Raw genomic sequence first — 55,954 nt, forward strand, 5'->3', positions numbered from 1 at the left:
GGCGCGCATGACACGCTCACAACATGTGCCGGCGCCCCCTGGATTGTTCAGATCGCGCGCAGGCGCGACAGGTCCGGCCGTTCGATGAAGGCCGCGAGCTCATCCCGCAGGCACTGCGCTTCGCGCATGGCCTGCAACCAAGCGCGCACGCGGGCGTCGTGGTCGAGTCCGTAGAACTTGAAGTCGGCGCGGTCGGGCAGCTTGGCGCGCGGGAGGGTCTTCAGGAAGTCCGGCGACGGCGAGACGATCAGCACGTTGTCGAGCCAGCCGCGGTTCGGGCCGCGTGCGCAGCGGCGCCAGGGCATGGCCTTGTCCAGCCAGCCCGGCACGATGTGCTCGTTGAAGTGCGGATAGAACACGATCGCGTCGGGCTCCTGGGCTTCCAGGCAGGCATAGGGCAGCGACAGGTGGTAGTCGATGATGCCGCCATCCCAGTAATGCCCGCTGGGGGCGCCCGGGATGTTCGTCACCGGCTGCATGATCAGCGGCAGCGTGCCCGAGGCCAGCAGGCTGGCGGCGAGGTTCTCGCGCGTGAGCGTGGCGAAGTGGGTGGTGAAGCTGTCGAACTGCTTGCGCAGCCAGGGGGCGCCGTCGCGGGCGTCGCCGATCACGACGCGCTCGAGCATGCTCGCAAGCCGTGCGCGCGAGGCAAAGTTGGTCAGCGCCGCGGCGGCGAAGCCACGCATCTCGGCGCGCCGGTGCGCGGGCGCGGTAAGAAGCCCCTTGCCGCGTACCGCCAGCAGGTGCAGGCGATGGTGAGGGTGGCTGAGGATGTCCTGCTCGTGGCCGCTGACGAATTCGCGCAGCAATTCCTGCACCACCGCGTTGATCTGCTGGGGACTCGGCTTGGTGCTGGTGTAGCGCTGGCCGGCGTACAGCGCACCCAGGCGCTCGAAGGCGCGCACCGGGTCGCGCTGGCAGGCGGCGGCCATGCGCCAGGCGCCGATCGAGGAGCCGATCAGGGTGCGCTCGCGCGGGCTGGCGGGCAGCCACTGGCCGAATACGTACTGGTCGAGGGACTGGAAAATCAGGCCTTTGGGGCCGCCGGCGGCGGCGGGAACGACGGCGATATCGGCGGCGCGCAGACCTTGCGCGCGGATGCGGGCCAGCGCGCGCGGGCCGGCATGAAAGGAAAGTGCACTCATGCGTTGCATTATCGCAGGACGGCGCGCTGTCTGTCGGCGGCCTTTCGGCGCAGTTTTCTGCCCAGGCATGATCTACAGGAAAACATTGCGCGGAGCACTTTAATGCAGAGCAGAATGCGAGCTGGGCGATATCAAGGTCCGGCCCTGTTCCGCTTGTCTTACGGCTCGTCCGTTCATAAGCTCGACTTCATCATCCGGTTTCGCGGCACACCATCGACGCGGTGCGTGGGTCGGCCACCGGCTTCCATTCCAACAGGAGGATCGTCATGAAATCGCGCATTGCGCTGCTGTGTTGCTGGCTGCTCGTGACCGTTTTCGGACCGGCATGGGCAGGTTCCCATCCGCCGATCGGCGGCGGGGGCCCTTACCAGACCCAGCCGGGCACGCGTGAACTGCCGCCGCGCTACGCGCCGCCTGCCGGTCCCGCCGCGCGTGCGCGCCTGGCTTACTGGAACGAGGTGGCGCTGCGCGCCATCGCCGTCGACCATACCCCGGCAGTCGTCGGCGACGTGGTGCAGGAGGCCGAGCAGCTCGGACCGACGCGCACCAGCCGGGTGATGGCGATCGTCCAGATCGCCGTCTACGACGCGCTCAACGCCATCGCCAAACGCTATCCCGGCTATTCCGGGACGATCGAGGCGCTGCCCGACAGCTCCCAGGATGCCGCCATCGCCCAGGCCACGCACGATACGCTGGTGGCGCTGTATCCGCGCCAGGCGGCGCGCTTCGATGCCTGGCTGCGCGAGGACCTCGCGCGCCTGCCCGAAGGGCGCGCCAAGCGCAACGGTGTCGACGTCGGCCGCCGCGCGGCGGCGGCCATCCTGGCATTGCGCGCGAGCGACGGCAATTACGATAGCGAGCCGGTCGTGGGCGAGGATTACCAGGTCAGCAATGCACCCGGACAATGGCGGCCGGATCCCGTCAGCCGCAGCCCGATTGCGCTCGGCGCCTATTGGCGGAATGTGCGGCCGTTCGTGCTGCGCGCGGCCGACCAGTTCCAGCCTCCGCCGCCGCCCGCGCTGGAGAGCGAGGCCTATGCGCGCGCATTCAAAGAGGTGAAGGAGCTCGGCGGCGACGGCATCCGCACACCAACCCGGCGCACGCGCGACCAGACCGTGGCCGGCATTTATTGGGCCTACGACAGCACGGCCTGGATCGGCACGCCGGCGCGGCTGTTCAACCAGATCACCATGCAACTGGCGCTCAGGCGCAGCAAGGACGCACTCGAACTGGCGCGCACGATGGCGCTGGTGAACGTGGCCATCGCCGACGCGACGATGGCCGTCTGGCAGGCGAAATACGACGACGATTTCTGGCGCCCGGTTACGGCGATCCGCGAAGCCAGCCCCGGCACCGGTCCCACCGGCCTGGGCGACGGCAATCCACGGACTGCGGCCGATCCGCACTGGACGCCGCTGGGCGCGCCGGCCAGCAACCTGGTCGGCCCGAACTTCACGCCGCCATTTCCATCGTATGTGTCGGGTCACGCCGGCTTTTGCGGCGCCACCTTCCACATGCTGCGCCGCCTGTACGGCGACAGGATCGCGTTCAGCTTCGTGTCCGACGAATTCAACGGGATCACGCGCGATAACAAGGGCCGGGTGCGGCCGCGCCTGCCGCGCAGCTATGCCACGCTGGCGCAGGCGGAAGAGGAAGCCGGGCAGAGCCGGATCTACCTCGGCGTGCACTGGCAGTTCGACAAGACCGCGGGACGGGAGTTGAGCCACCAGGTGGCCGATTATGTGTTCGCACGCGGACTGCTGCGTCCGGACGCTTCTGCACCTGCGCCGTGAGCCGACCCGCGGCGCAGGCGCACTGTGGGCGGCCTGTCTTCAGGCGGTATGCAACTGCATCGTCGCCGCGTCGAGCTTGCCCTCGACGGCCAGCGGGATGATGCGCAAGGCCTTGTCGATCGATTCCTCGATCGGGCCCTGCTCTTCGCGGCGCGGGCGGTGCAGCACGAAGTCGGCCACGCCCTGCTGCAAATTCAGACTGCGCGGGTGGCCGATACCGATGCGCAGGCGCCAGTAATCCTGGGTGCCGAGCGCCGCGGTGATGTCTTTCAGGCCGTTGTGGCCGCCCGAGGAGCCGCCCTTCTTGAGCTTGGCCACGCCAGGCATCAGGTCGAGCTCGTCGTGCACGACGAGGACTTCGTCCGGGTTGATTTTATAGAAGCGCGCCAGCGCGCCGACCGACTGCCCGGAGCGGTTCATGAAGGTCAGCGGTTCGAGCAGCCAGACTTCCTTGCCCGAGATCGAGGTCTTCGCCATCAGCGCATTGAAACGGCTCTCGCGCTGCAGGCGGCAGCCCGGCAGGCTGTTGGCGAGGTTGTCGACCAGCCAGAAGCCGGCGTTGTGGCGGGTTTGTTCGTATTCTGGGCCAGGATTGCCGAGGCCGACGATGAGGCGGATGGACATAGCGGTCGCGTCAGGAAAAAGGCGATTATCGCCGAAAACGGGAAAGGATCAGCAATCGGGACAAAGCAATAAAAAACCCGCCGGGCAAGCCGCGGCGGGTTTCCGTATTCCCAGCCGCCCGTTGGGGCGGCGGAAAAATTACTTCTCTTCGCCTTCGGCAGCAGCGGCAGCGCCACGCGGCACGGTCGAGGTGGCGATGGTCAGGTTCTGGCCGTGGGTCAGCGCGGTGACGCCTTCCGGCAGCTTCAGGTCGTTTACGTGGATCGACTGGCCGGCTTCCAGGTTGCCCAGGTCGACTTCGATGAACTCAGGCAGCTTGCCCGGCAGGCAGGCGACTTCCAGTTCGTTCAGCACGTGCGAAATGACAGCGCTGCTCAGCTTGACGGCCGGCGAGGTCTCGGCGTTGACGAAGTGCAGGGTGACCTTGGTGTGGATCGGCTGCGATGCGTCGACGCGCTGGAAGTCAGCGTGCAGGACCAGTTGCTTGTATGCGTGCATCTGGAAGTCGCGCAGCAGGACTTGCTGGGTCTTGCCGTCGATTTCCATGTCCAGCACGGAACCGTGGAAAGCTTCTTTCTTGAGCGCGTGGAACAACGCGTTGCCGTCCAGGGCGATCAGCTGCGGGGCTTCGGCGCCACCGTAGATGATGCCAGGGGTCTGGCCAGCGTTGCGCAGGCGGCGGCTCGCTCCGGTGCCCTGCAGGGTGCGGTTGAATGCGACTACTTTCATGTGAAACTCCAGTAATAAAGTGTGGGCCCGAATGCCGGGAATGACTCCCGGCCCGCGCCCGGTAAATGCCTGCCCCCGCGACCAGGGACAAGCGGCGATTGAGCGCTGACTGCGCACTCAAGAATTCCGATACTTCTACGACACAACGGCGCGCCGGCTTTTCAGCCTGGCGCGCCGTGGTTTGATGCGTGTATTGCTTAGTCGACGAACAGCGACATGACCGAGTCGCCCTTGACGATGCGCTTGAAGGTCTCGGCCAGCAGCGGAGCACAGGTCAGCTGGCGGATCTTCGGGCAGGCGGCGCCGGCGGCCGACAGCGGGATGGTGTCGGTGACCACCAGCTCGTCCAGCGGCGAGTTCGAGATGCGGTCGATCGCAGGACCCGACAGGACCGGGTGGGTGCAATAGGCCACGACTTTCTTCGCGCCGCGCTCCTTGAGCACTTCGGCAGCCTTGGTCAGGGTACCCGCGGTGTCGACCATGTCGTCCATGATCACGCAGTTACGGCCTTCGACTTCGCCGATGATGTTCATGACTTCCGACACGTTCGCCTTTGGACGGCGCTTGTCGATGATCGCCAGGTCGCAGCCAAGGCGCTTGGCCAGCGCACGGGCACGCACCACGCCGCCGACGTCGGGCGAGACGACCAGCAGGTCGTCGTACTTCTGCTTCTGCAGGTCGCCCAGCAGGATCGGGGAAGCGTAGATGTTGTCGACCGGGATGTCGAAGAAGCCCTGGATCTGGTCGGCGTGCAGGTCCATGATCAGGACGCGCTCGACGCCGGCTTCTTCCAGCATGTTGGCGACGACTTTTGCCGAGATCGCGACACGCGCCGAACGCGGGCGGCGGTCTTGACGGGCATAGCCGAAGTAAGGAATGGCGGCAGTGATGCGGCCAGCCGATGCGCGCTTGAGAGCGTCGACCATCAGCATGATTTCCATGAGGTTATCGTTGGTGGGAGCGCAGGTCGATTGCAGAACGAAGACGTCCTTGCCACGAACGTTCTCGTTGATTTCGACCATTACTTCGCCATCGGAGAACTTCGAGACCACGGCCTTACCGAGAGGAATGCCGAGGTTTTTTGCGACCCCTTCTGCTAGCGCCGGATTGGCATTGCCGGTAAAAACCATCAGGTTTTCGTAAGCCATGGGAGTCCCAGAAAGGTGAGCTTGAACTTGAAAAACAATCAGCCGGCTATACCGGCTGATTATGCGTTAAGGAGAGCGACGTTGTCGCGCTTTCCTGATTCATCCGCTGGACACATACGCATCGACAGGCCGGACAAATTGAATGGCAGGGGAACAAGGATTCGAACCTTGGAATGCCGGAATCAAAATCCGGTGCCTTAACCAACTTGGCGATTCCCCTACGCAACCTACAGCTTACCGCAGTGCTTAACTATTGTAACGTCAATCGCTGCGACAGGCAAAATTTTATTCTACAACATACTGTTTTGCAAGAGCTTTTTCATCGGGTGTCGCACCAGCGATTTTGCTTTCCACGATTTCCAGTTGCCGGGCACTTGCGCCAACACCTGATCCGCTTCTGCTTCGCCGGGCAGCGCGCAAAACACACACGCCCCTGAGCCAGTCATCCTGGCAGCGCCGTAACGTCCCAACCAACTGATTGCCTCCCCTACTTCAGGAAACAAGCGGACCGCTACTGCTTGCAAATCATTTTTCCCGTATGCACTTAACTTATGTGCCTCAGGAAAGTCCGCTATTCTGACGGGTTTCGTATCCCTTGTCAAATCCGGCGCGGTAAAAATTGCAGGGGTCGGCACGGACACGCCCGGCTCGATCACCACATACCAGCAATCCGGACCGTCCACGGGTTGCATCGCCTCCCCGATTCCCTCGACAAACGCGGTCTGGCCGTAGAGAAAAAAAGGGATGTCGGCGCCCAGCGGCAGGCCGATCGCCATCAGTTCGTCGTCCGTGAAACCGCCCTGCCACAGGTGGTTCGCCGCCATCAGGGCGGTGGCGGCGTCGGACGAGCCGCCGCCCAGCCCGCCGCCCATGGGCAGGATCTTGTCGAGCCGTACGTCGATACCGGGCACGGCGCGCCCGTGGCGCCTTGCATGAGCTTCGGCCAGGCGGCGCAGCGCGCGCACCACCAGGTCCTGCTCTTCGGGCACGCCGGGCACATCGTTGGTGCGGACAATGCGGCCGTCTTCGCGCAGGTCGAAATGCAGGGCGTCGCCGTGGTCGATCAGTTGAAAGACACTTTGCAGCAGGTGGTAGCCGTCGGCGCGGCGGCCCACGACGTGCAGGAACAGGTTCAGCTTGGCCGGAGCCGGGCAATGGTGCAGCGACTTCATCAGGCGGCCGGGTTGATGATGATGCGGATCTGCAGCTCGCCACTGGTGGCGGTGGCGCTGCGCTCGGCGTCGATGCGCTGGGGCACTGGCCGTGCGGCCTTTTCGTCCTGCCAGGACACGAAGCGCAAGCGCCAGCCATCCTTCGTGTAGACGCTGTTATTCGCCGGCGACGCCACGAAACGCTTGCCGTCGGCTGCCGTGGCATAGCCCTGCATCCAGTCGCGCAGGCCGGCCACCGGCAGCGACCAGCCCAGCGCCCGGGAAGTCAGGGTGTCGATGTCCTGGGCGCTCATCGGCTCGCGGCCCGCCTGGGTCAGCGTGGCCCCTTGCGACGTGACGCTGATCTCGGCCAGGGTCTGGCCCAGCGGCGAAGCCAGGCTGATGTCGATGCGGCCCGGCTGTTGCGACCACTCGAAATTGCCCGTGACCGAACCCGGCTGGCCGTCCTTTTCATAGTTCACCGACAGGCGGCCGCTCAGCTCGATCGTTTCGCGGTAGTCGGCAACGGTAGATTGGGAAAGCGGTGCGCTGGCGCAGCCGGCAAGCGCGGCGGCGAAGGCAAACAGGGTCAGGCGGCGGGTGATCGGCATCGTTCAGTAGTTTGCAAAAGGAGCGGCGGGCATGCGCCCGCCGCGGGATTCGAAATGAAAAGATTATTTCACAGGGACAGGCGCAAGCGCGCCAGCGTACTGCGCAGCGTGTCGTTCTGCGGGTCCTTGGCGCGCGCTTCGAGCCAGAGCTTCTCGGCGTCGGCGCGCTTGCCGCGCTGCCACAGCACTTCGCCCAGGTGCACGGCGATCTCCGGGTCGCGGCGCAGGCTGTAGGCGCGGCGCAGGTGGGTTTCGGCCGCTTCCAGGTTGCCCATGCGGTATTCGACCCAGCCCATGCTGTCCATGATGAAGGGGTCTTCCGGCGCCATCGCCAGCGCCTTCTCGATCAGCGCCCGCGCCTCGTCCAGGCGGACGTTGCGCTCGGCCAGGGAATAGCCGAGGGCGTTGTAGGCATGGTGGTTGTCCGGCGCCAGGCGCATCACTTCGCGCAGCGCCCGCTCCATCTCCTCGACCTGGCCGGTCTTCTCGGCCAGCAGGGCGTAGTCGTAGAGCAGGTCGGGATTCGTCGGGAAGCGCTTGGTCGCGGCCTGCATGAGTTGATAGGCCTGGCCGGCCTGGCCGGCGTCGCGCAAGATCTGGGCTTCGGCCGCGAGGACCTGGGCCTGGGCCGCCGGCTCGGAGGGCTTGAGCGAGGCGAGCAGGCGGCGCGCGGCCGGCACGTCGCCGCCCTTGCCGAGCAACTGGGCGCGGCGCAGCTGGGCGCTGAACACGGTCTTCTCGTCGCCCTCGGGCAGCTTGTCGAGCCAGCCGGCGGCGGCCTTCAGGTCGCCCCGCTCCTCGGCCAGCTGCGACAGGATCAGCAGCGCCTTCGAGGGGTCGCGCTCGTCGTCGGGATTGCGGCCCAGCACGTCGACGAAACGGGTGAAATAGCGCTCGGCCCCGGCCGGGTCGTTCAGCTGGGTCGACAGCACGCCCAGCGCGTAGAGCGTGGTGACGTTGTCCGGCTGCTGCTGGTCGAGCAGCATGAACTGGCGACGCGCCGCTTCGTACTGCTTGGCGTTGACGAGGATGCGCGCATGGGCGGCGCGCACTTCGCGTGCATTCGGATTGGTGACCAGGAATTTTTCCAGCAGCGCGTTGGCCTCTTCTTCGCTGTCGCTGGCCTGGGCCAGGGTCAGCATCGCGATCTGGGAAGACGACTGCAGCGCCAGCGCGGCGCGCGCCTGCCGGGCGCCCTCTTCCCTGGCGCCGCGCGACAGGGCCGCCTGGGCCAGCACGACGCGGCCCTCGACCGTATCGCTGTAGGGCGCCACCAGGCGCTCGAGCATGGCGCTGGCCGCTTCCTTGTCCTTGGCGCGCGAGAGCAGTTGCTGCACCTGGTACAGCACCACGCCGCGCGCTTCCAGCGGCGCGCCTTCGAGGCGCTTGCGGAAGATTTCTTCGGCGTCGGCGATATTGTCGGAGAGGATGACCATCCCCAGATAGTATTGCGTCGCTTCGTCGGACGTTGGGTCAAGCTTGCGCCATTCGCGCACCGCGGCCAGGGTGTCGTCGGGCTGGCGCGCGGCCAGCGCCATCTCGGCGGCGCGGCGCGCCAAGCGCGGGTCGCGTGTCTGCTGGGCCAGCGCCAGCATGGTCAGGTAGGGCCCCTGCCAGTCGCCCTTGCGGAACGCGAACTCGGCGCGCAGGAGCTGGTTCAGCAGGGTCGGCGTCAGCTCGACCTTGGGCAGGCGCGCCATTTGCGCTTCCTTCTCGGCATCCGTCGCGGCCTGTTGTTCGGCTTCGGCTTCGGCTTCGGCTTTCGCTGCCTGCGCCTCAGGGTCGCGCTGCGGATCGGCGGCCTGGGCGCCGGCTGCCGTTTGCGCAACAGGCTGCTGTTGCGGCGCCACAGCGCATGCCGCCAGCACACCAGAGAGAGTTACAATGACGAAAGCGTTTTTCAAAGCTAGTCCATATCGGGAAGGATGTCCCGATTCTACGCCCAAGCCCTGCTGCGCGTGCGCCCCCGCAACACGAATTTACAAGAATTTGTCGGATTTTCATGCCTGAACTCCCGGAAGTAGAAGTCACCCGGCGCGGCGTCGCGCCGCACCTGGAAGGCCGCGTGGTCGAGCAGGTCGTGTTCCGCCGCGAGGGCCTGCGCTGGCCCTTCCCCGCCCACCTGGCCGAGACCCTGGTCGGCCAGCGCATCGAGCACGTCAAGCGGCGCGGCAAGTACCTGCTGCTCGGCTTCGCGACGGGCACCCTGATCGTCCACCTCGGCATGTCGGGCCACCTGCGCGTGCTGCCTCCCGGTATCGAGCTGAAAAAGCATGACCACTTCGACCTGGTCGTCAGCCTGGACGGCGTGCGCCAGGTGCTGCGCCTGCACGATCCGCGCCGTTTCGGCGCCGTGCTCTGGCATGGCATCGACGACGGCGAGCTGGAAGGGCACATCCTGCTGCGCGGCCTGGGCGTCGAGCCGCTCGAAGACAAATTCTCGGCCGAGCTGCTGTACCGCGCGACGCGCAAGCGCAGCGCGCCGATCAAGCAGGTGCTGCTGGCCGGCGACATCGTGGTCGGGGTGGGCAACATCTACGCCTGCGAAAGCCTGTTCCGCGCCGGGATCAACCCGAAGACGCCGGCCTCGCGCATCAGCCGCGCGCGCTACGAAAAACTGGCGGCCGCGATCCGCGAGGTGCTGGCCGCCGCCATCGTGCAGGGCGGCAGCACATTGCGTGACTTTATTGCCGTAAACGGACAGTCCGGATATTTCCAGCAGACATATTTCGTCTATGATCGTGCTGGAGTGCCGTGCCGCAACTGTGGTTCCCCGGTACGCCAGATCAAGCAGGGCCAGCGGTCCACCTTCTACTGCGCGACCTGCCAGCGGTAAGCAAACTTTCGAGCGGGCCGAACATGCAACAGATTCAAGAATACGGCGCCTGGCGCGCCGCCATTGCCGATGCGCTGGACACCTGGCGCACCGCGTTGCAGGCGGCCGAGCTGGCCGATGCCGCCACCCTGGGCCGCATGCAGCAGGCCCGGGCGCGCTTGCGCGACGACCGGCTGTCGGTGGCCTTCGTGGCCGAATTCTCGCGCGGCAAATCCGAGCTGATCAACGCGATCTTCTTCGCCGACTACGGCCAGCGCATCCTGCCCTCGGCCGCCGGCCGCACCACCATGTGCCCGACCGAGCTGCTGTACGACGCCGGCTTCGCACCCTGCATCCGCCTGCTGCCGATCGAAACGCGCGCCAGCCGCCTGTCGACCGGCGACTACCGCGACGATCCCGCCGCCTGGACCGTGCTGCCGCTCGACCTCGACAGCCCCGAGCGCATGCGCGAGGCCTTCCGCCAGGTCAGCCTGACGCGCCGCGTGGACGCCGCGCAAGCGCAGCGCTACGGGCTGGTCGATCCGCAGGACCCGGAGCATGCCGATGCGTTGGGCCCGGACGGAACGGTCGAGATCCCGCAGTGGCGCCACGCCATCATCAACCTGCCCCACCCGCTGCTCAAGCAGGGCCTGGTGATCCTCGATACGCCGGGCCTGAACGCGATCGGCACCGAGCCGGAACTGACGCTGAACCTGATCCCGAACGCGCACGCGGTGCTGTTCGTGCTGGCCGCCGAGACCGGCGTGACGCGCAGCGACATCGAGGTCTGGCGCACCCACATCGGCGCCGGGCCGGGCCGTATCGTCGTGCTGAACAAGATCGACGCCATGTGGGATCCATTGAAGAACGACGCCGACAACGAGGCCGAGGTCGCGCGCCAGCAGCACAGCGTGGCCGGGCAGCTCGGGCTCGAGGCCAAGCAGGTGTATCCGGTGTCGGCCCAGCAGGCACTGGTCGGGCGTATCCAGGGCGACATGGCCCTGGTCGAGCGCAGCCGCATCGGCGCGCTGGAAACGGCCCTGCTGCACGGACTGGTGCCGCAGAAAAAGGCGATCCTGACGCGCCAGTTGCGCGAGGACCTCGCCGCGCTGGAGAGCGCGCTGGCCGGCGCACTGGCGGCGCGCACGCGCGACCTGGTCGAGCAGCTGCAGGAACTGAAAAGCCTGCGCGGCAAGAACCAGGCCGTGCTGGCGCTGATGATGCGCCGCATCGAGGCCGAGCGGAAGGACTTCGACGCCGGCCTGCTGCGCCTGCAGGAGGCGCGCACGCGCTTCGCCGCGCTGTCGACCCAGCTCTATTCCCTCCTCGGCACGGACGCCGTGCAGCGCCAGGCCGAGAGCGTGCGCCTGGCGCTGCAGGCCGCGCGTTTTGCGACCGGCATGCGCGCCCCGGTGCGCGTGTTCTTCGACGAGGCGCGCGCCGCACTCGACGCCGCCGAGGCGAAGGTCGGCGAGATCGGCGCCACGACCGAGGCCATGGCACGCGGCTTCGCAGCCGAACACGGCCTCACCCTGTCGGCGCCGCCCGCGTTGAGCCTGGCGCGCTACCGCGCCGAGATCGACGCCATCGAGGCGCTCTACGCGAAGCAGTTCGGCACCGCCACCCTGCTCATGACCAGCCGCGCGACCTTGATGGAACGCTTCTTCGATTCGATCGCCTCGCGCGTGCGGCGCGCGTTTCGCGCCGCGAATGCGGATGTGGAGGCCTGGCTGAAGGTGATCATGGCGCCGCTCGAGACCCAGATCCGCCAGCACAAGGAACAGTTGCGCCACCGCCTGGCCGCGATCCAGCGCATCCACGATGCGACCGACAGCCTGGAGCAGAAGATCGCCGCCTTCGAGGCGCGCCAGGCCGAACTGGAACGCCAGCGCCGCGCCGTGCTGGACCTGGGCGCGGCGGTCCACGCTGCGCTCGACGAACCCGCGCTATTGGAAGCCGCATAGAAACTGCATGAAAGTTGCATGAAACGCTTGACCGAATTCGACGACCTGATCGACCCGACCTTTTCCGATGCCGTGATCGCGTGGCAGCGCGCGCACGGCCGCCACACGCTGCCCTGGCAGAACACACGCGACGCCTACCGCGTCTGGCTGTCCGAGATCATGCTGCAGCAGACGCAAGTGGCGGCGGTGCTGGGCTATTACGCGCGCTTCCTGGAGCGCTTCCCGACCGTGCAGGCCCTGGCCGAAGCGCCGATCGAGGACGTGATGGCGCACTGGAGCGGCCTGGGCTACTACACCCGCGCCCGCAACCTGCACGCCTGCGCCCGGCGCGTGGTGACCGAATACGGCGGCGTGTTCCCGAGCGACCCGGCCCTGCTCGCCGACCTGCCCGGCATCGGCCGCTCCACGGCCGCGGCGATCACCGCGTTCTCGGACGGCACCCGCGCCGCCATCCTCGACGGCAACGTGAAACGCGTGTTCGCGCGCGTGTTCGGCGTTGACCAGTATCCGGGCGAAAAGCGGGTCGAGGAGGCGCTCTGGCGCCGCGCCGACGCCCTGCTCCCGGTCGAAGGCATCGAGGCCTACACGCAGGGATTGATGGACCTGGGCGCGACCCTGTGCACGCGCTCGAAGCCCGACTGCGGCCGCTGCCCGCTGCAGGCGCGCTGCGTCGCGTTCGCCACAAGCCGCACGGCCGAACTGCCGGTACGCAAACCGAAGAAGGCCACGCCGGAGAAGCGCGCCGACCTGCTGGTTGTGGTGTACGGGGATGAGGTGCTGCTCGAGCAAAGGCCGGGCAGCGGGATCTGGGGCGGCCTGCTGTCGCTGCCGGAAGTCGAGGGGCATGTGGCACTGGGCGATACGTCGCCTGCCCTTGCTGCGCCCGCCGGCCTGGCCCAGGCTTCCAAGCGCTTCGGCGAGATCGAGGAAGTGCAGGCGCTGCTGCCGCTGGTGCATGTGTTCACGCACTACAAATTGCACATCTTCCCGCACAAGCTGACGCTGGCCGCGCGTCCGGCGACGCCGGCGGGGTTTGTCTGGTGGAAGCTGGCGGCGATCGACGAGGCGGCCTTGCCGGCGCCGGTCAAGAAGCTGCTGGGCGAGCTGGCCAGGCCCAGCCTGTTTTAAGTAGGGTGGACACCTGTGTCCACGCGGTATGGTGCGTATCCCCGCCACGGACGTCGCCGGTGACGCCGGCGATATTCAAGCGTTGAGACAGCGTGGACACAGGTGTCCACCCTACGAACGAAGGATACGGACCATACCGGTGGGTTCGAGAACCCACCCTACGAGAATCGTTGTGCCACCGCCGCGTACCCCGCGTGGAGACAAAGCCGTCACCCTACAGATGATCGAGCGAGAAAATCCGCCGATGCTCGCGGATCGCATACCGGTCCGTCATCCCCGCAATGTAGTCCGCAATCTTGCGCGCCTGCTTCAGGGTATCGCCATCGGCCGCCTGGTAGTCCGGCGGCAGCAGCACCGGATCCGTCATGAAGGCATCGAACAGATCGCGCACGATGCGGCTGGCCTTTACGCGCATGCGGTTGACCTGGAAGTGGCGGTACAGGTTCGCGTACAGGAAGCGTTTTAAAGCCGTGGTTTCAAGACGCATCTTGTCCGAGAAGCGGATCAGCGGGGGCCCCTGGCGCACGTCGTCGATGCTCTGCGGCGCCGCCTCGCGCAAACGTTCGGCCGAAGTCTCGACCAGGTCCGCCGTCATCGCGGTGATCATCAGGCGGATCGTCTCGTACAGCGCGCGCCGTCCCGGCAGGCCCGGATACTGGGCCTCGACCTGGTGGCGCAGGCGCGCGAACAGTTCCACTTCTTCCATCTGCTTCATCGTCAGCAGGCCGGAACGCAGGCCGTCGTCGATGTCGTGGTTGTTGTACGCGATCTCGTCGGCCAGGTTGGTCAATTGCGCTTCCAGGCTCGGCTGGGTCTTGTCGATGAAGCGCTGGCCGAGTTCGCCCAGCTGGCGCGCATTGTTCAGCGAGCAGTGCTTGAGGATGCCTTCGCGCGTTTCGAACGTGAGGTTCAGGCCGTCGAAGGCGCCGTAGTGTTCCTCGAGCTGGTCGACCACGCGCAGGCTTTGCAGGTTGTGCTCGAAGCCGCCGTAGTCCTTCATGCATTCGTTGAGCACGTCCTGGCCGACGTGGCCGAAAGGCGTGTGGCCGAGGTCGTGCGCCAGGGCCGTGGCTTCGACCAGGTCCTCGTTCAGGCGCAGGCTGCGCGCCAGGGTGCGCCCGATCTGCGCCACCTCGATCGAGTGCGTCAGGCGGGTGCGGAACAGGTCGCCCTCGTGGTTCAGGAAGACCTGGGTTTTGTATTCCAGCCGGCGGAAGGCCGTGGAGTGGATGATGCGGTCGCGGTCGCGCTGGAATTCGCTGCGCGAACCCGGCGCCGGTTCCGGAAAACGACGCCCGCGCGATTTCGAGGAATGCGCCGCATAAGGTGCGAGGTGGGCGTCGAAGTCCATCAGGTCCCTCCGCTCACGCAGGCAGTCAGCGTGGCGCGCAACACCTCCTGCGGCACGCTGGCGATGCTCGGGCTGCCCAGGGGTTTCAGGAGGATGAACTTGATCGCCCCGCCCTCGTTCTTCTTGTCGACTTCCATCAGTTCGATCCAGCGCTCGATGCCGAGGTCCGGCGCCACCGTCGGCAGGCCGGCAGCCTGCACCAGCGCGCGCAGGCGCTCCACGCTGGCCGCGTCGATCAGGCCCAGGCGGTGCGACAGGTCGGCCGCCATCACCATGCCGCAGCCGACCGCTTCGCCGTGCAGCCATTCGCCATAGCCCAGGCCGGCCTCGATCGCGTGGCCGAAGGTGTGGCCGAAGTTCAGCACCGCGCGCAGGCCGCCTTCGCGCTCGTCCTTGCGCACGACGTCGGCCTTGATCTCACAGGAGCGGGCGATCGCGTGCGCCAGCGCCTGCGGCTCGCGCGCCACCAGCGCCTTGATGTTGGCTTCGATCCAGTCGAAGAAGGCGGCGTCGAGGATGGCGCCATGCTTGATCACTTCGGCCAGGCCGGCCGACAGCTCGCGGTCCGGCAGCGTCGACAGGGTCGAGGTATCGGCCAGCACGGCGCGCGGCTGGTAGAAGGCGCCGATCATGTTCTTGCCGAGCGGGTGATTGATGCCGGTCTTGCCGCCGACCGAGGAATCGACCTGGGCCAGCAGGGTCGTCGGAATCTGCACGAAAGGCACGCCGCGCATGTAGCTGGCGGCCGCAAAGCCGGTCAGGTCGCCGATCACGCCGCCGCCCAGGGCCACCAGCGTGGTCTTGCGGTCGCACTTGTTGGCCAGCAGGGCGTCGAACACCTGCATGAGCGAACCCCAGTGCTTGTGCTCCTCGCCGTCCGGGAGCACGATCTCGACCACCTCGCGCCCGGCGGCGCGCAGCGGCGCGGCCACTTGTTCGAGGTAGAGCGGGGCCACCGTGGTGTTGGTGACGATGGCCACCTTGTTGCCGCCGACATGGCGGTCCAACGCCGCCGGGTCGGACAGCAGGCCGGGTCCGATCGCGATCGGATAGCTGCGTTCGCCCAGTTCGACGTTGAGAGTAAGTTGTGCTGCCTGGTTCATCGGTGTCTTTGCACGCCGGGCGCGCCCGGCTGCGAGCGCGTCCAGCTGTTCTAGGATAGTCTGGACCATCGATTGTACGTTAGGTCGGCCGGTATCGATGACGAGGTCCGCAATCTCGCGGTACAGCGGCTCGCGCTGGGCCAGCAGTTGCTCGAGCTTGCGGCGTGGATCGGCCGTCTGCAACAGCGGACGGTTCTTGTCGTGGGCAGTGCGCTGCAGGATGGCGCCGATGCCGGCGCGCAGGTAGATCACGGTGCCGCGCTCGGCCAGCAGGGCGCGGCTGGCGGGGTCGAGGACGGCGCCGCCGCCGGTGGCCAGGATGATGTCCTCCTGAGCCGTCAGCTCGCGGATCATCTCGGCCTCGCGGCGGCGAAAACTCGCCTCGCCTTCGATCTCGAAGATCCAGGGAATCGAGGCGCCGGTACGCGCCTCGATGGCGTGGTCGGAGTCGACGAAGCGCTTGCCCAGCCGGCGCGCGAGGAGCCGGCCGATGGTGGTCTTGCCGGACCCCATCAGCCCGATCAGGAAGATATTGTTACTGTTTGCAGCGGGCACGATAGTTTGCTCGTCTAAAAAGACAAACGGCCAGGATAAGCTGGCCGTCTGTTGTTACGGTCACCTGTTTTATGGGCAGCTGAACGACAGTTTAAACGGAATCGTGGTTACTACCTCGCCTGGCGAGGTCACGGTAACGTTGAAAGTCGCCGTTACCGGGGCCGTGCAGTCCTTGCCGGCCGGGTTCGAGATCGAGAACGTGTGGCGCGAACCCTGCGGACCGGAGACGTCGTTGCCGGTGATGTCATCGCGGCCGACCGTGTGCGGATAGATGTTCGGCACGGTTGCCGGCACCACCGCCGCTGCGCTCGCGTTTACCAGGTTGGTGACCTCGACCCGGGTTCCGAAGGGCATCGGATTCAGGTTCTCGTCGTTCAGCTGCAGCACGAAGACCTTCGGATCGATGGCCTTCACCGTACCGAGGTCGGTGACGCCGGCGCCCAGCGGCGCCGTGGCGTCATCGAGGAACACCTTGGCGGCGCTGCTGCCGCCGAAGAACAGGCCGATCCTGCTGAAGATGGTGTTGGTGCCGTCGGTGCTGCTGGCGCAGATCGTCGCCAGGCCTTTGCGCTCGCTGTCGTCGCTCACGCCGGCGCCGCTGCCGGTGTTGCAAGGCGTGGCCGGCTGGTTCTTCACCGGCGAGCGCGGTTCCTGCGTGCGGAAGTCGACCGAGCAGCCACCGTTGACGGTGTTGCAGCCGCCTTTGTCGGCCGAGCCGATCGACCCCATGTTGGTCTGGAACACCACCGGGGTGCCGTCCGGAACCGGGTTGCCGAAGCTGTCGGCGATCATCACCTGCACCCGCGTGGCAGGCTGGGTCGGCGTGCTGTCGCGGGTCCAGCCCTCGAGGTTGTATCTCTCCGCGCTGAGCGAGAACGCACGCTGCACCGGCAGGCCGGTGGTGACGACGATCGAGTCCGAGGTGGTGGAAATATCGGGCTGGGTCGCGGTGGCCGTGTTCGGCAGGGTCGCGAACACGCGGAACGAGGTCGCCACCGTGCCGGAGTTGACCGTCGTGATGACTTCGCCGTTCTCGTCGGTGCTGTCCGAGACTTTGTTCAGGTGCACCAGGGTCGGCGCCGAGACCGTGAACTTGACGGCACGGCGCGGCAGCGGATTGCCGAAGGTGTCGAAGACGCGGAACTTCAGGGTTGCCGTCTCGGTGCGGTTGATGCCGCCCTGGCCCTGGATCACGATCGACTTGTCGACCGGTTCGGCGGAGACGAACTGCACCGAGGCGGCGTTTGGCGGCGCGATCTTGAGGGACGCCGTGGCCGGGACCGACACGCCGTCCGAGGTCACTGTGATGATGTCGTCGTTGGCGCAGCCCTGGTCGCGGTAGACGGTCTTGGCGACGCCGTTGTTGGTCGAGACGGTGGCGGCCAGCGTGGCCTTGCCGGCCGTGGCGCAGGCCGAGCTGAAGTTGACCTTGACCGGCTGGCCTTCATAACGCACGCCACCTGCGAGCAGGTCGACCGACAGTTCAGTCGAATCGTAGGCCTGGATCTGGGCCGGGGTGGCGCTGAGCGTGCCGAAGGCGAGCATGGTGGCGCCGACCTGATAGTTGGCCTCGCTCGTCACCGTGGTACCGGCCACGCTGGTGGTCACGGTGATGCGGGCCGCGCCGCCGGCGGCCAGGCTGGCCGCGCGCATGGTGACGCTGGCCACGCCGTTGGCGTCGCTCAGGGCGGTGCCGGCCGAGGGCGAGAAGGTTGCCAGGGTGGCGTCGGTCGCGAAGGTCACGAGCGCGTCCTTTACCGGCTTGCCGGCTGCATCCTTGACGGTCGCCTGCACGGTCAGCGGGGTGGCGCCGCTGAGCGAATTGCTGGCCTGCCCGCCTGCGCTGAGCAGGGCCAGGCTGACCGTCGGCGCGGCCGGGACGCTCGGCGTGGTGCCGGTGCCGGTGCCGCCGCCGTTGCCGCTACTGCCGCCCGGCGCGCCGACCGCGCCGGGATTGCCGCCACCGCCGCCGCAGGCGGCCAGGGCCGCCGCGGCGATCAGGGTCAGGGCCGCCAGGCGCAGTTGCGCGGCGGGCTTGGAGGATTTCGGGGAGTGCTGCATCGTCGTTCCAGTGTTTGTTGATTGTTGGTAGTTGGTCACTCATGCAGCCGGCATACGGCCCGGCCATCAAAAAACGAACGCCACAGCGGCCCGCTTGCGGCGCTGTGGCGAGATACTCGGCCGGCGTATCCGGTGCCGGCCTTCAGTTGTCGAAGCTGCCGCTTAGCGGGCCGCCGCCATGCGATCGGCCACGATCTTCGGCGTGATGAAGACCAGCAGTTCGGTCTTCGCGCTCTCGCGGCCCTGGGTCTTGAACAGGTAGCCCAGCACCGGGATATCGCCCAGCAGCGGCACCTTGCTCTCGTTGCTGCGTTCGGTCTGCTGGTAGATCCCGCCCAGCACCACGGTGCCGCCGTTCTCGACCATGACCTTGGTCTTCACGTGCTGGGTGTTGATGGCAAAGCCGGCGCGCGTCTCGTCGCCCTTCGAATCCTTGCTCACGTCCACTTCCAGCACCACGTTGCCGTCCGGGGTGATCTGCGGGATCACTTCCAGGCGCAGGTTGGCTTTCTTGAACTCGATCGAGGTGGCGCCGCTCGACGAGGCGACCTGGTACGGCAGCTCGATGCCCTGCTCGATCACGGCCACCATCTTGTCCTCGGTGACCACGCGCGGGCTGGAGATGATCTTGCCCTTGCCGTCCGCTTCCAGCGCCGACAGCTCCAGGTTCAGGAAGCGGTTGTCGGCCGAGGAGAACAGGCTGAAGGCCAGGCTCGGCGCGGTCAGGCCGCCGATCTGGGCCGCCGGCAGGTTCACCAGGGTCGAGTTGTCGAAGGTGCTGCCGCTGGCCTGGCCGGTCACCGCGGCGGCGCCGGCGAGGTTGCCGCTGACGGCCAGGCGGTTGTTGCCGCCCACGCCGTAGCCGGCATCACCGCCGGCCGCGCGGCGCGCATCGTTGAAGCCGATCTTGGCGCCCAGGTTGCGCGAGAAGCCGTCGTTCGCTTCCACCAGGCGCGCCTCGATCAGGACCTGCTTCGAAGCCACGTCGGTCTTCTGGATCAGCATCCGGATGTCCTCGATCTTCGAGGCGATGTCGGTCACGAACAGCTGGTTCGTGCGCGGATCGATGATGGCGCTGCCGCGCTTGGACAGCACGCGGTTGCGGCTGTCGCCGCCCGGCGCGCCGCTGGCGTCCAGGCCGAACACGGTGCGGAAGGACTCGGCCTTCTGGTAGTTCAGCTGGAAGATCTCCGAGCGCAGCGGCTCCAGGTCCGAGATCTGGGCGCGCTGCTCGAGCTCGAGCTTTTCCTTGGTCAGCAGTTCTTCCTTCGGCGCGATCCACATCACGCTGCCGTTCTTGCGCATGTCCAGGCCCTTCGACTGCAGGATCACGTCGAGCGCCTGGTCCCAGGGCACGTCCCTCAGGCGCAGGGTCAGGCTGCCGCTGACGGAATCGCTGGCGATGATGTTCAGGCCCGAGATGTCGGCCACCGCCTGCAGCGCGGCGCGCACTTCGATGTTCTGGAAGTCGAAGCTGATCTTCTCGCCGTTGAAGCCCTGCGGGCCGCCCAGCTTGTTCGGGTCTTCCTTGACCGGACGCACGTCGACCACGAGCTGGGTGTCGCTCTGGTAGACCGACTGTTCCCACTGGCCTTGCGCCTCGATGGTCATGCGCACGTTGCTGCCTTGCGCGGCAGTGGTGACGCGCGTCACCGGGGTGCCGAAGTCGGTCACGTCGAGGCGGCGGCGCAGCGATTCGGGCAGGCCGGTGTTCAGGAAGTCGACCTGGACGCGGTTGCCGAGCTGGCGCACGTCGACGGCCACCTGGTTGTTCGGCAGGTCGACCACGACGCGGCCTTCGCCGTTGCTGCCGCGGCGGAAGTCGAGGTTGCGCAGTGATTGACGAACCGCCGGCGCCGCCGCGGAGGTGGCCGCCGCACCGGTCTGTGCAGCCGCGCCCTGGGCGCCGGCGCCGTCGATGGTCACGACAATCGACTTGCCGTCGATTGCGGTGCTGTAGTTCACGGAGCGTTTCAGGTTCAACACCAGGCGCGTGCGTTCGGCCGCCTGCACCACGTTCACGCCGCGTACGTCGCCCAGGTTGATCTCGTGGGTGCTCTTGCCGGTGCCGTTGCTGGTGGCGCCGAAGTCGAGCGCGATACGGGCCGGATTGGTGATCGCGAAGCCGATCGGCGGTTTGGCCGGGGCGTTCTTCATCGCGATATTCAGCACCACGTTGGCGCCCTGCTGGTTGGCCGTGATCGACTCGATGGCGTTCTCTGGCACCTGCGCGGGCGCCTGCGCCTGCGCGGCCTGCACGCCCAGCGCCAGCAGCAGCGCCGCGCCCAGGCGCAGCAGCCAGCCCGGCAGCATGCGCGCCGCGCCGCTGTTCATTGCAAATTGGGTCATTTCCCGGTCTCCTTACTTTCCTGCAGCTCCAGCTTCGATATTCGCTCGACCCAATCGCCGCCGGCGTCCTGTACCATTTCCCTGATCTCCACCGCCGCCGGCGTCACGCGCGTGACCTGGCCGTAGTTCTGGCCGAGGCGCTGGCCGACCCGCACGCGGTAGATGACGTTCTCGATGCGCAGCAGCGCAAAGCTGGCCCCGCCCTTCTGCATGGTGCCGACCATCGTCATGGTGTCGAGCGGGTAGGCCTCGAGGGCTTCGCGCGGCCGTTCCAGGTCCGGCTGCAGCGTGCTGCGCGCCTGCGCCAGCAGTCCGGCATCGGCCAGCTTGGCCGGGCTGAACGGATCCACCGTGTCCTGCTGGTTGTAGGCGTAAGGGATGAATTCCTTCGACGCCGGCAGCGGTTTCACCTTCGGCTTTGTTTCGCGCTTGACCTGGTCCATCCAGCTGCGCACCTCGCGCACGTCGCTGTCGCCGCAGCCGGCCAGCAGCACGGCCGTCAAGAGGGCCGTCAGCAAGGGCGCGCCATGGGTCTTCTTCATTTCTTGGCCTCTTTACCCTTCTTGCCCTTGCCAGCCTTGGCCTTGGCTTTCTGGCGCGCGGCCTTCTGCGCGGCCAGTTCCTCGGCGTCGAGGTAGCGGAAGGTCTTGGCGATGGCTTCCAGCTTCAGGCTGCCGTCCTTGTTGGTCTCAATCGCCATGTTGTTGAGCGTGACGATGCGCGGCATGTGCGCCATGTCGGCGGCGAAGGCGCCCAGGTCGTGGTAGCTGCCGCTGATCCTGATGTCGATCGGCAGCTCGGCGTAGTAGTCGCGCACCACGGTCTGGTTCGGGCGGAACAGCTCGAACTGCAGGCCGCGGCCGACGCCGGCCTGGTTGATGTCCGACAGCAGCGCGGCCATCTCGGCCTTGCTCGGCAACTGCTTTTCCAGGCGCTCGACCGACTGGTCGACCTGCAGCTTCTGGGCCTGCAGCGCTTCCAGGTTGACGGCCTGGGCGATCTTTTCCTTGTAGGCGCTGCGCAGCTTCTTTTCCTGGGCGGCGCCGCGTTCCTGGGCTTCGAACTGGCCCTGCCAGTAGGCGAAGTAGCCGAGCACGACGACCAGCGCCATCACGCCGGCCGCGCACAGCAGGCGCGGCGCCAGCGGCCACAGGCCGGGCGGACGTCCCTGCAGGCCCTCGAACTGGGCCGACAGCTCGGCGCTCCATTGTTTCAGGTCGATGTTCATGGCTTGCTTCCGTTCTTCGCCGCCAAGGCAGGGCCTCCGGCGCTGCCGCCGGCGGGTTCGCCTTCTTCCTCTTCCTCGGCCTCGCGCGGACGCTTGATGTTCACCGCCAGGGTGAATTCGACGACCTTGCGCGCCGCCTTGTTCTGGGTCACGGTGGCCGCCTTCACTTCGGTAAGGTCGGGCGCCTCCAGCCAGGGCGACTGGCCCGACAGGTTGCGCAGCAGCTCGGCCACCCGCTCCTGCGACTGGGCCACGCCGTTCAGGACCACGCGCTGGCCATCCTGCCTGACCGACTTCAGGAACACGCCGTCGGGCGTCTGGCGCACCAGTTCGTCGAGCAGGTAGACCGGCTGGTTGCGGTCGCCCTGCAGGTCTTCGACCGCCTGCTGGCGCGACTTCAGGGCCTCGATCTCTTCCTTCAGGGTGGCGATGTCCTTGATCTTCTTGTCGAGCTTCGCGTTCTCGTTCTTCAGCGCCAGGTTGCGCTGTTCCTGGATGGCGATGCGGCTGGCGTTCCAGCCGCCCACCAGCAGCACCACGGCCGCGCCCAGGACGCCGCCGAGCACCAGCATGGCAACAAAGGCCTTCTGTTTCTGCTTGCGTTTCGCTTCCCGGTGCGGGAGCAGGTTAATCCGGATCATCCGAACCTCCGCAGGGCCAGGCCGCAGGCAACCAGGTAGGCCGGGCCCTCCTGGCGCAGTTGCTGTTCACGTAGGCCGGGCGCCAGCAGCATGCCCTCGAAAGGCGCCACCGGCGCGGTCGGGATGCGGGTGCGCCCGCCCACCAGGTCGACCAGGCCGGGCAGCAGCGCATTGCCGCCGGCGAGCCAGATCTGGTCGACGCGGGTGTAGGGCGTCGAGGTGTAGAAGAACTGGATCGCGCGCGTCACTTCCAGCGCGGCGTTTTCCATGAAGGGCGCGAGCAGGTCGGCGCGGAAGTTCTCCGGCAGGTCGCCCGACTTCTTGCGCGCCTCGGCTTCCTCGTAGGCCAGGCCGTAGCTGCGCACGATGTCCTGGGTCAGCGTGTTGCCGCCGAACGCCTGTTCACGCTCGTAGACGGTGTCGCCATTGACCGTGAAGGAAACATAGGTCATGGTCGCGCCGATCTGGAACAGCGCGACGATGGGTTCAGTACCGCGAGCGGGGGTGCGCTGGAACGCGCCTCCCCTGGCTCTCTCCAATGCGGCGCGCGCGGCATAGGATTCGACATCCATCACGGTGGCGGTGAGGCCGGCCGCCTCGGCGATCGCCACGCGGTCCTCGACCTTCTCGCGGCGTGCAGCGGCCAGCATGACTTCCATGTCGTCCGGCGAGTTGGCCGACGGGCCGACCACGTCGAAGTCGAGGCTGACTTCGTCGAGCGCGAACGGGATGTACTGGCTGGCTTCGGACTCGACCTGCACTTCGAGCTGGTCTTCGCCCATGCCGGCCGGCAGGATGATCTTCTTGGTGATGACGGCGCCCGGCGGCATGCCGAGCGCGACGTGGCGGGCGCGGGTGCCGCTTTTCTTCCAGATGCGGCGCACGGCGTCGGCCACCTGGTCGAAGTTTTCGATATTGCCGTCGACGACAGCGCCGCGCGGCAGCGCTTCGAATGCATGACGCTCGAGGCGCAGCGCGCCCTTGCCGGCGTCGGCCAGTTCCACCAGGCGCAGTCCGGAGGTGCTGATGTCGAGCCCGGCCAAAGGCGGGCTCGACTTTCCGAACAGGGAACCTAGATTGATCACGAGCGTACTCCCTCACTGCTGTCTGCCGTGGCAGAACGATTTATTGAACGCCCGCGCGGGGGAATGTCATGTTGAACAAACTGCCTGTGTCAGCACAACTTAGAACCTATCTCAGTAGGAAGGAGAAAGTTGATGACGATGCATGACAAGCGCGGGCAAGGCGCGAGGAGGCCGCATGGCGAGCCATGCAACGACGAGCAACGCAGCACCCGCTTGTCAGGCGCGTCAGCAACGACTCACTTCCTACTGAGATAGGTTCTTACTGCACATATATGAGGCACTACATTAGATCGTAGCAACAAGGATGCGTAGGGACAAGATATTTCTGCACTGGAACATTACAATCCGGCGCGCGCATGCCACACTCGATAACGCCTTGTACACACCCCTTGTCGGACTGTCATGCACTGCAGATTCAGCCGGGTTGTCCGGTCGAGTTCGTACCGTCACAAAAGTCCCTGTCTTATAATGAGATGGATCAACACTGTGAGTCAGCATGAAATCCCAATCCGATTCGAAGTCCTCTTCCCCGAACAAATTCAGCGCCAAGCGCCTGATCCTGTGGGCCTTCGGCGCCGTCGCCGGCCTGGCCGTGGTGGGCGTGCTGCTGGTCGTGTTCGCGCTGGCAATGGCCTACCCGAACCTGCCGGCGCTCGACACCATTACCGACTACCGCCCGAAGATGCCGTTGCGTATCTTCACGGCCGATAACGTCCTGATCGGCGAATTCGGCGAAGAACGCCGAACCCTGGTGCGCTTCAAGGACATCCCCGACGTCATGAAGAAGGCCGTGCTCTCGATCGAGGACGACCGCTTCTACCAGCACGGCGGCGTCGACTACATGGGCATCCTGCGCGCGGCCCTGCACAACGCGACCAGCGGCTCGCGCCAGGGCGCCTCGACCATCACGCAGCAGGTGGCGCGTAATTTCTTCCTGTCGAGCGAACAGACCCTCAAGCGCAAGGCCTACGAGGCGCTGCTGGCCTGGAAGATCGAGAAGAACCTGACCAAGGACCAGATCCTCGAGGTCTACATGAACCAGATCTACCTGGGCCAGCGCGCCTTCGGCTTCCAGTCGGCAGCCCAGATCTACTTCGGCAAGGACCTGCGCGACATCTCGGTGGCCGAAGCGGCCATGCTGGCCGGCCTGCCGAAGGCGCCGTCGGCCTACAACCCCGTGGTGAACCCGACCCGCGCCCGCACGCGCCAGCAGTACATCCTGCAGCGCATGCATTCGCTGGGCTACATCACCGACACCCAGTTCGAGCAGGCGAAGAACGAGGAACTGAAGATCAAGTCGGACAGCACGGCCTTCGGCGTGCACGCCGAGTACGTGGCCGAGATGGCGCGCCAACTGGTGTACGAACAGTTTAAAGAGGACACCTACACGCGCGGCCTGAACGTGTTCACCACGATCACCAAGGCCGACCAGGACGCGGCCTACCTCGCGGTGCGCCGCGGCGTGATGGACTACGAACGCCGCCACCCCTACCGCGGTCCGGAGTCGTATATCGAGATCCCGAGCAACAAGACCGAAGCCGACGAAGCGATCGAGGCGGAGCTGGCCGAGAAGCCGGACAGCGACGACATCGTCGCCGCCGTCGTGCTGCAGGCATCGCCGTCGAGCGTGACCGCGGTGCTGGCCTCGGGCGAGGAAATCAAGATCACCGGCAGCGGCCTGTCCTTCGCCCAGAGCTGGCTGTCGGCCAAGGCGGCGCCGAACCGCCGCATCCGCCGCGGCGCCCTGATCCGCGTGATGCAGGACGGCGGCGCGGACTGGAAGATCACGCAGATGCCGGCCGTCGAATCGGCCTTCGTCTCGGCCAGCACCGAGGACGGCGCGATCAAGGCCCTGGTCGGCGGCTTCGACTACAACCGCAACAAGTTCAACCACGTGACCCAGGCATGGCGCCAGCCGGGCTCTTCGTTCAAGCCCTTCATCTACTCGGCCTCGCTCGAGCGCGGGCTGTCGCCCTCGACCCTGGTGAACGACGCCCCGATCTCGTTCGACGCCGGCCAGACCGGCGGCCAGCCCTGGGAACCGAAGAACTACGACAACAAATACGAAGGCCCGATGACGATGCGGCGCGGCCTGACCAAGTCGAAGAACATGGTCTCGATCCGCATCCTGAACCGCATCGGCGCACGCTACGGCCAGGAATACGCGACCCGCTTCGGCTTCGACCCCGAGCGCAACCCGCCCTACCTGACCCTGGCCCTGGGCGCCGGCGCGACCACGCCGCTGCAGATGGCCGGCGCCTACGCCGTGTTCGCCAACGGCGGCTATCGCGTCAGCCCCTACCTGATCTCGAAGGTCACGGACAGCTCGGGCAAGGTGCTGTCGGAAGCGCGTCCGGAACGCGCCGGCGTCGAAGCGAACCGCGTGATCGACGCGCGCAACGCCTTCCTGATGGACTCGATGCTGCGCGACGTGGCGCGCTACGGCACCGCTGCGAAAGCGCAGCAAGCCCTGAAGCGCCCCGACATCGCCGGTAAAACCGGCACCACCAACGACTCGATCGACGCCTGGTTCGCCGGCTACCAGCCGAAGCTGGTGGGTATCGCCTGGATGGGTTACGACCAGCCCAAGAACCTGGGCAACAAGGAAACCGGCGGCGGCCTGGCCCTGCCGATCTGGATCGGCTACATGCAGACCGTGCTGAAAGGCGTACCGGTCGAGGAACGCACGATGCCGCCGGGGCTGATCAATGTGGATGGGGATTACTACTACGCCGAGAACCCGCCGGGCACGGGCGTGCAGTCGCTCGACGTCGGCGCACCGCCGCCACCGGCGCAGCAGAAGGCGCAGGATGCGGTGAGGAACGAGTTGTTCTGATTGAAGCGTGGGTGAAAGAATATTTCAAAAAGATTGTCCAAATGAAATATTTTTCACCGCTTTCATAGGGTGGACACCTGTGTCCACGCGGTAGAACTCTCGCAAACCCCACAGCGTCCGTAATGCGTCCGCTCCGTAAAGAAGCGCTTTTCGACTTTCAATTGCAGGACAGCGTGGACACAGGTGTCCACCCTACAAAACCCTGGACGTAGGGTGGGTTCTTGAACCCACGCTGTAGAGCGTTCGCACACCGCAGGGCCTCCACCATGCGTCCGTTACCGCAGAGAAGCGCTTTTCGACTTTAACCCGGGGCACAGCGTGGGTTCAAGAACCCACCCTACAACTCCGTACACCGTTAGCGGCGCCAGCCGCCAGCCAACTTACCCCAGCTTGACCGGCGCCCCGCCCTGCTGCGTGGCCAGCTCCGACAGCGCCGCGAACAGCTCGGTATCGTCGCGGGTATTCCTCCACTCGTCGCCGACGCGCTTGTAGTGATAGCCGCCGGCGCGCGCGGCCACCCACATTTCCTGCAGCGGCGCCTGGCTGTTGACGATGATCTTCGAACCGTTGTCGATGAACTCGATCTCGAGCACGTTGCCGCTGCGCTTGCATTCGACATCGATGACGTCCTGGTCGTTCAGGTCGTCGAAACGGGTTTCGATGCGGTCCAGCGTCGATTCGGCCAGGTCCAAAAATTCGGTTTCGGTCATGCTACACTCCAAGGTCTTAATCAAACCGTGATTCTAATCGTGAAGTCACCCATCGCGCTTCTTCCCGCCGCCTTCGTCCTTGCCGCCACGCTCGCCGGCTGCGGCCAGACCGGTCCGCTCTACATGCCGAATCCGCCGGCCAAGCCCGGCGCGCTGTCGAGCACCCCGGTCATGAGCACCCCGGCCGCGAAGCCGGACAACCAGACCCAGGCCCGACCCGCGCCGGAAACGAAGCAGCAAGAATCCTCACCGCCCCCCGCACAATAAGCACATGTCGCATTTCTCGTACCAAGACGGCGTCCTGAACGCCGAAAGCACCCCCTTGTCCCGCGTCGCCGAAGCCTTCGGCACCCCGACCTATGTCTACTCGAAGTCGGCCCTGCTGGAAAACTTCGCCGCCTACGCCGACGCCTGCAAGGGCCGCGACGCCCTGGTCTGCTACGCAATGAAGGCCAACTCGAACCTGGCCATCCTCGACCTGCTGGCGCGCGAGGGCGCGGGCTTCGACATCGTCTCGGGCGGCGAACTGCTGCGCGTGATCGCCGCCGGCGGCGATCCGGCCAAGGTCATCTTCTCGGGCGTGGGCAAGACCGTCGCCGAGATGCGACTCGCGCTGGAAAAGAACATCCTGTGCTTCAACGTCGAATCGATTCCCGAGCTGCACCGCCTGAACGAGGTGGCCGGCAGCATGGGCAAGCGCGCACCGGTCTCGCTGCGCGTGAACCCGAACGTCGACGCCAAGACCCACCCCTACATCGCCACCGGCCTGAAGGCGAACAAGTTCGGCGTCGCTTTTGATGATGCGCTGGCGACCTACCGCACGGCGGCCAGCCTGCCGCACCTGGACGTGGTCGGCATCGACTGCCACATCGGCTCGCAACTGCTCGACGACGCCCCGCTGCTCGAAGCCCTGGATAAACTGATCGAACTGATCGACACCCTGGACGGCGAAGGCATCCATTTGCACCACCTGGACATCGGCGGCGGCATCGGCGTCGACTACGGCGCCGAAGGCGACAAGCCGCCGGTGCCGGTCGGCGATTACCTCGGACGCCTGTTCGCCCGCATCGACGCCTGGCGCGCCGAACGGCACGAAGGCCGGCCGATCAAGGTCATCTTCGAGCCGGGCCGCTCGATCGTCGCCAACACCGGCGTGCTGCTGACCGCCATCGAATTCCTGAAGCCCGGCGAAGAAAAGAGCTTCTGCATCGTCGACGCCGCCATGAACGACCTGATGCGCCCGACCCTGTACGGCGCCTGGATGGGCGTGCAGGCGGTGGCGCCGCGCGAAGGCGCCAAGGTGACCTACGACGTCGTCGGCCCGGTCTGCGAATCGGGCGACTGGCTGGCGCGCGACCGCGAGCTGGCGGTCGAGCCGGGCGACCTGCTGGCGGTGATGACCGCCGGCGCCTACGGCATGACCATGGCCTCGAACTACAACACGCGCGGCCGCGCAGCCGAGGTCATCGTCGACGGCGAACAGATGCACCTGGTGCGCCGGCGCGAGAATCCGGAAGAGCTGTACGCGCTGGAAACGAAGCTGAAGTAAGTATCGTGGCGATAAAAAGGGCGCTATCCGTGCATGCGGATAGCGCCCTTTTGTTTTGTGCGGCTGGATGAAGAAACAGGGGTGCGCAGCCGGAAGCGGGGCTGTTGCCTATGACGATAGCGGTGTTCACAATCCGCGTGGGCACGGAGTGCCCACCCTACGGGAAGCGTTCCGGGCCGGGTTATCGTAACCGCAAGTCCGTGACGTGATCCGTAGGGTGGGCACCTGTGCCCACGCGGACGACGCGTACCGATAACAGATCAGGCCACAGCCCCACTGAAGCCGCAGACCCTCACACCCCCACCGCCGCCCGCGCCCTGACCCGGCTCCAGTAAACCCTCAACACCAGCAGCACCCCCACAATCACGGCGAACAGCAGCGGCTGCGCCAAATTGTTCTTGGCCGCCTTCATCCACCAGAAGTGCAGCACGGCGAGCGGCGCGATGAGATAGATCAGCCGGTGCAGCCACTGCCAGCGCTTGCCGCCCAGGCGCCGGATCATGGCGTTGGTGCTGGTCGCCGCCAGGGGGATCAGCATCAGGAAGGCGGTGAAGCCGACCAGGATGAAGGGGCGCTTGGCCACGTCGCGCAGCATGGCGCCGACATCGAAGAAATGGTCGAACCAGAAGAAGGCGATGAAGTGCAGCAGCGCGTAGAAGAAGGCGAACAGGCCCAGCATGCGGCGCAGTTTCACTACCCAGTTCCAGCCGGAGAGGCGCCGCAGCGGCGTCACGGCCAGCGTGATGCACAGCAGGTAGAGCGCCCAGTCGCCGCTCTCGTGGGTGATGTATTCGAGCGGATCGACCGGCACGCCTGCCACGACCTGCCAGGCGCCCCACAAGAAAGGCAGCAGGGCCGCGGCGAACACGGCGGCCTTGATGAGGGATAGCTGTTTTGCGGAAGGATTGGACGCCATCGCTCAGAAGAACCGCTTCAGGTCCATGCCCGCATACAGCGAGGCGACCTCGTTATAGCCGTTGAACATCAGGGTGTCGCGCTTGCGCTTGAAAAAGCCGTCTTCCCCGATGCGCCGCTCGGTCGCCTGGGACCAGCGTGGGTGGTCCACGTTCGGGTTCACGTTCGAATAAAAACCGTATTCGCGCGGCGCCGAGACGTTCCAGGCCGTCTTCGGCTGGTCGCGGGCAAAACGGATGCGCACGATGGATTTCGGCGACTTGAAGCCGTACTTCCAGGGCACCACCACGCGCACCGGAGCGCCATTCTGGTTCGGCAGCACCTGGCCGTACATGCCGACAGTAAGCAGCGCCAGCGGGTGCATGGCCTCGTCGATGCGCAGGCCTTCGACGTAGGGCCAGTCGAGCACCCCGCTTCTCAGGCCCGGCATCTGCGAACGGTCGGCCAGGGTCGTGAATTCCACGTATTTCGCGTTGCCGGTCGGCTCGACGTGCTTGATGAGGTTGGACAGCGAATAGCCGACCCAGGGAATCACCATCGACCAGCCTTCGACGCAGCGCAGCCGGTAGACGCGCTCTTCCAGCGGCGCCAGCTTGACCAGGCTGTCGATGTCGAGGCGCATCGGCTTTTTCACTTCTCCCTCGATCGCCACCGTCCAGGGCCGGGGCCGCAGGGTATGCGCGTTCTCGGCCGGGTCGCTCTTGTCGAGGCCGAACTCGTAGAAGTTGTTGTAGTGGGTGGCGTCGTGGAAGGCGGTCTGTTTCTCGGTGGTCGAGAACGCCTGGTTGGCCTTCGCGGCCAGCTTCGCGCCGGCCGGGGCGTTCTGCGCGAACGCTTCGCGGTTGGCCATCTCCCACAAGGCGCTGCCGACGGCGGCGCCAGCGGCCATGCGGGCGATGAATTTACGCCGCTCTTCGTACACCTCGCGCGGCGTGATGTCGGAGGCGAAGGGCCGGTCCAGGCCGTTCGGATTGCGTTTGATCAGCATCGGGAACTCCGCGGGCAATTGAACTTGTACCTTACACCATTGCTCGTAGAACCGCTGGCCGCGTGGATGATCGGTGATGCTGGGGGCGTGTTTCGGCAAACAATCGGGGCGCGAACACGCGGCGGCCGGCTGAACGCGTGGACGGGGAACCCGTCCACCCTACGTCCCTTCGATATACGTTATGGTGGAGCGAAGAAACGTAGGGTGGACGGCTCTGCCGTCCACGCGTTCAACGCACCGTCGAACAGCCGAAAATCAAAGCTCGCCGTACGAGTGCAAGCCCGACAGGAACATGTTCACGCCCAGGAAGGCGAAGGTCGTCACCAGCAGGCCCACCAGCGCCCACCAGGCCGCCACGCGGCCGCGCAGGCCGGACATGAGGCGCATGTGCAGCCAGGCCGCGTAGTTGAGCCAGACGATCAGGGCCCAGGTTTCCTTCGGGTCCCAGGACCAGTAGCCGCCCCAGGCTTCGGCCGCCCACAGCGCGCCGAGGATGGTCGCCACCGTGAAGAAGGCAAAGCCGACGGAAATGGCCTTGTACATCACGTCGTCCAGCACTTCCAGCGCCGGCAGGCGGTCGGCCAGGATGCCGTGGGATTTCAGCAGGTAGGCGGTGCCGACCATGGCGGCCAGGGCAAAGGTGCCGTAGCCGATGAAGTTGGCCGGCACGTGGATCTTCATCCACCAGCTCTGCAGCGCCGGCACCAGCGGCTGGATGGTGGCGGCGTCGCGCGACACGGTGTACCAGAGCAGGAAGGCCACGGCCGCGGCGATGATCAGGAGGACGAAGGCGCCCAGCTGGCGGGTGGCATAGCGCTCCTCGTAGTACAGGTAGAACAGCGCCGTGATCATCGCGAACAGGATGAACACTTCGTACAGGTTCGACACCGGGATGTGGCCGACGTCCGGCCCGATCAGGTAGGACTCGAACCAGCGCACCATCATGCCGGTAAAGCCCAGCACCACGGCGGCCCAGCACAGGCGCGAGCCGATCGCGGCTCCCGAAGCCGAGCGCGACAGCAGGCCGATCCAGTAGAACACGGTCGAGAACACGAACAGGGCGCTCATCCACAGGATGGCCGACTGGCTCGACAGCATGTACTTGAGGAAGAATTTCTGGTCCGCCGCCGCCAGCGAGCCGTCGTACAGCGACACGCCCCACAGCGACAGCAGCGCCACCAGCGGGATCAGCCAGCGCACCGGCTTCCAGTGCCAGCCCAGGGCGGCGAAGGTCGGCGCCGTCAGCAACAGGATGGCGCGCTCGTAGACGTCCATGAAGTGGGCGTAGCGGTTCAGCGCGAACAGGGCGGCGGCCAGCAGGCCGACGCCATAGATCCAGTCGACGCTCGTCAGGCGCCGGAAGTAGCCGGGCGTTTCCTTGTAGGTGAGCGGTGCGCTCGGGCTTGGTCGGGATGCTTCCATCATGGTCTCCAGTGCCGTCAGTGTATTTTTATCGCGGCGGCAAGCGCCAGCTTACGCCGATTGGGGCAGCTTGGCTGCCAGGTCGGCGAATTCTTTCTCGAAATCCAGGGTCTTGCGCTGGGTGCTCATCGCCATCAGCGCATGCGCACCCTCCCCGCTGTCGCGCACCCACACCCACAGGCGCCGCTCGCGGATGTAGAACATCGCAAAAATACCGGCGATGAGCAGGACACAGCCGAGGTAGACGATCTTCTTGCCCGGCGAGCGCGTCACCTGCAGCACCGAGGCCTTGACTTCGCGGAACTCCTCGAGCTGCAGGTAGACCGGCGCGCCGTAGAAGAAGCTGTCGGACAGCGCGTTCGTCGCCAGTTGCAGGAAGCGGCCGTGCTTCTCGCTGCCTTCGAGCGGCGCCTCGCCGTCGCGCACGCGCGCTGCCTGCCACAATTCCCACAGCACGCCGTTAAGCATCTTGATGAAGACGTTGGCCGCCTTTTCCTGCTCGGCCGCCGGGATCTTTTCCAGGAACTGGGCCACGGCGACAAAGCCGCCCGGCGTACCCTCGCCGGCGAAGATCGACAGGGTGCGTTCGGCCGACTCGCGCAACTGGTCGGCAAAGCCGGCCTGGGCCGCCTGGCCGGGGGCCAGCGCGCGCGCCGCATAGCGCTCGGCGGCCAGGCGCCGCAACGCCGGGTCGGCCAGGGCCGCGCGCAGGCGCATCCACTCGCGCACGCCGTAGTTGTCGTCGGCCGGGATGCGCAGGAAGCGGAACTGCTCGGCCGGGGTGTTGCGCACGCCGGCCAGGAAGACCTGGGCGCCTTCCAGCGTCACCGGCTGCATGTAGTTCAGGAATTCGCGCGCCTGGCCGGTCTGGTCGCGCAGTTTATATTGCACACTGGGGCCGACATTCTTGAGGTCCTTGTTCTCGGCATTCTTGCCGGCCGAGCCCGAGGCCTTGCTCAGCGTGGCCGCGAACTGCTCATTGAAGGACTTGCCCTTCTCCACCGCGCGCACGTCGTTGGTGGAGGTGTTTTCGACGTTGAAGGGGCGGAAGCCCGACCACTCGACGTCGAAGGCGCCGGCCGCGGTCTTCAGCGCGGTCGAACCGTTCACTTCGCCGGCGATCTCGAAGGCCCGCGCGCTGGTCCCGGTCATCGGGAAGCCCGTCAGCTTGAGCTTGCTGCCGCCATCCTCGAAACTCGACTGGTAGACGGCCACGCCCTTGTAGATCAGCGGCTTGTTGACCTCGATCGTCGCCAGGAAGGTCTTGCCCGCCTCGCGGTCATGCACCACGACTTCGCTGGCGAACAGCTTGGGCATGCCGGTCGAATAGAATTCGATGTTGAATTTTTTCAGTTCGATCGCGAACGGCAGGTCTTGCACCAGCACGCCGCTGGCCTGGGGCAGGATGGCGGTGCTGCCGGTCTGGCCTTCGGCCAGCATGATGTTGCCGCGGTAGGTCGGGTTCGACAGGCCGAGGCGGTGCTGGGCCGGGATCTGCGAGATCAGGCCGCTGCCCGGATAGGGCGTTTTACCAAGGAACCATTGCTGGAAACGGATGGGCAGTTCGGAATCGAGCATGCCGCCCAGCAGGATCACGATGATGGCCGTGTGCGCGAAGATATAGCCGAACTTGTTGCCGGCGCCTTTCTTTGCCGCCACCAGGGTGCCGCTGCCCTTCTCGACGATTTTGACGGCGTAGCCGGCATGGCGCAGACGCTCGGCGCTCTGCATCGCCAGCGCCGAGCTGTTCAGCGGCGCCGTCCACTCATTCTTGTGATGGAAATTGCGCAGCGAATCCTCGCGCACGTGGTCGCGCCAGCTGCGCATGTCGCGGATCATCTTCGGCGTATTGCGCACGATGCACAGCCCGGTCGAGACGATCAGCACCAGCAGGATCAGCAGGAACCACCAGCTCGAATAGACCGTGAACAGGCCGAGTTTGCGGAAGATCTCGTACCAGAAGGGGCCGAACTGGTTCACGTAGTTCGGCATCGCCTCGCCCTGGCGCAGCACCGTGCCGATGATGGCGGCGATCGACAGGATCACCAGCAGGCTGATGGCAAAGCGCATGGACGACACCAGCTCGACAGCTTCGGCCAGCGCACGCCGGCGCGTCTTCAGTTCAATTCCGGTGGTGCTCATTCTTGCTTTCTCATGCGGTCAGGTGCGCCGCGAGTGTACAGCAAAAAAGGGCGTCAACTCGCGCTGGCGCCCTTTCAATACAGTAACGACAGAAAATACGGGCGGCTGCTCAGCGCAGGCCGGCGATGTAGTCGGCCACGGCCTGCATTTCGGCCTCCGACAGGCGCTGGGCCAGCGTCGTCATCTGCGGGCTGTTGGCACGTGCGCCGCTCTTGAAGGCGGTCAGCTGGGCCATCGTGTAATCCTGGTGCTGGCCGGCCAGGCGCGGGTATTGGGTCGGGATGCCGGAACCGGCGGCGCCATGGCAGCTGGCGCAGGCGGCCACGCCCTTGTCGGCGATGCCGCCGCGGTAGATCTTGCGGCCCAGTTCGACCGTGTCCTTGTTCTTGGCTGCGCCCGGCTTGACCTTCTGGGTCGCGAGATAGGCAGCGATGTTGCGCTTGTCTTCCTCGGTCAGCATCTTGGCGTAGGTGGTCATGACCGGATTGTTGCGCTGCGGAGTCGTGAAGTCGACCAACTGCTTATGGGTGTAGGCTTCGAACTGCGCCGACAGTTTCGGGTTGGCGGCGATGGTGGAGTTGCCGTTCGCGCCATGGCAGGACAAACAGGCCGGCAGGCCGCGCGCGGTATCGCCGCTTTCGTACAGGGTGGCGCCTTTGGCGGCATCGGGTTTCGCGGTACGCTGGGCTTCGGCGGCGACAGCGACGTTGCCGAGCGCCAGGGTTGCAACCAACAACGATTTCATGAACACCGCGCTAGCGGACGATACAGACACACGATTCATTCGAGCACCCTGAAAAAGTCGAAAAACAGTTTATTGGTACAGCGGCTTCACCGGCGAAAAACAATTAATAACCCCTTATTGTACAATAGGATTGTTTCCTCCACGCCTCATTTCGTTGCCTTTTTCACCTCTCTTCCATGTCCAAACTCTGGCAAGCCCGCTTCTTCACGACCGTCAACCAGCTGCGTGATCTCCCATCCACCCGGGTGCCCGAAATCGCCTTTGCCGGTCGCTCCAACGCGGGCAAATCGACGGCGATCAATATCCTGACGAACCAGAAGGGCCTCGCCTTCGCGTCGAAAACGCCGGGACGCACCCAGCACATCAACTACTTCTCGATCGGCGGCGCCCATGTCGGGCAGCACCGCAAGGACCCGACCATCGTCGAGGAGATCCAGGCGCTGCTGGTCGACCTGCCGGGTTATGGCTATGCGGAGGTATCGGGCACGGCCAAGCTGCACTGGCAAAAGCTGCTGGGCGACTATGTACAACGGCGGGAGCAGCTCGCGGCGCTCGTCCTGATCATGGACTCGCGCCGCCCGTTCACCGACCTGGACGTGCAGATGCTGGAGTGGTTCGCCCCGACCGGCAAGCCGATCCACTGCATCCTGACCAAGGCCGACAAGCTGAACCAGAACGAAAAGACGAATGCCCTGCGCGAGGCGCGGAAGGTGCTCGACAGCTATGTCGACGAGGAAGGCGAAGGCTTCCCCTTCACGGTGCAGCTGTTCTCCGCGCTCAAGCGCATCGGCGTCGAGGAAGCGGACGCCAAGATCCTCGAACTGCTCGGCCTGTCCGGCGATGACGCCGCGCCAACCGGCACGAACGAGGCACCCGACCACTCCTGAAAGAAAGCGATCACGATGAGCTCGATCTTTACCGGCCAGTATCCGAACACCCGCATGCGCCGCATGCGCCGCGACCCGTTCTCGCGCGCCCTGATGCGCGAGAACACCGTCACCGCCGCCGACCTGATCTACCCGGTCTTCATCCTCGACGGCGAGAACCAGCGCCAGCAGGTGGCCTCGATGCCGGGCGTGGAGCGCGTCTCGATCGACCTCCTCATGAACGTGGCCGAGGAATGCGTTTCGCTCGGCATCCCGGTGCTGGCCCTGTTCCCGGTCATCGACGCCTCGCTGAAGACCTATGACGGCGTGGAAGCGACCAACCCCGACGGCCTGGTGCCGCGCGCGGTGCGCACCCTGAAGCAGCGCTTCCCGCAACTGGGCCTGCTGACCGACATCGCGCTCGATCCCTACACGACCCACGGCCAGGACGGCCTGCCTGACGAGAACGGCTACATCGTCAACGAAAAGACCATCGAGATGCTGACGCGCCAGGCGCTGACGCACGCCGAGGCCGGCGTCGACGTGGTGGCGCCGTCGGACATGATGGACGGGCGCATCGGCGTGATCCGCGCGGCGCTGGAAGAGCGCGGCTTCATCCACACCCGCATCATGGCCTACTCGGCGAAATATGCCTCGGCCTTCTACGGTCCCTTCCGCGACGCGGTGGGTTCGGCCGCCAACCTGGGCAAGGCCGACAAGAACACCTACCAGATGGACCCGGCCAACACCGATGAGGCCCTGCGCGAAGTGGCGCTCGACCTGCAGGAAGGCGCCGACATGGTGATGGTCAAGCCCGGCATGCCGTATCTTGACGTGGTGCGCCGCGTGAAGGACGAATTCAAGGTCCCGACCTTCGCTTACCAGGTCAGCGGCGAATACGCGATGCTGAAGGCCGCCGCCCAGAACGGCTGGCTGGACCACGACAAGGTCATGATGGAATCGATGATGGCCTTCAAGCGTGCCGGCGCCGACGGCGTGCTGACCTACTTCGCGCTGGATGTGGCGCGCAAGCTGAAGGCAGGTGCGTAATCGTTCGCTTCGCCGGGAAGACAGAAAAACCGTGCCGAGGCACGGTTTTTTGTTGTTGACCTTGTAGGGTGGGCACCTGTGCCCACGCGGTCGTACCTCCGCACTCCTCCAATGCAACCGGGTACCGCTGATCGGTAAAAAAGTACCTGTTGCATTGATGTTGCCGGCGTCCCGGTCACGGTGGGGCGACACCAACGCACCACCGCGTGGACACAGGTGTCCACCCTACGAAACTCACGACACCACCGTCATGCATACGGGATTGGGACGCGTGGACGGGAAACCCGTCCACCCTACGGGTCTGATCACCTGCTTCAGTAGGTCTCCACGCTCGCCGCCAGCAACTCCACCGGCTGGCCCGCCATGTGGTGGTGCCCCATCAGCTCATGCAGCGACAGCACGCGCAGCCGGAGCGTGCCGTCGCCGGACTGCGGCTGGGCGGCGCGCGCCCGCTGCAGCTTCTCGCCGAGCGGCAGCGCGAAGGTCAAGGGGCCGGTGGGGCCGCGGTGGCCGAACATGACGATGGTCGCCAGGTAGAAGGGACTGCCGGCATCGACTTGGGACGGATCCTCCGGCCCGTTCAGGATCACGGCATACGGATCGCGGCACTGCTCCGGGAAGCTCAGCGTGACATTCGCGACCATGGTCTGGCCGGCGGCCGTCGCGTTCTCGAGCGTTCCGGCCGGCAGCGCGACCTGGGCGCTGGCCGGCTGGGCGCCGCCGACGACGCGCCGCAGCACCTTGCCGGTGTAGACGCGGCGCGCCCCGCTGCGCGGCCGCGACCTGCTGCTGCTGCGCGCCACCTCCTCCTCGCCGCTGCCGGGCTCGTAGTCGTAGTTGAAGGCCGCCATCGCCTCGTAGTCGCCGGCGCGCGTCTGCGTGACCGGCGCGCCTTTCGCGTCGACGAAGAACAGCATGGGTTCGCGCGCCCAGCGGAAGTAATCGGTCGCCCTCTCTTCGGGCGACTTCTGGTCGTCCGGCAGATCGGTGCGCAGCTCCACGCCGGGTGGCAGGATGGGCAGGCCGAGCGCCGCCTGCTTGCGGGTCCAGACATCCCACAGGCGATCGATGTTCGCATGGTGCAGGAAGAACACCGGATCGACCGGCGAGAGCATGTCGGCCATGAAGCCGCGCGTTTCCGTGAAGTTGCAGTCGCGCGAGCCGACGCAGCGGTGCACGGAATTGTGCGGCCGCGCTTCCAGGATGCCGAAGCCGCCCGAGGTGTGGTGGTTCGAGGTCTTCGGGCTGCCGAAGGTCGCGTAGTCGGGTGCGGCCAGGGCGGCCTGGATCGTCGCTGCCGACACGGCGTCGCTCGCCGCCAGCGAGAAGCCGGGCCGTTCGCGCACCAGGCCGCGCGCGCCGGGCTGGTCGAAGAACATCCGGCCCGAGGGATCGCGCAGGATGTCGAACATCAGGTCGGCGTCAAAGCGGATGCTGCGCGCCAGCAGCTGGCCGTACTGGGAGTTGCGGGTGAATACGCCGTTGGGCGAAGTCCAGTAACCGGCATTCGCGACCGCCGAGGCCAGGCGCGCCTCGAAGTCGGAACCGTAGCCGACGTAGGCGGCGTGGTTGGGGTCGAGCACGCCGTCGAACATGCCGTCCGGCAGGCTGGGCTCGGCAGTCCAGTCCCAGTAGGGCAGCGCGAACTGCGGGTCGCCGCTCAGCTCGCGGCAGATCTGCTCGAACCAGCCGAGGTAGCCGCGGTGCCAGGGCAGGAACCACCAGTTGCCGTGCGGGCAGTCGAGCGTGTGGACGATGGCCTGGCGATACCAGTTGCGCGGATCCTCGGGCGGCAGCGCCAGCATGGCGCTCACGGCCTTCGCATAGCTCCTGAGCATACGCACGCCCATCTTCGAATTCATGGAAGCGCGCCAGCGGCGGTAGCGCGGCTTGTGCATGGGCTGTTGCGCCAACGAGGAAGCGAACGGCATGGCGCTCGCGCAAAGGGTGAATGCGGTGGACTTCAGGACCTGACGACGCGTCTGGCTGACAAGCTGGTCTGGCTCGATGGTCATGGGCTGCTCCGATGAGGTAGGGAACGGCGCCCGGCTGCGTTCGCCGGACGCGGGAAGGCCCATTCGCAGCTTGGAAACACCGAGCTCGACAGGGCACGAGCTCAGCCTATCGCGTCTGTTTGCGCTGTCGATGGCGCAGCGCAAAGGAGCGCACCAGTCCAGTGCCGCCCTTCATCGGAGCAATGGAATGAGGAAAGATATGGGAAGAAACCGCGGCCCTCGGACGGCGGCCTCAGCGTGGTGGCTTGTAATCGGGGAACATTTCCTTCATCAGGAAGGCCTGCAGTTCGGCCGTGTCCTGGGGCCGCGCGCTCATCGTCACGACGCGGCCCAGACGGTGCGATTCCCACTCGAAGTCGCCGCTCTTCTCGCGCCGGATCAACTCGATCATCTTCTTCACCACGGCGGTCTCGACGTCCGGCTCGCTGCCCTGCTCCACCGTCACCGAGGTCAGCCAGCGGCGCTTGAAGCTCGGGTTCCAGCCGCGGAACTTCAGGTCCATGCTGTGGAAGGTGCGGTTCGAGATCGAGAAGATGCCGCCGCTCTGGTTGCTGTCGTCGCGGCCACGGTTGTTGATCGCGGCAATGTTCGCCAGCGCATTGCGCGTGCCGCGCGCCGCTTCGCTTTCTTCCTCGCTAGGGCTGGGCTCGGTGGCGCCGCGCTGGGCGCGGCGGCGCGCGATGTATTCGGCCATGTCCATCGGCGGCGCTTCCTCGGCCTTGGGCTCGGGTTTCGGCTCGGGCGGCGGCGCCTTGTCGACGATGACCGGCTTTTCCTCAGGCAAGGTGATGGTGTCGGGCAGGCGTTCGACGCGCGGGGTGCTCAAGCGCGGCTGGGACGGATTCTTCGAAGGCTTGCTGGTTTTCTGCGGCGCCTGGGCCTGCGGCGGCGGCGGCTTGGCCAGCGGCGCGACATAGACGATCTCGCCGCCGCTTGGCGGACGCGCCTTTTTTTCGGGCCGCTCGGGCTCGTAGAAGTACAGCGCTACCAGCAGCAGGTGCAGCAGGATCGTGACCGCCAGGCCGGTGCGGCTGGTGCGCCGCTCGCCGTAGGTCGGCACCACGGCGCCGGGCAGGGGTTGTCCGCAATGCTCGCAGACATCGCTGTGCTCGGCGTAGGAATGGGAATGGTCACGCAAGATCAATAAAACTTTCCGGAAAACTGGTCAGCGCAATGCGGGTCGAGTCGACGTTTACCCGCGCAGTCTACCTGCTTTGGGTCTCCGGCGCACGGCCGCGTGGCGCTGCACAGCTTACAGGGCGGTTTTCCTGATGGTTGTTACATTGTGTTTCAACCGATCTTGTGCAGCGAAACCGTGGGGCTGGAGGGATGAGGCGCCCCATGTGCCGGCGCGTGCGCCGCCTCGTGCGCCGCGATGTCGACATCGGTCATCGGGCCGCTGCCGCTGTACTTGTCGAGGTACAGGTAGATGACCGGCGTGATGTAGAGCGTGATCACCTGCGAGAAGATCAGGCCGCCCACCACCGCCAGGCCCAGCGGCTGGCGCAGCTCGGCGCCGGCGCCGATGCCCAGCGCGATCGGCAGCGCACCCATCATCGCCGCCAGCGTGGTCATCAGAATCGGGCGGAAGCGCAGGATGCAGGCCTCGCGGATCGCCTCGACCGGGGTCATGCCGGCATTCCTCTGGGCGTCGAGCGCGAAGTCGATCATCATGATCGCGTTCTTCTTGACGATACCGATCAGCATCAGGATGCCGATCATGGCGATCAGGGTCAGGTCCATGTCGAAGATCCACAGCGTCACCAGCGCCCCCACCGCCGCCGACGGCAGGCCGGCGAGAATGGTCAGCGGGTGGATGTAGCTCTCGTAGAGCACGCCCAGCAGCACGTAGATGACGCCGATCGCGGTGAGGATCAGGATCAGCTGGCTCGACTGGGTGTCCTGGAACACCGCCGCGTCGCCGCCATAGTTGGTGATGACCGAGGCCGGCAGTTTCATGTCGACCTTCATCTGCTCGATGGCGGCGGTGGCGTCGCCCAGCGGCACGCCGGGCGCCAGGTTGAAGGCGAGCGTGATCGCCTGCAATTGCCCCTGGTGGTTGACGGCGATCGGGCCGACCGTGCGGCGCACGCTGGCAAAGCTCGACAGTTTTACGAGTTCACCCGACTTCGCGCGCACCGACACGCGCGCCAGGGCGTCGTCGAAGTAGCGGTCGGCTTCCGCCGCCTCCAGGATCACGTAGTAGCTGGCCGCGGTCGAATAGATGGTCGAGACCTGGCGCTCGCCGAAGTTGGCGTACAGCACGGTGCGCACGTCGGCCATGTTCACGCCCAGCAGGGCGGCCTTGTCGCGGTCGATGTCGAGCGTGGCCTGCAGGCCCTTGTTCTGCGAATCGCTGGTGACGTCGCGGAATTTCGGATCGGCGCGCATGCGCTCGAGGAACTGCTCGGCCCAGCTGCCGATCTCGCCGCCCGACACGCTCTGCAGGCTGTACTGGTAACGGCTCTTGCTCGGACGTCCGCCCAGCTGCAGGTTCTGCACCGGCGACATGTAGACCTGCACCCCGGCGACGCTGCGGGTCGCCTTGCGCAGTTCATCGAGCACGATCGGCATCGCGGGACGCTCGCTGCGCGGCACCAGTACCAGGAACATGCGGCCCGTGTTTCCGCCGCCCACGAAGGAGGTCACGTTCTGCACGCTCTTGTTGGCGCGCATGATGTCGCCGACCTTCTCCTGCAGCGCCATCATGGCCTGCGAGGACGTGTCTTCCGAGGCTTCGACGGTCACGCGGATCTGGCCGATGTCTTCCTCGGGGAAAAAGCCTTTGGGCATGCTCATGTACAGGATCGCGGTCAGGGCAAAGGTGCCGACCGCCAGCATCAGCACCAGGAAGCGGTGACGCAGCGCCTTGTCCAGGGTGCGCGCATAGGCGTCGCGCACGCTGGTGAACATGGCTTCGAAACGGCGGCCGACCCAGGACATCTCGTGCGGTTCGACGTGGCCGCCGTGCTTGATCAGGCGCGAGCACATCATCGGCACCAGGGTCAGCGACACCGCCGCCGACACCAGCACCGCGAGACCGACGATCACGGCGAATTCGCGGAACAGCAGGCCGATCACGCCCGGCATGAAGAAGATCGGAATGAACACGGCCACCAGCGAGATCGAGATCGAGACGATGGTGAAGCCCATTTCGCGCGAGCCGACCAGGGCGGCGTGGAAGGGCTTCTTGCCCATCTCCATGTGGCGCACGATGTTTTCCAGCACCACGATGGCGTCGTCGACCACCAGGCCGACCGCCAGCGTGATGCCGAGCAAGGAAATATTGTCGAGGCTGTAGCCGAAGGCATACAGCAGCGACAGCGCGCCCAGCAGCGAGATCGGCACCGTCACCGCCGGGATCAGGGTCGCGGTCAGGCGGTGCAGGAACAGGAAGATCACCAGGATGACCAGCACGACGGTGCCGGCGAGGGTCAGGTTGACGTCGTGGATCGCTTCGCGGATCGAGACCGAGCGGTCGTTGACGAGGTGGATCTTGATCGAGGCCGGCAACTGGGTCTCGAATTTCGGCATCAGGTTGCGCACGGCGTCGACCACCTGCACGGTGTTCGCGTTCGGCTGGCGCTGCACCATCAGCACGATCGAGCGCTCGCCGTTCAGGCTGCCCGCGGCTTTCACCGACTGGTAGCTGTCTTCGACCTGGGCCACTTCATCCAGGCGCACCGGCAGGCCGTCGCGGGTGGCGACGATGAGCTTGGCAAAGTCGGCCGCCTTCATCAGTTGGCCGCCGCCCTGGATGGTGAGGGTCTGCTGCGGACCGTCGAGGACGCCCAGCGGGGTGTTGGAGTTGGCGGCGCGCAGTGCGGTAGCCAGCTCGTCCATCGAGATATTCCGTGCGTTCATCAGGTCGGAACGGGCGCGCACGCGCACGGCAAAGCGCTTGCCGCCATTTACCGTGACCTGGGCCACGCCCGGCAGGGTCGAGATCGCCGGCGAGACCATGTTCTCGGCGTAGTCGTTCAGCTCCGACAGGTTCATCGACGGCGAGGTCATGTGCATGAACAGGATCGGGGCGTCGGCCGGATTGATCTTGCGGTAGGACGGCAGGTCGGTCATCTCCAGCGGCAACTGGCGCTGGGCGGCCAGCAGCGCGGCCTGGACGTCGACCGCGGCCTTGTCGACGTCGATCGAGGTGTCGAACTCGAGCGTCAGCGAGGTGTTGCCCTGGGTATTCGTCGAGGTGATGAGCTTGATGCCGGCGATGGTCGAGAACTGCTTCTCGAGCGGCAGCGCAACCGAGGACGCCATGGTCTCGGGGCTGGCGCCAGGCAGGTTGGCGTTGACGTTGATGACCGGCGTGTTATAGCTCGGCAGCGCCGCGACCGGGATGTGCATGTAGGCCAGGATGCCGACCAGCACCAGGCTGATCGACAGCAGGACCACCATCACCGGACGGCGGATACACAGTTCCGACAGGTTCATGCCTGTTCACCCTTGCGCGCAGGTGCGCCTTGCGGTTTCGCTCGGTCCGGCGCCCCGGCGGCCAGCTTGACCTTGCCGCCCGGACGCAGATTCTGCTTGCCTTCGGTGATGACCTGCTCGTTGCCGGACAGGCCAGTCACTGCCGCGTTCAGGCCGAAGGTGTGCTGGCGCTGGATCGGCGCCAGGCGCGCCGTGCCACCCTTTTCGACCACGTAGACGAAGGTGCCCTGGGCGTTGATGATAATCGCATTTTGCGGAATCACGACCGCATCCTTGATCGTGCGTACCGTGACGCGGGTGTTCACGTATTGTCCTGGCCACAGCAGGCCGTCGGCATTGCCGAATTGCGCCTTGACGCGGATGGTGCCGGTGGTCGGGTCGACCGTGTTGTCCACGAAAATCAGTTCGCCAAGGACCGGCTTGGCGTCGCCGCCGGTGCTGGCCTCGACCGCGACCTTGCCCTGCTTCTGGGCGGCCAGCAGCGCGCCCAGGGAAGACTCCGGCAGCGTGAAGGCGACGTCGATCGGGTCGAGCTGGGTGATGGTGGTCAGCGAGGTGGTCGGCTGCACCAGGCTGCCCGGATAGACGTTGATGGCGCCGACGCGGCCCGACATCGGGGCGCGGATCGCGGTATAGCTGGCGCTGACTTGGGAGGCACGAACCGAGGCAACACTCGCTGCCAGGGCAGCCCGTGCTGCCTCTACCTGGCTCTGCAGCGTATCGACCGCGCTCTGCGCCAGGAATTTCTGTGCCACCAGTTCCTGGCTGCGCTTGTACTGGCGCTCGAGGTCGGCCAGCGTGGCCTTCCCGCGCGCGACCTCGGCCTGGGCCTTGGCCACGTTGGCGCGGTCGCTGCGGTCGTCGAGCGAGAACATCAGTTGGCCGGCCTTGACGAACTGGCCTTCGCGGATGTGCACTTCGCGGATGGTGCTGGTCGTTTGTGGACGCAGGTCGACGGTCTGCTTCGGGCTCACGGTGCCGTTGGCGGCGACGTCGACGCCGACGTCCTGGCGACGGGGCGCGACCACGTTCACGACGACAGGAGCTTGCCCACCGCCGGGTCCGCCGTTGGCGGCACCGGCGGGAGCGCCCTTGCCTGCTTCCCCTTCGGCATGCGCGCCGCGGCTCATGTACCAGGCGCTTCCTGCGCCGATGGCGACAATGACGGCAACGGCTGCGAGAGTATTCTTTTTCATTCAGGTCCCTTGCCGCCAGTGCCGGCGGCTTTATCAATCAATTCAACGATGCGTTCCACGCAGTATGGCGCCCGCGTGTGACAGTCTTGTTTCCCAACTTATTTACCAGGATAGTACTCCGGCAGCATCAACGTGACTTCCAGGCCGCCTTCCGGGTGGTTGGCCAGGGAGATGCTGCCGCCGTGCCGCCCGGCGATATTGCGGGCGATGGTCAGGCCCAGGCCGGTACCGCCGGATTCGCGCGAGCGCGAGGTCTCGACACGGTAGAAAGGATCGAATACGCGCGCCTGCTCGGCTGGCGGAATGCCGGGACCGCTGTCGCGCACGCGGATGCGCGCCGCGCCGTTCACGCGGTCGACCGTCACGTTCGCCTCGCGGCCGTACTTGACCGCATTGTCGATCAGGTTGCCCAGGCAGCGGCGCAGGTCGAGCGGACGGCCGAGGATCGCCATGCCGGCGCGGCCGTTGAGCGTGACCGGCTGGTTGGCGTCGGCAGCATCGTCGCACACGGAATCGAGCAGCGAATCGAGGTCGAGCATCTGCATGTTCTCGCTGGTGTCCATGCTGCGCGCCAGTTCCAGTCCCTCGCGCACCATGGCCTGCATCGCCGACAGGTCGCCGATCAGGCGCTCCTGCAGCTCGGCGTCGGCCACCTTTTCCAGGCGCAGGCGCATGCGCGTGAGCGGCGTCTGCAGGTCGTGGGTGATGGCGGCCAGCATCTGCGTGCGCTGGAAGATGTACTGGCGGATGCGCGCCTGCATCGCATTGAAGGCGGCGCTGGCCTGGCGGATCTCGCTGGCGCCGGTGAGGTCGAGCGGGGGGCGGTTGATGTCGTTGCCCAGTTCCTGGGCGGCCAGGGCGAGCTGCTTGAGCGGTCGCGTAGTCATGCGCGCGACCAGGTAGGCGAGGAAGGCGATGCTGACAAAAAACAGGACGATCACGGCGCGGTAGTCGGTGTCGTCGTTCACGGGCCCGCGCGGCGGCAGCACCGACAGGCGCAGCGCTTCGCCGTCGCGCAGGCGCACGTTCAGGTATTCGCAGGCGCCGCGCCAGCGCGCCGACAGCAGGCCGTACAACTGGGGAATGCGGGGCGGGCTCTCGCAGGCCGGCGGACGCGAATCGGCCGAGACGATCTGGTAGCCGGCGCCGAGGCGCTCGGCCAGGGTCTCGGCGAACTCGCTGGCGCTTTTCGCCAGCGGACGCGGCTCGCCGACCTCGAGCAGCAGCCCCGGACGGTTCGCGACCGCCAGGTAGGCGCGGCGCGCCGAGGCCGGCACGATCTCGGTGGCCATGATCAGCTGCTCGGCGCGTTCGATCAGGTTCTGGTCGCGCGCGTGCTCCAGCACGCGCTGGCGCTCGTTGTCGGCCATCAGCTGGGTCAGCGCGCCCGAGATCAGGATCCCGAGCAGCAGGGTGATGAAGACACGGCCCGTCATCGAGCCGAGGAATGCTTTCACGCAGTCGGCTCCACGGTCACCTGGCCGGCCAGCACGTAGCCACCGTTACGCACGGTCTTGATAATCTGCGGCATGCGCGCGTCCTCGCCCAGCTTCTGGCGCAGGCGGCTGATCTGGATGTCGATCGAGCGGTCGAAGGGGTCGGCGTCGCGGCCCTGGGTGAGGTTGAGCAGCTGGTCGCGGTTCAGCACCCGGTTCGGGTGTTCGAGGAACACGCGCAGCAGGCGGAACTCGGCGCCCGAGAGCATGATGACGATGCCGTCCGGATTGACCAGGTGGCGCGCGGTGAGGTCCAGCGTCCAGCCCGAGAAGCGCATCTGTTGCACGTTCTCGGCCGGGGCATTCGACGGCATGGCGTGCGAGCGGCGCAGCACGCTGCGGATACGCGCCAGCAGTTCGCGCGGCTCGAAGGGTTTCGGCAGGTAGTCGTCGGCGCCCATTTCAAGGCCGAGGATGCGGCCGAGCGGCTCGTTGCGTGCGGTCAGCATGATGACCGGCAGGGTCGAGGTGGCGCGCAGTTTGCGGCACAGGGTCAGGCCGTCGTCACCAGGCAGGTTCAGGTCGAGCACGATCAGGTCGGGGCGCGACTCGTCGAGGATCTTCCACATCGCGCTGCCGTCACCCGCGGCGAGCGCGCGGTAGCCGTTCGACTCCAGGTAATCGGCCAGCAGCTGGCGAATGTCGCGGTCGTCGTCGACGATGAGAATGGTAGAGGGATTATCCATAGCCGCAATTATCCTTACTTAAAAGGGCCCTGAACAGCACATTTGTATCGGTATGTATATGGATTCGGGAAGGAAACATATTGATACAAAGTGCTTGGCAGGGGACACGCTGGGCTTACATTTTTTGGCGATGATAGGTCCCGTGCAGCGAGCAGTTACCGCACACAACCGACTGACTCACACACCCAAAGGACATCACATGAACACCCTCCGCAAGAACATCCTGGTCGCTTTCGCCGCCCTCGGCATCGCCGGCGCCGCCGTCGCCCAGACCACCACCGCTCCCGCGCCGGAAGGCCGCCATGGCCACGCCGTCAGCGCCGAGCAGCGCGCCGCACACAAGGCCGAGCGCCAGGCAAAACGCGCCGAGCGCCAGGCCCAGCGCGAAGCCAAGTTGCGCGCCGACCTGAAGCTCACCGCCCAGCAGGAACCGGCTTTCGCCGCCTTCGTCGCCGCCGGCAAACCGGCCCAGCGCCCGCAAGCACGTGACCCCGGCGAGCGTGCGAAATTCGCGGCCCTGCCGGCGCCGCAGCGCATGGAGCGCATGATCGAGCGCCAGAAGCAGCGCACCGCGCGCATGGAAGCGCGCCTGGCCGCCCTGAACAACTTCTACGCCGTGCTCACGCCCGAGCAGAAAAAGGTGTTCGACAGCCAGGCCATGCGCGGCGGCTTCGGCAAGCACCGCGGTCACGGCGGCCACCACGGTCAGCGTGGCGCAGCGCTGCAGAGCTGAACGGTTCGGCTTTCGGTTGAATGCAAAAGGGATGCCTCGGCATCCCTTTTTTCGCTTTCTCGTCGGGTGGACACCCATGCCCACGCGGTACGGCTTACGCGCTCGGCACGCCTCGCGCAAGCCCGGCAAGTCCGGATCAGTCCAGGCGCTCCAGCGACACCAAAAATTTCTGCGCATTCTGGTAGCCGATCACCCGGCTGTCCGCGATCTCGGCGCCATTCCTGTCGAAGAAGATGATCCCCGGCGGCCCGAACAGGCCAAAACGCTTGAGCATCGCCTTGTCGTGGGCGTCGTTGGCCGTCACGTCGACCTGCAGCAGCACGGTATTGGCGAGCTTGGCCTGCACCTGGGGATCGACGAAGGTCAGTTTCTCCATCTCCTTGCAGGAGACGCACCAGTCGGCATAGAAGTCGAGCATGGCGGTCTTGCCGCCGAGCGCGGCGAGCGCCGCGTCCAGTTCGTCCACGGTCTTCACGCGCTTGAATGCGAGGTGCTGCTGTTGCGTGCCGGTCAGGTGGGCCAGCGGCGCGAGCGGATCGCGGCCTCCGCTGGCCACGCCGACCAGCTGCATCGCGCCCAGGACGCCGAAGGCGGCGCCAAAGGCCAGCGCGGCCCAGTGTCCGCGCCGGCGCAGCAGATACGCGCCGTAGCCGAGCAGGAGCGCCGCCCACAGGATCATCTGCGCGGCTGGCGGCAGCACCGGCGACACCAGCCACAGGGCCATGCCCAGCATCAGCACGCCGAAGAAGCGTTTCACGGATTCCATCCATGCACCCGCGCGCGGCAGCAGGGAACCGGCCGACACGCCGACCAGCAGCAGCGGGATGCTCATGCCGAGGGCCATCGAGAACAGCGCGGCGCCGCCGATCAGCACGTCGCGCGTCTGGCTGATGTAGACCAGGGCGCCGGCCAGGGGCGCGGCCACGCAGGGACCGACGATCAGGGCCGAGATCGCGCCCATGGCGAACACGCCGGCGAGCTTGCCGGATGCCTGGCGGCCCGAGACGCCGGCGAGTTTCGTCTGCACCGCCGCCGGCACCTGCAGCTCGTAGAAGCCGAACATCGACATTGCCATCGCGACGATCAGGATCGCGAACGCGCCGAGCACCCAGGGATTCTGCAGCGCGGCGGCCAGGCCCTCGCCGACCAGGCCGGCCGCGACGCCGAGCAGCGTGTAGACGATGGCCATGCCGAGCGAATAGGTCAGCGACAGGACAAAGCCGCGCGAACGGCGCACCTTGCCGCCCTCGCCCACGATGATCGAGGACAGGATCGGCACCATCGGCAGCACGCAGGGCGTGAAGGCCAGGCCCAGGCCGAGCAGGATAAACGCCGGCACGATGGCGAGCAGGCGGCCTCCGTGCAGGATCGAATTGATGCCGGAAAGCTCAGAAGGTCGATCGGCCTTTGCGGCCGGGGTGCTGCTGAGAGCGCTTGGGGCGACGCTGACGGACTCCTCCGGTGCCGTCGCGGCCGGCGACTGCGCAGCCCCCTGCCCCGCGGCAGCCTGCGCAGGCATGTCGACCGCCGGTGCGGCGTCGGCGGGCAGGCCGAGGCGAGCGGCGGCGCCGGTGTTGCCCTCGTTCTGCGGACTGGACGACAGGAAGCCAGGCGCGGGCGCGTTCGCGCTGCCGCTCGGCAGGCTCATCTGCGGTGCGGCGCCGCCGGCGGCCAGCTGCGCGCTCGCTTCCTGCGGCGGATAGCACAGGCCGGCATCGGCGCAGCCCTGGCTGGTCGCAGTCAGGGTGAAGGGCCCGTTGCCCTCGACCGGGATGCGGATCGTCACCGCGCCCTTGTAGGTCTCGACGTCCTTCTGGAAGGTCTCGTCGTACTTCACCTTGCCCGGCGGGATCTCGGGCGTGCCCAGCTTCGCGCCGCGCGCCGTGAAAGCGAAGCGCTCGCGGTACATGTAGTAGCCCGGGGCGATGTCGTAGGTGACCACGGCCGTGCTGTCCCCCTCCATGCGCGCCGAGAACTTGAAGGCGATGGCCGGATCGAGGAAGTCGTCGGCGGCGCGGCTCGGCGTGGCGAGCAAGGCACAGAACAGGAACAGCAGCGACAGCACGGCGAGCAGAGGCGCCGGGATTGCAGCCGGGGCTGCATGAAGGCGAGAACGGGACATGACTTCCTTTGATTGAATACTGCGCAGCCGAATGGTACACCGGCTGCGTGCCGATGGGTAATCCCACCCTGGCGCGCTCGCCGAGCGCTTGCGACAGGCGAAAAAAAACCAGGCGCGAGGCCTGGTTTTTCTTGTCGCAAGGAGCGATTACTCGGCGGTCGGTGCTTCTTCAGCCGAGGTCACTTCCGGACGGTCCAGCAGTTCGACGTAGGCCATCGGCGCATTGTCGCCCACGCGGAAACCCATTTTCAGGATGCGCAGGTAGCCGCCGTTGCGGTTGGCGTAACGCGGGCCGAGTTCGGCGAACAGCTTCTGCACCATTTCGCGATCGCGCAGGCGGGCGAATGCCAGGCGCTTGTTGGCCAGGGTGTCGGTCTTGCCCAGGGTCAGGATCGGCTCGATGACGCGACGCAGTTCCTTGGCTTTCGGCACGGTGGTCTTGATGGCTTCGTGACGCAGCAGCGAAACGGTCATGTTGCGCAGCATTGCCAGGCGGTGGGACGAGGTACGGTTCAGCTTACGGAGGCCGTGACGGTGACGCATGGTACTTCCTTTCGAGTGTATAAATTCCAGTTCTTCGATCGTTCATGCCGGAGCATGACCGCGGACCGGTTCAGTTAAGGTTGGTTACTACGGTTTTGTCATTCAAAAAGGATCTGGCTTTGCCAGTCCTTTTTGACTGATCCCACCCGAAAGTAGGTGTGTACTTTCGGGTGAATGCTATTACTTCTCCAGACCTGCAGGCGGCCAGTTTTCCAACTTCATACCCAGGGTCAGGCCGCGCGAAGCGAGGACTTCCTTGATTTCGTTGAGCGACTTGCGGCCCAGGTTCGGGGTCTTGAGCAGCTCGTTTTCCGAACGCTGGATCAGGTCGCCGATGTAGTAGATGTTCTCGGCCTTCAGGCAGTTTGCCGAACGGACCGTGAGTTCCAGATCGTCGACCGGACGCAGCAGGATTGGATCGACCAGCGGAGCACGCGACGGTGCTTCTGCGGCCGCTTCCGTGCCTTCCAGCGCGGCGAAGACGTTCAGCTGGTCAACCAGGACGCGTGCCGACTGGCGGATCGCTTCTTCCGGGGTGATGACGCCGTTGGTCTCGATGTTGATGATCAGCTTGTCGAGGTCGGTACGCTGTTCGACACGAGCCGATTCCACGGCGTACGAAACGCGACGGACCGGCGAGAACGATGCGTCCAGGATGATGCGGCCGATCGTCTTGTTGGTGTCTTCCGACAGGCGGCGGACGTTGCCCGGCACGTAGCCACGGCCCTTCTCGACCTTGATCTGCATGTCCAGCTTGCCACCGGCGGTCAGGTGAGCGATCACGTGATCCGGGTTGATCAGTTCCACGTCATGCGGCAGGTCGATGTCCGATGCCAGGACTGCGCCTTCGCCTTCCTTCTTCAGGGTCAGGGTGACGGAGTCGCGGTTGTGCACCTTGAACACGACGCCCTTCAGGTTCAGCAGCAGGTCGACGACGTCTTCCTGCACGCCGTCCAGCGACGAATACTCGTGCACGACGCCAGCGATCGTCACTTCGGTCGGCGCGTAGCCGATCATCGACGACAGCAGCACGCGACGCAGCGCGTTGCCCAGCGTGTGGCCGTAACCACGTTCGAACGGCTCCATCACGACTTTGGCGTGACCGGCGCCGAGCGCTTCGACATCGATAATACGTGGCTTCAACAAACTATTTTGCATGAAATGTCCTTTTCAATACCCTCGGCTCGTTACACCGATAAGGCTGATGGCATGTGTATAGAGGTGTTACGACGATTCTGCGAAGCAGAAACGTAAAAAGCAGGTTCCGATCGCCATGCGAGGGGAACCTGCCTTCTTCTTCGATTAACGCGAGTACAGTTCGACGATCAGTGCTTCGTTGACGTCGGCGGCGATCTCGTTACGCTCCGGGAACGAACGGAAGGTGCCTTCCATCTTCTTGGCGTCGACCGAGACCCAGCTCGGCATGCCGACTTGTTCAGCCAGCGACAGCGCTTCGATGATGCGGGTCTGCTTCTTGGCCTTTTCGCGCACGGCGATGACGTCGCCAGCCTTGACCTGGTACGAAGCGATGTTCACGACGTTACCGTTGACGGTGAATGCCTTGTGGCTGACCAGCTGGCGCGCTTCGGCGCGGGTCGAGCCGAAGCCCATGCGGTAAGCGACGTTGTCCAGGCGGGCTTCCAGCAGCTTCAGCAGGGTCTCACCGGTGTTGCCCTTGCGGCGCGATGCTTCTGCGAAGTAGCGGCGGAACTGGCGCTCCAGCACGCCGTACATGCGCTTGACCTTCTGCTTTTCACGCAGCTGGTTGCCGTAGTCCGAGGTGCGAGCACCCGACTTCACGCCGTGCTGGCCTGGCTTGACGTCCAGTTTGCACTTCGAGTCGAGCGAGCGACGTGCGCTCTTCAGGAACAGGTCGGTGCCTTCACGGCGCGACAGTTTTGCTTTTGGTCCGATATAACGTGCCACGTTGAATCCTTTGATGTATTAATCACGCCCCGGAGGCATCGCAAGCGATGCGGCAGGCGCTAGTCCGACCCGATATCGAGCGGACGTGGCTGAAAGAACGCCCCGAACCGGGATTCGAGGCGAGAATAGCCGGGCAGTATACCCGAAATCGGGCTACTGCACCGGCGTATTTGATACCGCGACGGGTATCTGCAACAAAGGGCGGGCGAACCCGCCGCTTGTCTTAGATACGACGACGCTTCGGCGGACGGCAGCCGTTGTGCGGAACCGGCGTCACGTCCTGGATCTCGGTGATCTTGATGCCCAGGTTGTTCAGCGCGCGCACAGCCGATTCACGGCCAGGGCCAGGGCCCTTGATGCGCACTTCCAGGTTCTTCACGCCGCTTTCCTGCGCGACCTTGCCGGCTGCTTCAGCAGCGACCTGTGCCGCGAACGGGGTCGATTTGCGCGAGCCCTTGAAGCCTGCGCCACCCGACGTCGCCCACGACAGGGCGTTGCCCTGGCGGTCGGTGATCGTGATGATGGTGTTGTTGAACGAAGCGTGGACGTGGGCGATGCCCTCAGCCACATTCTTCTTGACTTTCTTGCGTGCGCGGGCTGCTGCCGCTGCTGCGCTGCTTTGTTGCTTAGCCATGGTCTATTCCTAGATTATTTCTTCAGCGATTGAGCGGCCTTGCGCGGACCTTTGCGGGTACGGGCATTGGTACGGGTGCGCTGGCCGCGCACTGGCAGGCCCTTGCGGTGACGCATGCCGCGGTAGCAACCCAGGTCCATCAGACGCTTGATGTTCATGGACAGTTCGCGGCGCAGATCGCCTTCCACGACAAACTTCGCAACTTCGTCGCGCAGCTTCTCGAGTTCGTTATCGTCGAGGTCCTTGACCTTCTTGTTGGTCGCGATACCGGTCGCAGCGCAGATCTTCTGCGAGCGCGGGCGGCCAATACCGTAGATCGCCGTCAGGCCGATAACAGTGTGCTGATGATTTGGGATGTTAACCCCTGCAATACGTGCCATTCGTTATTCCTCTTAACCTTGACGCTGCTTGTGACGCGGCTCGACGCAGATCACGCGGACCACGCCCTTGCGCTTGATGATCTTGCAGTTGCGGCAGATCCGCTTGACTGAAGCATTAACTTTCATTTTGCACTCTCTTCCTGATAACTTGAATATTTTTACTTGGTGCGGAATACGATGCGTGCCCGGGACAGGTCGTACGGGGTCAGTTCCACCGTTACCTTGTCGCCCGGGAGAATGCGGATATAGTTCATCCGCATTTTACCCGAGATATGCCCCAGGACCACATGCCCGTTTTCCAGCTTTACGCGAAATGTCGCATTTGGGAGATTCTCGAGAATCTCACCTTGCATTTGGATGACGTCGTCTTTTGCCATTCGGTCTATGTACTCCCCGCTTATCGCGTCGGAATCCCACCCTTGAAATTCGCCTTGCGCAGCAGCGATTCATATTGCTGCGACATGACGTAGTTCTGCACTTGTGCCATGAAGTCCATCGTCACCACCACGATGATCAGGAGCGACGTGCCGCCGAAATAGAAAGGAACTTTCCAGAACGACTGCAGGAACTCCGGCACCAGGCACACCAGGGTGATATAGACTGCACCGGCCAGGGTCAGGCGCATCAGGATCTTGTCGATGTAGCGTGCGGTCTGCTCGCCCGGACGGATGCCCGGAACAAACGCGCCGCTCTTCTTCAAGTTGTCCGCCGTTTCCTTGCTGTTGAATACCAGCGCGGTGTAGAAGAAGCAGAAGAACACAATCGCCACCGCATACAGCAACGCGTGGATCGGTTCACCGGTCGCCAGCGAAGCAGCCAGGTCCTTCAGGAACCCGATGAAGGGGCCGCTGGAGTCCTTGCCTCGCGTGTACCAGTCAACGATCGTCGCCGGGAACAGGATGATCGAGGAGGCGAAGATCGGCGGGATCACGCCGGCCATGTTCAGCTTCAGGGGCAGGTGACTGGTTTGGCCACCGTACACCTTGTTGCCGACTTGGCGCTTGGCATAATTCACGAGGATCTTGCGCTGTCCGCGTTCAACGAACACGACGGCATACGTAACCGCAACTACCAGGATGACGATAATGATCGCGGCAATGCTGCTGATCGAACCGTTCGAAACCAGGGTGAACAGGCCACCCAGCGCCGACGGCAGACCGGCTGCGATACCGGCGAAAATGATGATCGAAATGCCGTTGCCCAGACCACGCTCGGTGATCTGCTCGCCCAGCCACATGAGGAACATGGTGCCGGTGAGCAGGGTCACGACCGTGACGAAGCGGAATGCCATGCCGGGGTCGAGCACGAGACCCGGCTGGGCCTCGAGCGCGACGGCGATGCCGAACGCCTGGAACAGAGCCAGTGCCACCGTGCCGTAGCGGGTGTACTGGGTGATCTTGCGGCGCCCTGCTTCGCCTTCCTTCTTCAGCGTTTCCAGCTGCGGCACGACGATCGACGCCAGCTGCATGATGATCGAAGCCGAAATGTAGGGCATGATCCCGAGTGCGAACACGGTAAAGCGGGACAATGCACCACCCGAGAACATGTTGAACATGCCCAGGATGCCGCCTTCGTTCTGCTTGAACAGTGACGCCAGCGCTACCGGGTCGATCCCGGGAACCGGGATGTGAGCACCGATGCGGTACACGACCAATGCGCCAAGCAAAAACCACAGCCGACCCCAGGGGAAGCCGGCGGCGGCGCTTTTACCAAGTTGTGAATTAGTCGCCAATTTTTGCTCCGATCAGGCAGCGGCCGCTTTAGGCGACCGAACCGCCAGCTGCTTCGATGGCCGCTTTCGCGCCCGCGGTGGCTTTCAGGCCCTTGAGGTTCACCGCTTTGGTGATCTCGCCCGACAGGATGACGCGCACGTCGCGTGCCACCACCGGCAGGATGCCTGCTTGCTTCAGCACCAGGATGTCGACATCGCCGACGGCCAGGGCGTTCAGGTCCGACAGACGGACTTCAGCCTTGAAGGTGGCGTTGAGCGACTTGAAGCCGCGCTTCGGCAGACGACGCTGCAGAGGCATCTGGCCGCCTTCGAAGCCGACTTTGTGGAAGCCGCCCGAACGCGATTTCTGACCCTTGTGACCGCGACCGGCGGTCTTGCCCAGGCCGGAGCCGATACCGCGGCCGACGCGACGCTTCGCGTGCTTGGCGCCGTCAGCAGGTTGAATGGTATTGAGTTCCATTGATTTCTCCGTACGTAAGCTGTCGCTTACGAGACAACTTTAACGAGGTACGCGACTTTGTTGATCATGCCACGCACGGATGGGGTGTCCTGCAGCTCGGAAACCGAGTTGACACGACGCAGACCCAGGCCGCGCACGGTGGCACGGTGATCCTGACGGGTACCGATCAGGCCCTTGACGAGCTTGACTTTGACAGTGTTTGCCATGTTTGTTCCCCTTAACCCAGGATGTCTTCAACCGACTTGCCGCGCTTGGCAGCGATGTCAGCCGGAGTGCTCATTTTTGCCAGACCGTCGAGGGTCGCGCGAACCAGGTTGTACGGGTTCGACGAACCGGTCGACTTGGCGACCACGTCGGTCACGCCCATCACCTCGAAGATAGCGCGCATTGCGCCACCAGCGATCACGCCGGTACCCGGCTTGGCCGGCGACATCATGACGCGCGATGCGCCGTGACGACCGGTAACGGTGTGGTGCAGCGTACCGTTCTTGAGGGGCACCTTGATCAGGTTGCGGCGGGCTTCTTCCATCGCTTTTTGCACGCCGACAGGAACTTCCTTCGACTTGCCTTTACCCATGCCGATGCGGCCATCGCCGTCACCGACAACGGTCAGCGCTGCAAAACCCATGATACGACCACCCTTCACCACCTTGGTGACGCGGTTGATCGCGATCATTTTTTCGCGCATGCCATCATCCGGCTTGTCGCTTGCCATTTTCGCTTGCATTTTTGCCATGACGATTCTTCCTTAGAACTTCAGACCGGCTTCACGCGCGGCATCTGCCAGCGCCTTCACACGGCCGTGGTAACGGAAACCCGAACGGTCGAACGCGACTTCGGTGATCCCTGCTTTCAGTGCTTTTTCTGCGACGCGCTTGCCAACC

50 protein-coding genes and 1 tRNA gene (1 of these 51 running past the window's edge) are annotated in these 55,954 nt (G+C 65.4%); 10 read left to right on the top strand and 41 right to left on the bottom strand.

The window, feature by feature from the left end:
• Nucleotides 1-47: 47 nt before the first annotated feature.
• Complete coding sequence (locus ACSUZJ_RS22785) at nt 48-1,145, bottom strand: patatin-like phospholipase family protein (RefSeq protein ID WP_499411917.1); 1,098 nt, start codon at nt 1,143-1,145, stop codon at nt 48-50.
• Nucleotides 1,146-1,411: 266 nt separating this feature from the next.
• On the opposite strand from ACSUZJ_RS22785, the gene ACSUZJ_RS22790 reads away from it, so the two are divergent.
• The gene (locus tag ACSUZJ_RS22790) at nt 1,412-2,938 is read left to right on the top strand and encodes a vanadium-dependent haloperoxidase (protein WP_499411918.1); all 1,527 of its coding nucleotides are present in this window, start codon (nt 1,412-1,414) and stop codon (nt 2,936-2,938) included.
• A gap of 39 nt (nt 2,939-2,977) precedes the next feature.
• On the opposite strand, the gene pth is transcribed toward ACSUZJ_RS22790, so the two are convergent.
• From pth to ACSUZJ_RS22825, 7 genes are all read right to left on the bottom strand, one after another.
• Entirely contained in the window at nt 2,978-3,562 is a 585-nt protein-coding gene (gene pth, locus ACSUZJ_RS22795; protein ID WP_499411919.1) for an aminoacyl-tRNA hydrolase, read from the bottom strand.
• A 138-nt stretch (nt 3,563-3,700) separates the two neighbouring features.
• Nucleotides 3,701-4,291 (bottom strand): 50S ribosomal protein L25/general stress protein Ctc, encoded by a 591-nt coding sequence (locus tag ACSUZJ_RS22800; RefSeq protein ID WP_499411921.1) that lies wholly within the window; start codon nt 4,289-4,291, stop codon nt 3,701-3,703.
• A 197-nt stretch (nt 4,292-4,488) separates the two neighbouring features.
• Nucleotides 4,489-5,439 (bottom strand): ribose-phosphate pyrophosphokinase, encoded by a 951-nt coding sequence (locus ACSUZJ_RS22805; RefSeq protein ID WP_312550769.1) that lies wholly within the window; start codon nt 5,437-5,439, stop codon nt 4,489-4,491.
• Nucleotides 5,440-5,582: 143 nt separating this feature from the next.
• Nucleotides 5,583-5,659 (bottom strand) — tRNA-Gln (locus ACSUZJ_RS22810).
• Between the two features lie 70 nt (nt 5,660-5,729).
• Nucleotides 5,730-6,611: a 4-(cytidine 5'-diphospho)-2-C-methyl-D-erythritol kinase gene (gene ispE / locus ACSUZJ_RS22815; RefSeq protein WP_499411922.1), complete on the bottom strand. Its 882-nt coding sequence runs from the start codon at nt 6,609-6,611 to the stop codon at nt 5,730-5,732.
• Nucleotides 6,611-7,201: an outer membrane lipoprotein LolB gene (locus tag ACSUZJ_RS22820; protein WP_499411923.1), complete on the bottom strand. Its 591-nt coding sequence runs from the start codon at nt 7,199-7,201 to the stop codon at nt 6,611-6,613. Before ACSUZJ_RS22820 ends, ispE begins: the two co-directional genes overlap by 1 nt.
• Nucleotides 7,202-7,269: 68 nt before the next feature.
• Nucleotides 7,270-9,051 (bottom strand): tetratricopeptide repeat protein, encoded by a 1,782-nt coding sequence (locus tag ACSUZJ_RS22825; RefSeq protein WP_499411925.1) that lies wholly within the window; start codon nt 9,049-9,051, stop codon nt 7,270-7,272.
• Nucleotides 9,052-9,203: 152 nt separating this feature from the next.
• Here ACSUZJ_RS22825 and mutM point away from each other — a divergent pair, with 152 nt between their 5' ends.
• From mutM to mutY, 3 genes are read left to right on the top strand one after another with little or no spacing between them, the layout of a single operon-like run.
• Nucleotides 9,204-10,037 (top strand): bifunctional DNA-formamidopyrimidine glycosylase/DNA-(apurinic or apyrimidinic site) lyase, encoded by an 834-nt coding sequence (mutM, locus tag ACSUZJ_RS22830; RefSeq protein WP_499411926.1) that lies wholly within the window; start codon nt 9,204-9,206, stop codon nt 10,035-10,037.
• Nucleotides 10,038-10,060: 23 nt separating this feature from the next.
• Nucleotides 10,061-11,980 carry a dynamin family protein gene (locus tag ACSUZJ_RS22835; protein ID WP_499411927.1) on the top strand — a complete coding sequence of 640 codons (1,920 nt, stop codon included), beginning with the start codon at nt 10,061-10,063 and terminating at the stop codon, nt 11,978-11,980.
• A gap of 18 nt (nt 11,981-11,998) precedes the next feature.
• Nucleotides 11,999-13,108, top strand: a complete 1,110-nt coding sequence (gene mutY / locus ACSUZJ_RS22840) for an A/G-specific adenine glycosylase (protein ID WP_499411928.1) — start codon at nt 11,999-12,001, stop codon at nt 13,106-13,108.
• Nucleotides 13,109-13,322: 214 nt separating this feature from the next.
• Here mutY and ACSUZJ_RS22845 read toward each other — a convergent pair whose 3' ends face one another.
• The 8 genes from ACSUZJ_RS22845 to ACSUZJ_RS22880 form a co-directional block, all read right to left on the bottom strand.
• Nucleotides 13,323-14,459: a deoxyguanosinetriphosphate triphosphohydrolase gene (locus tag ACSUZJ_RS22845; RefSeq protein WP_499411929.1), complete on the bottom strand. Its 1,137-nt coding sequence runs from the start codon at nt 14,457-14,459 to the stop codon at nt 13,323-13,325.
• Nucleotides 14,459-16,075, bottom strand: a complete 1,617-nt coding sequence (gene aroKB, locus ACSUZJ_RS22850) for a bifunctional shikimate kinase/3-dehydroquinate synthase AroKB (RefSeq protein WP_499416648.1) — start codon at nt 16,073-16,075, stop codon at nt 14,459-14,461. The genes ACSUZJ_RS22845 and aroKB overlap by 1 nt, the downstream gene beginning before the upstream one ends.
• A gap of 111 nt (nt 16,076-16,186) precedes the next feature.
• Nucleotides 16,187-18,178 carry an Ig-like domain-containing protein gene (locus tag ACSUZJ_RS22855; RefSeq protein ID WP_499411930.1) on the bottom strand — a complete coding sequence of 664 codons (1,992 nt, stop codon included), beginning with the start codon at nt 18,176-18,178 and terminating at the stop codon, nt 16,187-16,189.
• Nucleotides 18,179-18,340: 162 nt separating this feature from the next.
• A complete protein-coding gene (locus tag ACSUZJ_RS22860; RefSeq protein WP_499411931.1) occupies nt 18,341-20,527 on the bottom strand; it encodes a type IV pilus secretin PilQ in 2,187 nt (728 codons plus the stop codon).
• The gene (locus ACSUZJ_RS22865) at nt 20,524-21,069 is read right to left on the bottom strand and encodes a pilus assembly protein PilP (protein ID WP_499411933.1); all 546 of its coding nucleotides are present in this window, start codon (nt 21,067-21,069) and stop codon (nt 20,524-20,526) included. The genes ACSUZJ_RS22860 and ACSUZJ_RS22865 overlap by 4 nt, the downstream gene beginning before the upstream one ends.
• The gene (locus ACSUZJ_RS22870; RefSeq protein WP_499411934.1) at nt 21,066-21,755 is read right to left on the bottom strand and encodes a type IV pilus inner membrane component PilO; all 690 of its coding nucleotides are present in this window, start codon (nt 21,753-21,755) and stop codon (nt 21,066-21,068) included. Before ACSUZJ_RS22870 ends, ACSUZJ_RS22865 begins: the two co-directional genes overlap by 4 nt.
• A complete protein-coding gene (locus tag ACSUZJ_RS22875; RefSeq protein WP_499411935.1) occupies nt 21,752-22,396 on the bottom strand; it encodes a PilN domain-containing protein in 645 nt (214 codons plus the stop codon). Before ACSUZJ_RS22875 ends, ACSUZJ_RS22870 begins: the two co-directional genes overlap by 4 nt.
• On the bottom strand, nt 22,393-23,481 hold the full coding sequence (locus ACSUZJ_RS22880; RefSeq protein WP_499411937.1) for a pilus assembly protein PilM: 1,089 nt from the start codon (nt 23,479-23,481) through the stop codon (nt 22,393-22,395). The genes ACSUZJ_RS22875 and ACSUZJ_RS22880 overlap by 4 nt, the downstream gene beginning before the upstream one ends.
• Before the next feature lie 496 nt (nt 23,482-23,977).
• Here ACSUZJ_RS22880 and ACSUZJ_RS22885 point away from each other — a divergent pair, with 496 nt between their 5' ends.
• Entirely contained in the window at nt 23,978-26,317 is a 2,340-nt protein-coding gene (locus ACSUZJ_RS22885; protein WP_499411938.1) for a penicillin-binding protein 1A, read from the top strand.
• Nucleotides 26,318-26,697: 380 nt separating this feature from the next.
• Here ACSUZJ_RS22885 and cyaY read toward each other — a convergent pair whose 3' ends face one another.
• Nucleotides 26,698-27,027, bottom strand: a complete 330-nt coding sequence (gene cyaY / locus ACSUZJ_RS22890; protein ID WP_499411939.1) for an iron donor protein CyaY — start codon at nt 27,025-27,027, stop codon at nt 26,698-26,700.
• 39 nt (nt 27,028-27,066) lie between these two features.
• Here cyaY and lptM point away from each other — a divergent pair, with 39 nt between their 5' ends.
• Both lptM and lysA read left to right on the top strand, forming a co-directional pair.
• Entirely contained in the window at nt 27,067-27,294 is a 228-nt protein-coding gene (gene lptM, locus ACSUZJ_RS22895; protein ID WP_499411941.1) for an LPS translocon maturation chaperone LptM, read from the top strand.
• Between the two features lie 4 nt (nt 27,295-27,298).
• On the top strand, nt 27,299-28,576 hold the full coding sequence (lysA, locus tag ACSUZJ_RS22900; protein ID WP_499411942.1) for a diaminopimelate decarboxylase: 1,278 nt from the start codon (nt 27,299-27,301) through the stop codon (nt 28,574-28,576).
• Nucleotides 28,577-28,868: 292 nt separating this feature from the next.
• Here the strand turns inward: lysA and msrQ are convergent, their stop codons facing one another.
• The 5 genes from msrQ to ACSUZJ_RS22925 all read right to left on the bottom strand — a co-directional run bounded on the left by msrQ (nt 28,869) and on the right by ACSUZJ_RS22925 (nt 34,788).
• Nucleotides 28,869-29,492 (bottom strand): protein-methionine-sulfoxide reductase heme-binding subunit MsrQ, encoded by a 624-nt coding sequence (msrQ, locus tag ACSUZJ_RS22905; protein WP_499411944.1) that lies wholly within the window; start codon nt 29,490-29,492, stop codon nt 28,869-28,871.
• A 3-nt stretch (nt 29,493-29,495) separates the two neighbouring features.
• Complete coding sequence (gene msrP / locus ACSUZJ_RS22910) at nt 29,496-30,479, bottom strand: protein-methionine-sulfoxide reductase catalytic subunit MsrP (RefSeq protein ID WP_499411945.1); 984 nt, start codon at nt 30,477-30,479, stop codon at nt 29,496-29,498.
• Between the two features lie 255 nt (nt 30,480-30,734).
• Complete coding sequence (gene ccsB, locus ACSUZJ_RS22915) at nt 30,735-31,904, bottom strand: c-type cytochrome biogenesis protein CcsB (RefSeq protein ID WP_499411946.1); 1,170 nt, start codon at nt 31,902-31,904, stop codon at nt 30,735-30,737.
• Between the two features lie 48 nt (nt 31,905-31,952).
• Nucleotides 31,953-34,043 (bottom strand): cytochrome c biogenesis protein ResB, encoded by a 2,091-nt coding sequence (locus ACSUZJ_RS22920; RefSeq protein ID WP_499411948.1) that lies wholly within the window; start codon nt 34,041-34,043, stop codon nt 31,953-31,955.
• Nucleotides 34,044-34,152: 109 nt separating this feature from the next.
• Entirely contained in the window at nt 34,153-34,788 is a 636-nt protein-coding gene (locus tag ACSUZJ_RS22925; RefSeq protein ID WP_499411949.1) for a c-type cytochrome, read from the bottom strand.
• A 176-nt stretch (nt 34,789-34,964) separates the two neighbouring features.
• Here ACSUZJ_RS22925 and yihA point away from each other — a divergent pair, with 176 nt between their 5' ends.
• Nucleotides 34,965-35,675 carry a ribosome biogenesis GTP-binding protein YihA/YsxC gene (gene yihA / locus ACSUZJ_RS22930; protein ID WP_499411950.1) on the top strand — a complete coding sequence of 237 codons (711 nt, stop codon included), beginning with the start codon at nt 34,965-34,967 and terminating at the stop codon, nt 35,673-35,675.
• A 15-nt stretch (nt 35,676-35,690) separates the two neighbouring features.
• Complete coding sequence (hemB, locus tag ACSUZJ_RS22935) at nt 35,691-36,704, top strand: porphobilinogen synthase (protein WP_499411951.1); 1,014 nt, start codon at nt 35,691-35,693, stop codon at nt 36,702-36,704.
• A 314-nt stretch (nt 36,705-37,018) separates the two neighbouring features.
• On the opposite strand, the gene ACSUZJ_RS22940 is transcribed toward hemB, so the two are convergent.
• From ACSUZJ_RS22940 to ACSUZJ_RS22965, 6 genes are all read right to left on the bottom strand, one after another.
• Nucleotides 37,019-38,719: a tyrosinase family protein gene (locus ACSUZJ_RS22940; RefSeq protein WP_499411953.1), complete on the bottom strand. Its 1,701-nt coding sequence runs from the start codon at nt 38,717-38,719 to the stop codon at nt 37,019-37,021.
• A 232-nt stretch (nt 38,720-38,951) separates the two neighbouring features.
• Complete coding sequence (locus tag ACSUZJ_RS22945) at nt 38,952-39,857, bottom strand: hypothetical protein (RefSeq protein WP_499411954.1); 906 nt, start codon at nt 39,855-39,857, stop codon at nt 38,952-38,954.
• A gap of 152 nt (nt 39,858-40,009) precedes the next feature.
• The gene (locus ACSUZJ_RS22950; RefSeq protein ID WP_499411955.1) at nt 40,010-43,162 is read right to left on the bottom strand and encodes an efflux RND transporter permease subunit; all 3,153 of its coding nucleotides are present in this window, start codon (nt 43,160-43,162) and stop codon (nt 40,010-40,012) included.
• Nucleotides 43,159-44,358 (bottom strand): efflux RND transporter periplasmic adaptor subunit, encoded by a 1,200-nt coding sequence (locus tag ACSUZJ_RS22955; RefSeq protein WP_499411957.1) that lies wholly within the window; start codon nt 44,356-44,358, stop codon nt 43,159-43,161. The genes ACSUZJ_RS22950 and ACSUZJ_RS22955 overlap by 4 nt, the downstream gene beginning before the upstream one ends.
• A gap of 98 nt (nt 44,359-44,456) precedes the next feature.
• Nucleotides 44,457-45,815, bottom strand: a complete 1,359-nt coding sequence (locus ACSUZJ_RS22960; protein WP_499411958.1) for an ATP-binding protein — start codon at nt 45,813-45,815, stop codon at nt 44,457-44,459.
• Entirely contained in the window at nt 45,812-46,540 is a 729-nt protein-coding gene (locus tag ACSUZJ_RS22965; protein WP_499411959.1) for a response regulator, read from the bottom strand. Before ACSUZJ_RS22965 ends, ACSUZJ_RS22960 begins: the two co-directional genes overlap by 4 nt.
• A 199-nt stretch (nt 46,541-46,739) precedes the next feature.
• Between ACSUZJ_RS22965 and ACSUZJ_RS22970 the strand changes: the two genes are divergently transcribed.
• Nucleotides 46,740-47,273, top strand: coding sequence for a Spy/CpxP family protein refolding chaperone (locus ACSUZJ_RS22970; protein WP_499411960.1), 534 nt, complete (start codon nt 46,740-46,742; stop codon nt 47,271-47,273).
• 136 nt (nt 47,274-47,409) lie between these two features.
• On the opposite strand, the gene dsbD is transcribed toward ACSUZJ_RS22970, so the two are convergent.
• The 13 genes from dsbD to rplR form a co-directional block, all read right to left on the bottom strand.
• Entirely contained in the window at nt 47,410-49,395 is a 1,986-nt protein-coding gene (dsbD, locus tag ACSUZJ_RS22975; protein ID WP_499411961.1) for a protein-disulfide reductase DsbD, read from the bottom strand.
• Between the two features lie 147 nt (nt 49,396-49,542).
• Nucleotides 49,543-49,938 carry a 50S ribosomal protein L17 gene (gene rplQ / locus ACSUZJ_RS22980; RefSeq protein ID WP_005663400.1) on the bottom strand — a complete coding sequence of 132 codons (396 nt, stop codon included), beginning with the start codon at nt 49,936-49,938 and terminating at the stop codon, nt 49,543-49,545.
• A gap of 180 nt (nt 49,939-50,118) precedes the next feature.
• Nucleotides 50,119-51,096 (bottom strand): DNA-directed RNA polymerase subunit alpha, encoded by a 978-nt coding sequence (locus tag ACSUZJ_RS22985; protein ID WP_026354946.1) that lies wholly within the window; start codon nt 51,094-51,096, stop codon nt 50,119-50,121.
• Between the two features lie 144 nt (nt 51,097-51,240).
• Nucleotides 51,241-51,864, bottom strand: coding sequence for a 30S ribosomal protein S4 (gene rpsD, locus ACSUZJ_RS22990; RefSeq protein WP_499411963.1), 624 nt, complete (start codon nt 51,862-51,864; stop codon nt 51,241-51,243).
• Between the two features lie 223 nt (nt 51,865-52,087).
• Entirely contained in the window at nt 52,088-52,498 is a 411-nt protein-coding gene (gene rpsK, locus ACSUZJ_RS22995) for a 30S ribosomal protein S11 (RefSeq protein ID WP_027867243.1), read from the bottom strand.
• A 14-nt stretch (nt 52,499-52,512) separates the two neighbouring features.
• Nucleotides 52,513-52,878 (bottom strand): 30S ribosomal protein S13, encoded by a 366-nt coding sequence (gene rpsM, locus ACSUZJ_RS23000; protein WP_499411964.1) that lies wholly within the window; start codon nt 52,876-52,878, stop codon nt 52,513-52,515.
• A gap of 12 nt (nt 52,879-52,890) precedes the next feature.
• Nucleotides 52,891-53,004 carry a 50S ribosomal protein L36 gene (gene rpmJ, locus ACSUZJ_RS23005; protein ID WP_005663407.1) on the bottom strand — a complete coding sequence of 38 codons (114 nt, stop codon included), beginning with the start codon at nt 53,002-53,004 and terminating at the stop codon, nt 52,891-52,893.
• 32 nt (nt 53,005-53,036) lie between these two features.
• Nucleotides 53,037-53,255: a translation initiation factor IF-1 gene (infA, locus tag ACSUZJ_RS23010; RefSeq protein WP_005663428.1), complete on the bottom strand. Its 219-nt coding sequence runs from the start codon at nt 53,253-53,255 to the stop codon at nt 53,037-53,039.
• Between the two features lie 20 nt (nt 53,256-53,275).
• Nucleotides 53,276-54,610, bottom strand: coding sequence for a preprotein translocase subunit SecY (secY, locus tag ACSUZJ_RS23015; RefSeq protein WP_499411966.1), 1,335 nt, complete (start codon nt 54,608-54,610; stop codon nt 53,276-53,278).
• Nucleotides 54,611-54,638: 28 nt separating this feature from the next.
• Nucleotides 54,639-55,070, bottom strand: a complete 432-nt coding sequence (rplO, locus tag ACSUZJ_RS23020) for a 50S ribosomal protein L15 (RefSeq protein WP_312550077.1) — start codon at nt 55,068-55,070, stop codon at nt 54,639-54,641.
• A gap of 26 nt (nt 55,071-55,096) precedes the next feature.
• A complete protein-coding gene (rpmD, locus tag ACSUZJ_RS23025) occupies nt 55,097-55,276 on the bottom strand; it encodes a 50S ribosomal protein L30 (RefSeq protein WP_036246278.1) in 180 nt (59 codons plus the stop codon).
• An 11-nt stretch (nt 55,277-55,287) separates the two neighbouring features.
• Nucleotides 55,288-55,806 carry a 30S ribosomal protein S5 gene (gene rpsE / locus ACSUZJ_RS23030; protein ID WP_026354944.1) on the bottom strand — a complete coding sequence of 173 codons (519 nt, stop codon included), beginning with the start codon at nt 55,804-55,806 and terminating at the stop codon, nt 55,288-55,290.
• Between the two features lie 12 nt (nt 55,807-55,818).
• Nucleotides 55,819-55,954, bottom strand: partial view of a 50S ribosomal protein L18 gene (gene rplR / locus ACSUZJ_RS23035; protein ID WP_229437765.1) — the 3' portion only. It continues 227 nt past the right edge of the window; the window shows 136 of its 363 coding nt (coding positions 228-363); its start codon lies beyond the right edge, outside the window; it ends in the stop codon at nt 55,819-55,821.

This window comes from Telluria sp. B2 (genome assembly GCF_051789535.1).
GTDB lineage: Bacteria > Pseudomonadota > Gammaproteobacteria > Burkholderiales > Burkholderiaceae_D > Telluria.

What these genes read in the sequence shown, in the direction of transcription:
- rpsM (WP_499411964.1), bottom strand. Translation starts at nt 52,878, where the DNA reads ATGGCACGTATTGCAGGGGTTAACATCCCAAATCATCAGCACACTGTT.
- cyaY (WP_499411939.1), bottom strand. Translation starts at nt 27,027, where the DNA reads ATGACCGAAACCGAATTTTTGGACCTGGCCGAATCGACGCTGGACCGC.
- ACSUZJ_RS22805 (WP_312550769.1), bottom strand. Translation starts at nt 5,439, where the DNA reads ATGGCTTACGAAAACCTGATGGTTTTTACCGGCAATGCCAATCCGGCG.
- infA (WP_005663428.1), bottom strand. Translation starts at nt 53,255, where the DNA reads ATGGCAAAAGACGACGTCATCCAAATGCAAGGTGAGATTCTCGAGAAT.
- ispE (WP_499411922.1), bottom strand. Translation starts at nt 6,611, where the DNA reads ATGAAGTCGCTGCACCATTGCCCGGCTCCGGCCAAGCTGAACCTGTTC.
- ACSUZJ_RS22820 (WP_499411923.1), bottom strand. Translation starts at nt 7,201, where the DNA reads ATGCCGATCACCCGCCGCCTGACCCTGTTTGCCTTCGCCGCCGCGCTT.
- ACSUZJ_RS22870 (WP_499411934.1), bottom strand. Translation starts at nt 21,755, where the DNA reads ATGAACATCGACCTGAAACAATGGAGCGCCGAGCTGTCGGCCCAGTTC.
- ACSUZJ_RS22955 (WP_499411957.1), bottom strand. Translation starts at nt 44,358, where the DNA reads ATGAAAAAGAATACTCTCGCAGCCGTTGCCGTCATTGTCGCCATCGGC.
- dsbD (WP_499411961.1), bottom strand. Translation starts at nt 49,395, where the DNA reads ATGTCCCGTTCTCGCCTTCATGCAGCCCCGGCTGCAATCCCGGCGCCT.
- ACSUZJ_RS22925 (WP_499411949.1), bottom strand. Translation starts at nt 34,788, where the DNA reads ATGAAATCGTTGTTGGTTGCAACCCTGGCGCTCGGCAACGTCGCTGTC.
- rplQ (WP_005663400.1), bottom strand. Translation starts at nt 49,938, where the DNA reads ATGCGTCACCGTCACGGCCTCCGTAAGCTGAACCGTACCTCGTCCCAC.
- rpmJ (WP_005663407.1), bottom strand. Translation starts at nt 53,004, where the DNA reads ATGAAAGTTAATGCTTCAGTCAAGCGGATCTGCCGCAACTGCAAGATC.
- ACSUZJ_RS22885 (WP_499411938.1), top strand. Translation starts at nt 23,978, where the DNA reads ATGAAATCCCAATCCGATTCGAAGTCCTCTTCCCCGAACAAATTCAGC.
- rplO (WP_312550077.1), bottom strand. Translation starts at nt 55,070, where the DNA reads ATGGAACTCAATACCATTCAACCTGCTGACGGCGCCAAGCACGCGAAG.
- ACSUZJ_RS22965 (WP_499411959.1), bottom strand. Translation starts at nt 46,540, where the DNA reads ATGGATAATCCCTCTACCATTCTCATCGTCGACGACGACCGCGACATT.
- pth (WP_499411919.1), bottom strand. Translation starts at nt 3,562, where the DNA reads ATGTCCATCCGCCTCATCGTCGGCCTCGGCAATCCTGGCCCAGAATAC.
- hemB (WP_499411951.1), top strand. Translation starts at nt 35,691, where the DNA reads ATGAGCTCGATCTTTACCGGCCAGTATCCGAACACCCGCATGCGCCGC.
- aroKB (WP_499416648.1), bottom strand. Translation starts at nt 16,075, where the DNA reads ATGGGGTCCGGCAAGACCACCATCGGCCGGCTCCTCGCGCGCCGGCTG.
- msrP (WP_499411945.1), bottom strand. Translation starts at nt 30,479, where the DNA reads ATGCTGATCAAACGCAATCCGAACGGCCTGGACCGGCCCTTCGCCTCC.
- ACSUZJ_RS22855 (WP_499411930.1), bottom strand. Translation starts at nt 18,178, where the DNA reads ATGCAGCACTCCCCGAAATCCTCCAAGCCCGCCGCGCAACTGCGCCTG.
- rpmD (WP_036246278.1), bottom strand. Translation starts at nt 55,276, where the DNA reads ATGGCAAACACTGTCAAAGTCAAGCTCGTCAAGGGCCTGATCGGTACC.
- ccsB (WP_499411946.1), bottom strand. Translation starts at nt 31,904, where the DNA reads ATGATGGAAGCATCCCGACCAAGCCCGAGCGCACCGCTCACCTACAAG.
- yihA (WP_499411950.1), top strand. Translation starts at nt 34,965, where the DNA reads ATGTCCAAACTCTGGCAAGCCCGCTTCTTCACGACCGTCAACCAGCTG.
- ACSUZJ_RS22920 (WP_499411948.1), bottom strand. Translation starts at nt 34,043, where the DNA reads ATGAGCACCACCGGAATTGAACTGAAGACGCGCCGGCGTGCGCTGGCC.
- ACSUZJ_RS22790 (WP_499411918.1), top strand. Translation starts at nt 1,412, where the DNA reads ATGAAATCGCGCATTGCGCTGCTGTGTTGCTGGCTGCTCGTGACCGTT.
- msrQ (WP_499411944.1), bottom strand. Translation starts at nt 29,492, where the DNA reads ATGGCGTCCAATCCTTCCGCAAAACAGCTATCCCTCATCAAGGCCGCC.
- ACSUZJ_RS22875 (WP_499411935.1), bottom strand. Translation starts at nt 22,396, where the DNA reads ATGATCCGGATTAACCTGCTCCCGCACCGGGAAGCGAAACGCAAGCAG.
- ACSUZJ_RS22950 (WP_499411955.1), bottom strand. Translation starts at nt 43,162, where the DNA reads ATGAACCTGTCGGAACTGTGTATCCGCCGTCCGGTGATGGTGGTCCTG.
- lysA (WP_499411942.1), top strand. Translation starts at nt 27,299, where the DNA reads ATGTCGCATTTCTCGTACCAAGACGGCGTCCTGAACGCCGAAAGCACC.
- ACSUZJ_RS22800 (WP_499411921.1), bottom strand. Translation starts at nt 4,291, where the DNA reads ATGAAAGTAGTCGCATTCAACCGCACCCTGCAGGGCACCGGAGCGAGC.
- rpsE (WP_026354944.1), bottom strand. Translation starts at nt 55,806, where the DNA reads ATGGCAAAAATGCAAGCGAAAATGGCAAGCGACAAGCCGGATGATGGC.
- ACSUZJ_RS22835 (WP_499411927.1), top strand. Translation starts at nt 10,061, where the DNA reads ATGCAACAGATTCAAGAATACGGCGCCTGGCGCGCCGCCATTGCCGAT.
- ACSUZJ_RS22785 (WP_499411917.1), bottom strand. Translation starts at nt 1,145, where the DNA reads ATGAGTGCACTTTCCTTTCATGCCGGCCCGCGCGCGCTGGCCCGCATC.
- mutM (WP_499411926.1), top strand. Translation starts at nt 9,204, where the DNA reads ATGCCTGAACTCCCGGAAGTAGAAGTCACCCGGCGCGGCGTCGCGCCG.
- ACSUZJ_RS22940 (WP_499411953.1), bottom strand. Translation starts at nt 38,719, where the DNA reads ATGACCATCGAGCCAGACCAGCTTGTCAGCCAGACGCGTCGTCAGGTC.
- rpsK (WP_027867243.1), bottom strand. Translation starts at nt 52,498, where the DNA reads ATGGCTAAGCAACAAAGCAGCGCAGCAGCGGCAGCAGCCCGCGCACGC.
- ACSUZJ_RS22860 (WP_499411931.1), bottom strand. Translation starts at nt 20,527, where the DNA reads ATGACCCAATTTGCAATGAACAGCGGCGCGGCGCGCATGCTGCCGGGC.
- mutY (WP_499411928.1), top strand. Translation starts at nt 11,999, where the DNA reads ATGAAACGCTTGACCGAATTCGACGACCTGATCGACCCGACCTTTTCC.
- ACSUZJ_RS22970 (WP_499411960.1), top strand. Translation starts at nt 46,740, where the DNA reads ATGAACACCCTCCGCAAGAACATCCTGGTCGCTTTCGCCGCCCTCGGC.
- ACSUZJ_RS22845 (WP_499411929.1), bottom strand. Translation starts at nt 14,459, where the DNA reads ATGGACTTCGACGCCCACCTCGCACCTTATGCGGCGCATTCCTCGAAA.
- ACSUZJ_RS22985 (WP_026354946.1), bottom strand. Translation starts at nt 51,096, where the DNA reads ATGCAAAATAGTTTGTTGAAGCCACGTATTATCGATGTCGAAGCGCTC.
- ACSUZJ_RS22865 (WP_499411933.1), bottom strand. Translation starts at nt 21,069, where the DNA reads ATGAAGAAGACCCATGGCGCGCCCTTGCTGACGGCCCTCTTGACGGCC.